This is a genomic window from Mycobacterium terramassiliense, assembly GCF_900157385.1.
Classification (GTDB): domain Bacteria; phylum Actinomycetota; class Actinomycetes; order Mycobacteriales; family Mycobacteriaceae; genus Mycobacterium; species Mycobacterium terramassiliense.
Genome location: NZ_LT717701.1, coordinates 2,607,331 through 2,665,001 on the forward strand (window position 1 = coordinate 2,607,331; position 57,671 = coordinate 2,665,001).

At 68.3% G+C, this 57,671-nt stretch carries 45 protein-coding genes and 3 pseudogenes; 23 read left to right on the plus strand and 25 right to left on the minus strand.

What is annotated here, in order from left to right; translation table 11 throughout:
• Positions 1-502, plus strand: a pseudogene (locus tag MTAB308_RS29130) (hypothetical protein); the annotation flags it as partial.
• Between the two features lie 107 nt (positions 503-609).
• Here the strand turns inward: MTAB308_RS29130 and MTAB308_RS30395 are convergent.
• The 5 genes and pseudogenes from MTAB308_RS30395 to MTAB308_RS26935 all read right to left on the minus strand — a co-directional run.
• Positions 610-10,469, minus strand: a pseudogene (locus MTAB308_RS30395) (BTAD domain-containing putative transcriptional regulator); the annotation flags it as partial.
• 760 nt (positions 10,470-11,229) lie between these two features.
• A pseudogene (locus MTAB308_RS30100) lies at positions 11,230-11,628 on the minus strand (PE family protein); the annotation flags it as partial.
• A gap of 86 nt (positions 11,629-11,714) precedes the next feature.
• On the minus strand, positions 11,715-12,482 hold the full coding sequence (locus tag MTAB308_RS26920) for a sensor domain-containing protein (RefSeq protein ID WP_077103746.1): 768 nt from the start codon (positions 12,480-12,482) through the stop codon (positions 11,715-11,717).
• A gap of 712 nt (positions 12,483-13,194) precedes the next feature.
• The gene (locus MTAB308_RS26930) at positions 13,195-13,359 is read right to left on the minus strand and encodes a DUF3298 domain-containing protein (protein WP_157901027.1); all 165 of its coding nucleotides are present in this window, start codon (positions 13,357-13,359) and stop codon (positions 13,195-13,197) included.
• Positions 13,360-13,380: 21 nt separating this feature from the next.
• The gene (locus MTAB308_RS26935; protein WP_245831506.1) at positions 13,381-14,562 is read right to left on the minus strand and encodes a TolB-like translocation protein; all 1,182 of its coding nucleotides are present in this window, start codon (positions 14,560-14,562) and stop codon (positions 13,381-13,383) included.
• 185 nt (positions 14,563-14,747) lie between these two features.
• Between MTAB308_RS26935 and MTAB308_RS26940 the strand changes: the two genes are divergently transcribed.
• Together MTAB308_RS26940 and MTAB308_RS26945 are read left to right on the plus strand one after the other, a co-directional pair.
• Positions 14,748-16,112 carry a serine/threonine-protein kinase gene (locus tag MTAB308_RS26940; protein WP_342744176.1) on the plus strand — a complete coding sequence of 455 codons (1,365 nt, stop codon included), beginning with the start codon at positions 14,748-14,750 and terminating at the stop codon, positions 16,110-16,112.
• A 15-nt stretch (positions 16,113-16,127) separates the two neighbouring features.
• A complete protein-coding gene (locus MTAB308_RS26945) occupies positions 16,128-17,261 on the plus strand; it encodes a BTAD domain-containing putative transcriptional regulator (RefSeq protein WP_077103750.1) in 1,134 nt (377 codons plus the stop codon).
• An 18-nt stretch (positions 17,262-17,279) separates the two neighbouring features.
• On the opposite strand, the gene MTAB308_RS26950 is transcribed toward MTAB308_RS26945, so the two are convergent.
• Complete coding sequence (locus tag MTAB308_RS26950) at positions 17,280-18,197, minus strand: DMT family transporter (RefSeq protein WP_077103752.1); 918 nt, start codon at positions 18,195-18,197, stop codon at positions 17,280-17,282.
• 135 nt (positions 18,198-18,332) lie between these two features.
• On the minus strand, positions 18,333-19,202 hold the full coding sequence (locus MTAB308_RS26955) for an oxidoreductase (RefSeq protein WP_077103755.1): 870 nt from the start codon (positions 19,200-19,202) through the stop codon (positions 18,333-18,335).
• Positions 19,203-19,389: 187 nt separating this feature from the next.
• Here MTAB308_RS26955 and MTAB308_RS26960 point away from each other — a divergent pair, with 187 nt between their 5' ends.
• Positions 19,390-20,385 carry a diacylglycerol/lipid kinase family protein gene (locus tag MTAB308_RS26960; RefSeq protein ID WP_077103757.1) on the plus strand — a complete coding sequence of 332 codons (996 nt, stop codon included), beginning with the start codon at positions 19,390-19,392 and terminating at the stop codon, positions 20,383-20,385.
• A gap of 10 nt (positions 20,386-20,395) precedes the next feature.
• Here MTAB308_RS26960 and MTAB308_RS26965 read toward each other — a convergent pair whose 3' ends face one another.
• On the minus strand, positions 20,396-20,689 hold the full coding sequence (locus MTAB308_RS26965; RefSeq protein ID WP_077103759.1) for a hypothetical protein: 294 nt from the start codon (positions 20,687-20,689) through the stop codon (positions 20,396-20,398).
• A 591-nt stretch (positions 20,690-21,280) separates the two neighbouring features.
• Here MTAB308_RS26965 and MTAB308_RS26970 point away from each other — a divergent pair.
• The 4 genes from MTAB308_RS26970 to MTAB308_RS26985 are packed head-to-tail and all read left to right on the plus strand — an operon-like array spanning position 21,281 to position 27,464.
• Positions 21,281-24,529 (plus strand): thioester reductase domain-containing protein, encoded by a 3,249-nt coding sequence (locus MTAB308_RS26970; protein ID WP_077103761.1) that lies wholly within the window; start codon positions 21,281-21,283, stop codon positions 24,527-24,529.
• A gap of 26 nt (positions 24,530-24,555) precedes the next feature.
• On the plus strand, positions 24,556-25,464 hold the full coding sequence (locus tag MTAB308_RS26975; protein WP_077103763.1) for a metal-dependent hydrolase: 909 nt from the start codon (positions 24,556-24,558) through the stop codon (positions 25,462-25,464).
• Between the two features lie 9 nt (positions 25,465-25,473).
• Positions 25,474-26,391, plus strand: a complete 918-nt coding sequence (locus MTAB308_RS26980) for an alpha/beta fold hydrolase (RefSeq protein WP_077103765.1) — start codon at positions 25,474-25,476, stop codon at positions 26,389-26,391.
• Positions 26,388-27,464: a PDR/VanB family oxidoreductase gene (locus MTAB308_RS26985; RefSeq protein ID WP_077103767.1), complete on the plus strand. Its 1,077-nt coding sequence runs from the start codon at positions 26,388-26,390 to the stop codon at positions 27,462-27,464. The genes MTAB308_RS26980 and MTAB308_RS26985 overlap by 4 nt, the downstream gene beginning before the upstream one ends.
• A 9-nt stretch (positions 27,465-27,473) precedes the next feature.
• Here MTAB308_RS26985 and MTAB308_RS30400 read toward each other — a convergent pair whose 3' ends face one another.
• Positions 27,474-29,036, minus strand: a complete 1,563-nt coding sequence (locus tag MTAB308_RS30400; RefSeq protein ID WP_077103769.1) for a PE family protein — start codon at positions 29,034-29,036, stop codon at positions 27,474-27,476.
• Positions 29,037-29,269: 233 nt separating this feature from the next.
• Between MTAB308_RS30400 and MTAB308_RS26995 the strand changes: the two genes are divergently transcribed.
• Positions 29,270-29,485 carry a DUF3072 domain-containing protein gene (locus MTAB308_RS26995; protein WP_077103771.1) on the plus strand — a complete coding sequence of 72 codons (216 nt, stop codon included), beginning with the start codon at positions 29,270-29,272 and terminating at the stop codon, positions 29,483-29,485.
• Here the strand turns inward: MTAB308_RS26995 and MTAB308_RS27000 are convergent.
• Positions 29,482-30,489 (minus strand): YihY/virulence factor BrkB family protein, encoded by a 1,008-nt coding sequence (locus MTAB308_RS27000; RefSeq protein ID WP_077103773.1) that lies wholly within the window; start codon positions 30,487-30,489, stop codon positions 29,482-29,484. The two genes, MTAB308_RS26995 and MTAB308_RS27000, sit on opposite strands and share 4 nt — an antisense overlap.
• Before the next feature lie 141 nt (positions 30,490-30,630).
• Between MTAB308_RS27000 and MTAB308_RS27005 the strand changes: the two genes are divergently transcribed.
• On the plus strand, positions 30,631-31,323 hold the full coding sequence (locus MTAB308_RS27005) for a type 1 glutamine amidotransferase domain-containing protein (RefSeq protein WP_077103775.1): 693 nt from the start codon (positions 30,631-30,633) through the stop codon (positions 31,321-31,323).
• Positions 31,324-31,396: 73 nt separating this feature from the next.
• Here MTAB308_RS27005 and MTAB308_RS27010 read toward each other — a convergent pair whose 3' ends face one another.
• Positions 31,397-31,582: a hypothetical protein gene (locus MTAB308_RS27010; protein ID WP_077103778.1), complete on the minus strand. Its 186-nt coding sequence runs from the start codon at positions 31,580-31,582 to the stop codon at positions 31,397-31,399.
• Positions 31,583-32,080: 498 nt separating this feature from the next.
• Here MTAB308_RS27010 and MTAB308_RS27020 point away from each other — a divergent pair, with 498 nt between their 5' ends.
• From MTAB308_RS27020 to MTAB308_RS27030, 3 genes are read left to right on the plus strand one after another with little or no spacing between them, the layout of a single operon-like run.
• Positions 32,081-33,013, plus strand: coding sequence for an SAM-dependent methyltransferase (locus tag MTAB308_RS27020; protein WP_077103779.1), 933 nt, complete (start codon positions 32,081-32,083; stop codon positions 33,011-33,013).
• A complete protein-coding gene (locus MTAB308_RS27025; RefSeq protein ID WP_077103781.1) occupies positions 33,010-33,645 on the plus strand; it encodes a class I SAM-dependent methyltransferase in 636 nt (211 codons plus the stop codon). Before MTAB308_RS27020 ends, MTAB308_RS27025 begins: the two co-directional genes overlap by 4 nt.
• Before the next feature lie 15 nt (positions 33,646-33,660).
• A complete protein-coding gene (locus MTAB308_RS27030) occupies positions 33,661-34,581 on the plus strand; it encodes a TIGR03619 family F420-dependent LLM class oxidoreductase (protein ID WP_077103783.1) in 921 nt (306 codons plus the stop codon).
• Between the two features lie 66 nt (positions 34,582-34,647).
• Here the strand turns inward: MTAB308_RS27030 and MTAB308_RS27035 are convergent, their stop codons facing one another.
• Entirely contained in the window at positions 34,648-35,307 is a 660-nt protein-coding gene (locus MTAB308_RS27035) for a chitin-binding protein (RefSeq protein WP_077103786.1), read from the minus strand.
• Positions 35,308-35,516: 209 nt separating this feature from the next.
• Between MTAB308_RS27035 and MTAB308_RS27040 the strand changes: the two genes are divergently transcribed.
• The 3 genes from MTAB308_RS27040 (at position 35,517) to MTAB308_RS27050 (ending at position 38,707) form a co-directional block, all read left to right on the plus strand.
• Positions 35,517-36,230: a VIT1/CCC1 transporter family protein gene (locus MTAB308_RS27040; RefSeq protein WP_077103788.1), complete on the plus strand. Its 714-nt coding sequence runs from the start codon at positions 35,517-35,519 to the stop codon at positions 36,228-36,230.
• Between the two features lie 135 nt (positions 36,231-36,365).
• The gene (locus tag MTAB308_RS27045; protein WP_077104863.1) at positions 36,366-37,160 is read left to right on the plus strand and encodes a thioesterase family protein; all 795 of its coding nucleotides are present in this window, start codon (positions 36,366-36,368) and stop codon (positions 37,158-37,160) included.
• Positions 37,157-38,707: a class I adenylate-forming enzyme family protein gene (locus tag MTAB308_RS27050; protein WP_077103790.1), complete on the plus strand. Its 1,551-nt coding sequence runs from the start codon at positions 37,157-37,159 to the stop codon at positions 38,705-38,707. The genes MTAB308_RS27045 and MTAB308_RS27050 overlap by 4 nt, the downstream gene beginning before the upstream one ends.
• Before the next feature lie 16 nt (positions 38,708-38,723).
• On the opposite strand, the gene MTAB308_RS27055 is transcribed toward MTAB308_RS27050, so the two are convergent.
• Both MTAB308_RS27055 and MTAB308_RS27060 read right to left on the minus strand, forming a co-directional pair.
• Positions 38,724-39,635, minus strand: a complete 912-nt coding sequence (locus MTAB308_RS27055) for an NAD(P)H-binding protein (protein WP_077103792.1) — start codon at positions 39,633-39,635, stop codon at positions 38,724-38,726.
• Positions 39,636-39,720: 85 nt separating this feature from the next.
• On the minus strand, positions 39,721-40,353 hold the full coding sequence (locus MTAB308_RS27060) for a TIGR03085 family metal-binding protein (RefSeq protein ID WP_077103794.1): 633 nt from the start codon (positions 40,351-40,353) through the stop codon (positions 39,721-39,723).
• A 92-nt stretch (positions 40,354-40,445) separates the two neighbouring features.
• On the opposite strand from MTAB308_RS27060, the gene htpG reads away from it, so the two are divergent.
• Positions 40,446-42,380, plus strand: coding sequence for a molecular chaperone HtpG (htpG, locus tag MTAB308_RS27065; RefSeq protein ID WP_077103797.1), 1,935 nt, complete (start codon positions 40,446-40,448; stop codon positions 42,378-42,380).
• Positions 42,381-42,467: 87 nt separating this feature from the next.
• Positions 42,468-42,695 carry a hypothetical protein gene (locus MTAB308_RS27070; RefSeq protein WP_077103799.1) on the plus strand — a complete coding sequence of 76 codons (228 nt, stop codon included), beginning with the start codon at positions 42,468-42,470 and terminating at the stop codon, positions 42,693-42,695.
• 20 nt (positions 42,696-42,715) lie between these two features.
• Here the strand turns inward: MTAB308_RS27070 and MTAB308_RS27075 are convergent, their stop codons facing one another.
• Positions 42,716-43,435, minus strand: coding sequence for a GntR family transcriptional regulator (locus tag MTAB308_RS27075; protein ID WP_077103801.1), 720 nt, complete (start codon positions 43,433-43,435; stop codon positions 42,716-42,718).
• A 78-nt stretch (positions 43,436-43,513) separates the two neighbouring features.
• Here MTAB308_RS27075 and MTAB308_RS27080 point away from each other — a divergent pair, with 78 nt between their 5' ends.
• Entirely contained in the window at positions 43,514-44,812 is a 1,299-nt protein-coding gene (locus tag MTAB308_RS27080) for an MFS transporter (RefSeq protein ID WP_077103803.1), read from the plus strand.
• A gap of 17 nt (positions 44,813-44,829) precedes the next feature.
• Here MTAB308_RS27080 and MTAB308_RS27085 read toward each other — a convergent pair whose 3' ends face one another.
• From MTAB308_RS27085 to MTAB308_RS27110, 6 genes are all read right to left on the minus strand, one after another.
• Positions 44,830-45,852 carry a cobalamin B12-binding domain-containing protein gene (locus MTAB308_RS27085; RefSeq protein ID WP_083746666.1) on the minus strand — a complete coding sequence of 341 codons (1,023 nt, stop codon included), beginning with the start codon at positions 45,850-45,852 and terminating at the stop codon, positions 44,830-44,832.
• Positions 45,840-47,150, minus strand: a complete 1,311-nt coding sequence (locus MTAB308_RS27090) for a PP2C family protein-serine/threonine phosphatase (protein WP_077103805.1) — start codon at positions 47,148-47,150, stop codon at positions 45,840-45,842. Before MTAB308_RS27090 ends, MTAB308_RS27085 begins: the two co-directional genes overlap by 13 nt.
• 195 nt (positions 47,151-47,345) lie before the next feature.
• Positions 47,346-47,603, minus strand: a complete 258-nt coding sequence (locus MTAB308_RS30700; RefSeq protein WP_083746667.1) for an excalibur calcium-binding domain-containing protein — start codon at positions 47,601-47,603, stop codon at positions 47,346-47,348.
• Positions 47,604-47,681: 78 nt separating this feature from the next.
• On the minus strand, positions 47,682-49,328 hold the full coding sequence (locus MTAB308_RS27100; protein ID WP_077103807.1) for an NRAMP family divalent metal transporter: 1,647 nt from the start codon (positions 49,326-49,328) through the stop codon (positions 47,682-47,684).
• A complete protein-coding gene (locus MTAB308_RS27105) occupies positions 49,325-50,656 on the minus strand; it encodes a magnesium transporter MgtE N-terminal domain-containing protein (protein WP_077103810.1) in 1,332 nt (443 codons plus the stop codon). The genes MTAB308_RS27100 and MTAB308_RS27105 overlap by 4 nt, the downstream gene beginning before the upstream one ends.
• A gap of 216 nt (positions 50,657-50,872) precedes the next feature.
• Positions 50,873-51,622 carry a sensor domain-containing protein gene (locus MTAB308_RS27110; protein WP_077103811.1) on the minus strand — a complete coding sequence of 250 codons (750 nt, stop codon included), beginning with the start codon at positions 51,620-51,622 and terminating at the stop codon, positions 50,873-50,875.
• A 130-nt stretch (positions 51,623-51,752) separates the two neighbouring features.
• Between MTAB308_RS27110 and MTAB308_RS27115 the strand changes: the two genes are divergently transcribed.
• Positions 51,753-52,112, plus strand: a complete 360-nt coding sequence (locus MTAB308_RS27115; protein ID WP_077104868.1) for a bleomycin resistance protein — start codon at positions 51,753-51,755, stop codon at positions 52,110-52,112.
• Here MTAB308_RS27115 and MTAB308_RS27120 read toward each other — a convergent pair.
• Positions 52,083-52,970: a DMT family transporter gene (locus MTAB308_RS27120; RefSeq protein WP_077103813.1), complete on the minus strand. Its 888-nt coding sequence runs from the start codon at positions 52,968-52,970 to the stop codon at positions 52,083-52,085. The genes MTAB308_RS27115 and MTAB308_RS27120 overlap by 30 nt on opposite strands.
• 183 nt (positions 52,971-53,153) lie before the next feature.
• Here MTAB308_RS27120 and MTAB308_RS27125 point away from each other — a divergent pair, with 183 nt between their 5' ends.
• The gene (locus MTAB308_RS27125; protein WP_077103815.1) at positions 53,154-53,738 is read left to right on the plus strand and encodes a TIGR03086 family metal-binding protein; all 585 of its coding nucleotides are present in this window, start codon (positions 53,154-53,156) and stop codon (positions 53,736-53,738) included.
• A 132-nt stretch (positions 53,739-53,870) separates the two neighbouring features.
• On the opposite strand, the gene MTAB308_RS27130 is transcribed toward MTAB308_RS27125, so the two are convergent.
• Positions 53,871-54,263, minus strand: a complete 393-nt coding sequence (locus MTAB308_RS27130; protein ID WP_077103817.1) for a DoxX family protein — start codon at positions 54,261-54,263, stop codon at positions 53,871-53,873.
• Between the two features lie 99 nt (positions 54,264-54,362).
• On the opposite strand from MTAB308_RS27130, the gene MTAB308_RS27135 reads away from it, so the two are divergent.
• Positions 54,363-55,538, plus strand: coding sequence for a thiolase family protein (locus MTAB308_RS27135; RefSeq protein WP_077103819.1), 1,176 nt, complete (start codon positions 54,363-54,365; stop codon positions 55,536-55,538).
• A 69-nt stretch (positions 55,539-55,607) separates the two neighbouring features.
• Here the strand turns inward: MTAB308_RS27135 and MTAB308_RS27140 are convergent, their stop codons facing one another.
• The gene (locus tag MTAB308_RS27140) at positions 55,608-56,165 is read right to left on the minus strand and encodes a hypothetical protein (protein ID WP_077103821.1); all 558 of its coding nucleotides are present in this window, start codon (positions 56,163-56,165) and stop codon (positions 55,608-55,610) included.
• A 180-nt stretch (positions 56,166-56,345) separates the two neighbouring features.
• On the opposite strand from MTAB308_RS27140, the gene MTAB308_RS27145 reads away from it, so the two are divergent.
• The gene (locus MTAB308_RS27145) at positions 56,346-57,092 is read left to right on the plus strand and encodes a 3'(2'),5'-bisphosphate nucleotidase CysQ (RefSeq protein WP_077103824.1); all 747 of its coding nucleotides are present in this window, start codon (positions 56,346-56,348) and stop codon (positions 57,090-57,092) included.
• 48 nt (positions 57,093-57,140) lie between these two features.
• On the opposite strand, the gene MTAB308_RS27150 is transcribed toward MTAB308_RS27145, so the two are convergent.
• The gene (locus MTAB308_RS27150; protein WP_077103826.1) at positions 57,141-57,587 is read right to left on the minus strand and encodes a hypothetical protein; all 447 of its coding nucleotides are present in this window, start codon (positions 57,585-57,587) and stop codon (positions 57,141-57,143) included.
• Positions 57,588-57,671: the final 84 nt, after the last annotated feature.

The following is a 57,671-nucleotide window of genomic DNA, read 5'->3' on the forward strand; positions in this document are numbered from 1 at the left end:
CGCCGGCAACATCGGCGGCCAGGGTGGCCAGGGCGGTGGGGGCGGCGGCATCCTCTTCGGCCTTGGCGGCCACGGTGGAGCGGGCGGAACGGCCCTGACCGCCGGCGGCACCGGCGGTCCCGGCGGCTACGGCGGTGACAACGGCTACGTGTTCAGCGATGGCGCCGGCAGCATCTATGCCGGGGGTTCCTTGTTCGGCATCGGCGGAGCCGGCGGCGACGGCGGGGCGGCCCAGGCCGGCGGCCACGGCGGCACCGGCGGGCTCGGCGGGCTCGGCGGCCTGGTGTTCGGCCTCGGTGGCCACGGCGGCAACGGCTTCGGTGCGCCCGGCTTGGCTTTCGGCGGTAACGGGAGCCAGGGCGGTTACGGCGGACTTCTCTTCGGCATCGGGGGCGCCGGCGGCAACGGCGGAACTGGCGTCGTCCCGGGCGTCGGCGGACAGGGCGGCTTCGGCGGGTACTACTTCTTCGGACCGAACGGGGCGAACGGGTTGCCGGGCTGACAGTTTCGTGAGCTCATAGTTTGGGAGTCAATCCCTCGGTTCGGCGAAAGTCATTGAAATAAAAGGGATTCAGCGCGAGCGATGCCTCATGTTGTTTCGTGCGAACGTGGCCGCTCGAGTTCGTCAAACCTCGCGAGCGCGGCGTCGATATCCGCCTCGTCGAAGACCTCGCAACGGTTGATCATGTCGCCTTCAGCCGTCAACAAGTTGACCTCTCGCCACTCGGCATCGAAGCCCTCGCGCGAGGTTCCATACGCCGTGTGGGTGACGACGGCTCCGAGATCACTCAACCTATGCACGGCTTCGATGTAGAGCTTGACGTCTTCGGCGAGATCCCATGTTGCGTGGAGGTAAGCCTCCATATCGCCAGGCGCGAACGCTCTCCCTCGCCGATGGTCGATGTTCACCCAATCCGGCGTCGTCGGCGGCAGCTCGTAACGGTTAGCCGCCGCGTACGCCTGCACGATGAGCGACCACGCGTGTGAGTGGGACGCCGCTTCGCCGCCAAGGTACCGGGCGTCGAGATCTGCGAAGGCGGCGTCGATGTCGTCAGGGTCGAAGCTCACGCAACCGTGCATGAGGCCGTCGCGGCTGACCTCTGTGATCTGCAACATCTCGACAATCGGTGCATCGGCGTCATCGGGGTCGCCGTAATGCGCGCGGGTCAGCGAGAAACGCTGGCCCCTGGTTGCGATGGCTTCAACCGTCAAACGGGAGCCGCTGGGCGCGGCGTCGAACATCGCCTGCATGTTCTTCCGCCTTGCGGGGCCTTCGAATTCGTCCCGCAGGCCCTTGCGCCGGTCCTCATAGCGCAGGTCGGCGGTGGTGAGGGCCAAGAAGCCGTCCAAGTCGCGTCGGTCGAACGCGTCGGCTAGCCGCGACCAGATTCGCGTCGCGGCGTTCTCAGGCGTTGGGGCCGGCCGATCGAGCTCATCGAAACGCGCGAGCGCGGCGTCCAGGTCTTGCTCGTCGAACAGCTCGCAGCGATTGATCTTGTCGCCCTCATACGTCGAAAGGTCGATGGTGCGCCACTCGGCGTCAAAACCTTGGTGTGAGGTGCCCTCCACGACCTGTGTCACGACTGCTCCCAGGTCGCTCAACCGATGAACAGCCTCGATGCGGATTCCGGATTGCGGCGACAGATCCCATGTGGCAACGAGGTATTCGCGAAGGTCACCGGTTGCGATCGGTGCGAGCCGCCGGTGATCGACATTTACCCAGTCCGCCGTGGTCTCCGGGAGCTGGCGTCTGTTGAGCGCTTCATAGGCGCGCGTGACGAGGGCCCACGTGTGGGCGTGGGCAGCGGCTTCACCGGCGAGGTATCGCGCGTCGAGTTCATTGAAGGCGGCCTCAGCATCGTCGACGTCGAATATCACGACTGCCGCGGTCTGGCCCTCGGCATTGGTTTCGACGACATGAAGGACATCGACCAGGAACGCCTCTGGCCGCTCGACTCGCTCGGAAAAGTGGACACGCACTAGGCCCAGGTGCCGACCGCGAGCCGCTATGAGCATGGAGGTCGCAGTGGTGAACCCGGCATCCACACTCGCGCGCAAGTCTTCGATCGCAGCATCCCGGCCGTATCGGGTGCCGGCATTGATTCCGCGTCGGCGATCGTCGACTGAAATGTCGGCGGCCAGAATCTCCGCCATGGAGTCCCAGTCGCGCGCCGCAAAGTGCACCAGAAAGCGCTCGGCCGCGTGGCCTGCCGCATTTTTGAGTCGCCGTGGCTCGGGCTGCGGCTGCCCGAATCGCGAGATTGCGGCGTCTAGGTCTGTCTCGTCGAAGATTTCGCAGCGGGTCAGGAAGTCGCCGTCGACTGTGAACATCGCGATCATCCGCAACTCCGCATCAGAGCCTCCTTGCCAGGTCCCCTTGACCACCTGGGTGACGACGGCTCCGAGTTCGGTCAGCCGGTGCACGGCTTCGATGTAGACACAGACGTCCGAAGTGAGGTCCAACATGGCGCGAAGAGAAGCGGCGAGATCGGCCCCCTCGACCGATAGGAGCGGCCGATGATCGATGTAAACCGGAGCCCGCGTCGTCGGCGCGGGAAGTTCGTGCCGATTGAAGGTAGCGTAGGCCCCTGCAATTACCGACCACGTGTGGGCGTGGGCAGCGGCTTCGCCGACGAGGTACCGCGCATCGAGTTCGTCAAAGGCGGCGTCGATGTCATCGGGGTCGAAGCTCACGGTATCGTGGGCGCGGTTGCTGACTTCCGTGACCCGCAACAGCTCGATGGCGACCGGTCGATCGGCCTCATCGATGTCGCGGAAACGCTCGCGGGTCAGCGATAGGCGAGACCCCCTGATCGCAATGGTTTCTACCTCCAATTGCCAGGTGTCGGGCGCCGTTTCGAGGAGGGCTCGCGCGGCCTGCTGCCGCGCTGGGCCTTCCAGGAGGTCGCGCAGGCCTTTTCTCCTCTGCTCGTAGCGTCCGTCGCCACTCGTGAGGGTCAGCAGCCTGGCCAAGTCGCGGCGGTTGAACGCGTCGGCTACGTGCACCCACCTCCGCGTGGCGGCATTCTCAAGCCGATGTGGCCGGAGCTCCTCGAACCTCGCGAGCGCGGCGTCGACATCGTCCTCCTCGTACACCTCCACCCGTGGTTCATCGCAAGCGAACACAATGATTCGGCCCCACTGCAATTGGTTCCCGTGTGCGTCGGTGCCCTCGATGACAAGGGTGACGACGTTCCCATGGGCGGCAAGCGCATGTGCCGTCTTCACCCGGTAGCGTGCGTCGGGCACAAGCTCCCACAGCTCCTCGACGCCACGTCCGAACTCCTCGCCCGACGCAAACGGGACGCGTCGATGATCGGCGTACGCAAGCTGCTCGGTCAAGGGGCCCCGCTCGTGGCGGTTGAGCTCCGCGATCGTGTCCAGTCCGAGTCGCCACGCCCGCGCGTACGGTGCCGCGTCGCCGGCAAGGTATCGCGCGTCGAGTTCCGCAAAGGCGGCGTCAGTGTCGTCGACGTCGAAGAAGACGACTGCGACGATTCGCTTGTCGCCGTTGATCTCGACGACGCCGTCCGCTTCGAGGAGAAATGCCTCCGGCCCGTGATCGCTCGCGGAGAAGCGCAGACGCATGAGGGCAAGGTGCGCCCCTCGGGTCGCGATGGTGGTCGGCGTCACCTTCGTGCTAAAGAGGTCGGCGATCGCCCGCATGTCCTCGATCTGGGCGCTTCGGCCGTGTCGGACTCCTCCGCCCACCATCCGACGTCGATCCTCGTTGGAGAAACCTTCGGCCAGCATCTCCGCCATGGCAACCCAGTCAGCGGCCGCAAAGTGCGTCAGGAAGCCCTCGCCGACTTGGCTGGCTGCGTTTTCCAACCGCCTTGTTTGCGAACCCAATTCGCCGAACCGCGCGATCGCCGTCTCGACGTCGGGCTCGTCGAAGACCTCAATCCGGTTGACCATTGCGCCATCGACCGTCAATACCGCGATTCCGCGCCACTCGGCGTCGAACCCCTCTTGTGAACTCTCATGCGCTGCGTAGGTTAGGACAGCGCCATACTTATTGAGCCGAAGCACTTGCTCGACAAAGACATTGATGTTTGGGTCCAGGTCCAACCCGGCGTGCATATATGCCGTCAAGTCCTCGGGCCCGAACGCCGTCTCCCGGCGGTGGTCGATGTTCACACAATCTCGTGTGAGGGGCGGGATCTCGCGCCGGTTGAGCGCGGCATAGCTATCCGCAACGATCTTCCACGTCTGTGAGTGGGCGGCCGCTTCGCCGGCGAGGTAGCGCGCATCGAGCTCGGCGATAGCGGAGTCGAAATCGTCGAGGTCGAACACGACCGCGGCCGCGATCCGCTCGTCGCCGTCGACCTCGACGACGTTAAGGGCAACGTCTTGACTTGCCTCGGCGTCACGGCCCGAGGCACGAACCTGCACGAGCGCGAGACGCGCTCCGCGAATCGCCACCACGCCCGACATCGTTATCGTGAAGCCGACGTCGGCCGCCGCCTGCAGATCCTCGATCTCGGCGTCTCGACCATGTCGGACCCCGGCGTTTACCACCCGCCGGCGATCGTCGACGCAGTAGTTCTCGGCCATCGCTGTCGCCAGCGCCTCCCAGTCGCGGGCCGCGAAGTTGGGCCAGACGCGCTCGAATACCCGCGTCGCCGCGTTCTCCAGCCGTGGTGTCGGGCGGCTCAGTCGATCAAACCTCGCGATCGCGGCGTCGAGGTCGGCCTCGTCGAAAACCTCGCAGCGGTTGAACGAGTCGCCATGAGCGGTGAAGAGCATGACCTCCCGCGAGTGACGACTGCTCCGAGGTCGCTCAGTCGGTGGACGGCTTCGATGTAGAAAAGGATGTCATGATCGAGATCCCACCCGGCGCGTAGATACTCGACCATGTCTCCTGGCGCGAAGGCTGCCCCACGCCGATGGTCTATGTCCTCGAAGTCGGGCGTCGTGCTAGGGAGTTCGCGCCGGTTGATTGCGGCGTAGGCCCCCAGCAGTGCACTCCACATCCGCGCGTGGGCGGCCGCTTCTCCGGCAAGGTAGCGGGCATCGAGCTCGGCGACGGCGGCCTCGACGTCTTCGGCGTCGAACACGATGATCGCCGCGAGCCGCCCGTCGGCATCGATTTCGGCTAGCTGAAGGGGATCGGCGTGAAACGTCTCGGGGTTCTCGTCGCCCTGCGAGTAGCGCGCATGAGCGAGGACGAGGCGCTCTCCGCGGGTCGCGATGACACTTGAGGTCGCGTGGGTGACCCCGAGGTCGGCGGCCCACCGTATAGTTTCGACCGCAGCGCCTCGGCCCCGTTGGACGCCGCCATTCACCACTCGACGGCGATCTTCGTTGTGGAAGTCTTCAACCAGCGTGTCCGACAGGGCGTCCCAGTCGCGGGCCGTAAAGCATGCTTGCATGCGCTCGAACATGTGACAGGCGGCGTTCTCGAGCCGCCGCGCCGGCCGGCTCAGTTGATCGAACCTCGCGATTGCCGCATCGACGTCTGCCTCGTCGAATACCTCTACTCGGCTGAGCATTTCGCCGTCGACCAGCATCAGGTCGACGCTCCGCCACTCCGCAGCGAAGCCCTCGTGTGAAGCTCCAATTCCCGCCCAAGTGAACACGGCGCCGAGCTCGCTCACCCGATGTATTGCCTCGACGTAAATGTCGAGCTGTTGGTCGAGATCCCACCCGGCGCGGATGTATGCGATACCTTCACCGGGCGGGAATGCCGCCACGCGGCGGTGGTCGATGGTCACCACATCCCGTGTCGCCGACGCGATTTCGCGCTGATTGTGGGCAACCAAAGCGCCCGAGATCACCGCCCACGTGCCCGAGTATTCGGCCGCTTCCCCGGCGATGTAACGCGCGTCGAGCTCGGCGATGGCGGCGTCGAAGTCGTCGATGTCGAACAGGGTTTGTGCGACCATCATCCCGCCGTCGTCGACCTCGGTAATCTGCAGTATGTCGACTTTGAACGCGTCGGGTTGTGGGTCGCGCAGCTCGAATCTCATGTGGCTGAGGTAGAGACGGTCACCCCGCACGGCGAGAGGCGTCACCGTGATTTTCACGTCACCCGTCGCCGCGATCGCGCGGACGTTGCTCATTTGCGCGGCGCGGCCTGTGCTGGAGCGTCGCAGTCCTTGCCGCCGGTCTTCATGTCGCATGTCATCGGCATATAGCGCGGAGAGTTCTTCCCAACGGCTCTCGGCAAACAAGGCGAATGCCTGGTCATCGACACGACGCGCGGCATTCTCAAGCCGGCGCGTATCCAGATGCTCGGCCTCTAACCGGGCGTGCGCCGCATCCAGTTCGGCGAGCGCGGCGTCGAGGTCTTCGACGTCGAACCACAACTGGAGGGCGAATCGACCTTCCTCGTCGATGCCGTATAGATCGAGAAATTCGTCGTACGGCGCCCCAGGACTCACGTCGGCGGTTTCCACCCTCAGTCGAGAGAGAGCCAGGCGCTCGCCCCGCACGGCAATCACCACTTGTCGAATCCGCACGCCGCCCGCCTCGAGCATGGGCGTGTTCGCTCTTACCCAATCCGATGACAAGTCGAGCTGCGTGAATCCGACTATCTTCCGGCGACTCTCAATATGTGCGTGGGGCGAATACAGCTGCTCGATTTCGTCCACGGACCTGCGATGAACGGCAGCGATCACTCGCTCGCCTGCTTGCACGCACGCGTTGTCCAGTTCCACCGCGGGTGTTTCAGGTGGCGCGGCGGCGGCGGGCGCGATGCGCGCACCGAGAATGCCGCGCGCCCTCTCGGCAAGCGCTGCAGCGCCCTTGCGTTCGTACAAATCGACCGCCCGCTCGGCGACGGACCGGGCTCCCGTGACGTCGCCGGCGGCACCCAAAACCGTCGCCAGCGCCAGACACGCGTCGGCGTGATCCACCAACGCGTCGGTGCGCTCGGCCAAGCTGACGGCGGCCTGGGCGACCCCCCGCGCCTCGACGTGCTCACCGCGGCGGGACAGCAGCCGCGCCCGCAGCGTGCGCCAGGCAATCGACGGCTTCAGCGCGTGCCCGGCCAGACGCTCACTCTCGGTGCACAATTCGTCGGCCTCAGCGTCGCGATCGAGCGCCAGACAGGCCCGACCCAGCAGCGCGGCGGTTTCGGCGGTGTCGGCGTCGAGGCCCATGCGACGAAAGCCGTTGTAGGCCTTGAGCAGATGGGGCTCAGCCGCGGCGGGCTCATCCACGACCAGCTCCACGATCCCGGCAAACTGCTCGACCTCGAGAAGGGCATGGCGCAGACCGAGCTCGGTGACCGTGCGCCGGGCCGAGTCGATCATCCGGCGGGCCGCCGCGGCGCGGCCGCGGAACGCTTCCAGGACGGCCTGGCACCGCGTCGACGTCGCCTCCACCGCGGGCGAATCGGTGGTGATCCGCAGCAGCCGCACCACGTCCAGACACCGTCCGCCCGCACGCGGAACCGGGTTGGGTCCCCACAGCGCCGCGAGGGGAGCGTTCCCCAACACGCTGTTCACCCGCCGGTGTTCACGCGCGCGTCGCGCGGCGGTCAGGGCGTCGTCCAGCGCGATCTCGCAGTCGCCGATTCGCCCGAGGCGGGCAAGGCACCCCGCCCGAACCGTGTGGGCCTTGGCTTCGCCTGCCGCATCGTCCAATTCGGCCAGCTTGGCGGCCGCCCCGGCCAGCGCGGCTTCGGCCTCGTCCAGCCGCTCGGGATGGATCAGCATCGACAGCTGTCCGTCGAAGCACGTGGCCCATGCCGCCAGCCGGGCCGAATCGACTGTCGCGCCCTGCAGTTGCGAGACCGCACCCGCGGCCGAGGTCACGTCGCCGGCGGCGAGGAGGGCCTCGCAACGCGCAACCAGCAACTCGGCGGCCTGGTCGTCGCGGTCGGGCAGCTCGTCGTCGAGCTCCTCCATCGCGTGCAGGGCGTGGTCGTAGAGGTCGGCCGCACCTTCATAGGCGAGTCGTGCCATCGCCTGGTCGGCGGCGCGGCGGCAGTACTCGACGGCCTTGGCCGCGTTTCCCGCCCACGCGCATTCGAAGTAGTGGTGCGCCAGCTCGGCCAGCAGCTCGTCGTCGGCACCGGGCTGGCTCTCCAGCGTCGCGGCGATGCGTTGGTGCAGCCGCATGCGCCGCACCGACGGCAGCTCGGCGAGCAGCGACTGTCGGACCAGGGCGTGGTTGAACCGATACCGGCCACCGGGTTCCTCGATGACGATTCCGGCCTTGCCCGCTTCGTCGAACGCGTCCACCAGATCGTCGCCGACCACGCTCTCGACCAGCTCCAGAGCGAACCGGCTGCCGACCACCGCGGCCGCGGCAAGCGCTTTGTTCGTCTCGGGCAAAAGCCTGGTAAGACGGCGGCTTACCGCCTCGCGGACCCCCTGCGGCAGGGTGCTCTGGTCCCAGCGGCCGCCGCTTTCCTCGACGTGGCGCAGGGCCTCGATGAGGAAGAACGGGTTGCCACCGGTGACCGATGCCAACGCGCGGGCCAGCTCTTCGTCGTGGTAGCCCGCCTCGGCGACATAGGCGGTCACGTCTTCCTCGTCTAAACCGCTGAGCTGTATGCGATTACCGCTGCCGTCACGGTGCAGATCGGCGAGCATCGCCGCGAGCGGATGGGACCGGTCGAGATCGGTGCTGCGGTAGGTGCCGATGATCTGCACCCGCGCCTGCTCGCCGAAGCGCAGCAGGTGCCGCAGCAACAACAGCGTCGGCTTGGCCGCCCAATGCAGGTCGTCGAGGATCAAGACGACGGGCGCGCTCGCGGAGGCGACGCCCAGCACGGCAACGACGGCGTCGAACAGCGCGTAGCGTTCGGTATCCGGATCGGCACGGGTCGGTGCGGCCAGATCGGGCAAGATTTCGGTCAGCCCGGGCACTAGCGCGAGCAGTGCCTCCACGCCGCGCAGCCCCCGAAGGCCGCGGGCACCGAGGCAGGGCAGCAGCGCCCGCAGCGCCTCCGCGAACGGCTGGTACGGCGCGCCCAGGTCCTCGTCGCAGCGGCCATAAATCACAAGTGCGCCTTGGTCGTAGGCCTGTCGCGACCATTCGCCGGCCAGGCGGGTCTTGCCGACACCGGGTTCGCCGGCGATCAACACGGCGTTGGTGCCGGCAGCGAGCGCCGTCTGCCACGCGGAAAAGAGCCGCTGCAGTTCGTTCCCGCGCCCGACGAACGGCCCGGGTCCGGCCAGCACGGGGGGCAGGCTCGGGCGCTCCACGGGCGCCTCGAGTGACACCGCCCGATGGGTCTCGTCGGCGGCTTCCAGCCGGAGCTCGAAAACGTGCTCCGGGCGGGAGAGGTTCTTCAGCTCGCGCTGTCCTCGGTCAACGAGCCCGACGTCGTCGGGTAGCGAGTCGATGACGAGTTCGGCGGTCGCACCCGAGCACAGGATCTGCCCGCCGGCGGCCAGCGACCGCAGGCGCGCCGCGCGATTGACCGCCCGGCCGAAGTAATCGCCGTCGCGGAGCTCGGCTTCCCCGGTGTGCAGCGCGACCCGAACGCGCATCGGATCCGAAAGGGCCCAGGGCTCATGGACGATCGCGTCTTGCAGCTCGATCGCGGCGGCGGCCGCCGCCGACGGCCGCTCGAAGACGGAGAACGTGGCGTCGCCCTCGCCGCGGGTCTTGATCAGGCGCCCCCCGCGCGACGTCACGACCTGTTCGACGAGCTCGTCGTGGCGCGCCAGTGCCACGGCCATGGCGTCCGCGTTCGCCTCCCAGGCGGCCGTCGACCCTTCGATGTCGGTGAGCAGGAAGGTCACGGCGCGGGTTACCGACGAAACACGTTGTGTCGCAGGGACTTCTAATGAGCCGTCCTGCGCGACGATCAGAGCCTCGAGCCGGCGAAGATTCGGCCCGGGGTCGACCCCCAGTTCGTCGGCGAGCAACGCGCGCGCCCGCTGATAGGCGCCCAGGGCCTCGCCCTGCCTGCCCGCCCGATAGAGGGCGAGCATCAACTGACCCCAACGCCTTTCCCGCAGCGGCGCATCGGCCACCGCGGCCTCGAGCTCGCCGACGATCTCGGCGGCGCGGCCCGTCGCGAGCAGCGCATCGGCCCGATCCTCCACGAGCGCGGCATGTGCCTCGATCCACCGTGTCTTCTCCGGCGTTCCCCGCCGGCCATCGGGCAATTCGGGGATCCCGCGCCACAGCGCGAGCGCCTCGTCGAAGCAGACCACCGCCCGGCTGTCGTCGCCGCCGGCGGTGGCGTCGCGGCCCAACCGGGCGGCCGCTTTGTAGCGCGTGGCGTCAACCTCGGTCTCGGCCAGGGCCCAGCCGGCCCCCTGCGTCAAAACGAAGCCGTCGCCGAGGGTGCGGCGCAGCAACGAGATGTGGGTTTGCAGCGCTTTCACCGCCGTGCGCGGGGGATCGTCGCCCCAGAGCAGCTCGACGAGCGAGTCGGCAGACACGACGGAACCGTCGTGCAGCCCCAGCATCGTGAGGATCGCGCGAGGCTTGGCGCCCGGAATCGCGACCGGCAGGCCATCCTGCCGGACCTGCAGAGGTCCCAAAACCCCCAGCTCCACCCGATGAAGCGTAGTCATGTTGGCAATCGTTGGGGAAGCGATTCAACAAGCGGTCAAGATCGAGTAAAGCCGAGGATTACCTGCAATTCTTCGAGCCGGACGGCGGTGATCGGACCGCGCTCACTGCCCGGCCAGCAACAGCCCGATCTCACATGAACGGCGCCAGCAGGTCCGCCCGGGCCGGATAGAGCAGCACCGGGTCCGTCCACGCCGGCCACAGCAGCGCGGGGTTCGCGCCCGGCGGGGGCCAGTTGTTGTCGTTGGCGTACGCCCACACTTCCCAGGGGTTGTCGTAGTACGCGGCCGTCTCGACCAGGCTGAACCAGTCCTGGTTCGGGTGGAGCAACCAGTAACCCGTCCCCACGACGTAGCCGCCCGCCAGCCAGGCGGCGTAGCTGGTGGTGAACAACGGCCCGAAGAGCCTGTTCTGCCAGACGTGCACCTCTTCGTGATTGAGCATGACGTCGGTGGCGCCCGGCCCGGTCCCGAGGTGGGTGGTGACGTTGCCCACGGTGGTGGCAAAGCCCGGCAGGCCGATACCGCCGCGATAGACGTGGGAACCGGCGAGCGCGCTGAGCGCGGGGTCGTAGTTGGAGTTGGGATAGAACGCGTTGATAATTTGCACGCCGTAGCCCAGCGCGGTGCCGGGGGAGCCCCAGGTGTAGTCGAGCACGAAGGCCGCCCAGCCGCGCCAGTCGCTGAAGTTGTAGATGCCGAACTCGCGCTGGATGAGCAGGTTCGCGTCATAGATCGCCGCGTCCGCCACGCCCGTCCCGGCGGCGCTCCCGCTACCGATGAACGGACGCCCCACCACCGCCTCGGTGGCTGCGTTAGCCGCACCCAGCAAATTCTGTTGGACGGGCTGCAACAGCAGGGCGCTGGTCGCCTCCGCGTCCGCATACGAACCGGCAGCCGAGTTCAGGGCCTGCACAAACTGTTGGCCAAACGCGCCGGCCCGGGCGCCGAGCGCCTGGTACTCCCGGCCGTACGAGGCGAACAGCGCCGCCACGGCCTGCGACACCTCGTCGGCGGCGGCGGCCGCGATCCCACCGGTCGGAAAGGCGGCGGCCAGATGCGCGGCGGTCAGCGACGAACCGATGCTCTCCACGTCCGCGGCGGCCGAGGTCAACCACTCGGGAGCCACCACCAGAAGCGACACGCGTGAAAGCGTATGCGCCGCTCGTGCGGGCATGAGCGTTTTCCGGACAGTGTGTCGGGGCGGTCAGCGACCAGGAAGGCCTGACATCACACCTCGACCGCGGACGCGATCTTGCTGACCACGTCGCCCGCCTGGTTGGCGGTGTCGAAGCCACACCACAGCGTGTCGATGATGATGTTGTTGCGCACTCCCAGCGCGCGCTGGCAGGCGAATCCATGGCCGCCGTCGAGGGTCTGCACCAGGCTCAGCGAGGTGCCGGTCGCCGCCAGCCCGCCGAACGTCCACTTCACTGACGGGTCGCCGGGCTGGCTGAAGGTCAGCGGCCGGTTGGCGCAGGCGGACCACCGCGGTTGGGCCTGGGCGAAGAATTGCTGGGCCACGTCGGCGTCGCGGAACCTGACCACAGCCTGCAGCAGGGCGTGCTTGCGCTGGGCCGCCGCGCGGGCGTTGTCGAGGAACTGTCCTTCCAGCGCAACCCAGCTGCTGTCCCGGTAGACGGCGGCCTCGACGGGCGAATAGGCGTCCAGGCAATTGCGATCCGAGACCTGGTCCTCGCTGTGCGACATCTCCGAAATCGGTCTGCGCAACACCATATTCGTCGTTTGTCCCACGGCATCGACGTCGCCGGCGGTCAACAGCAGGTGGTCCAGGCGGGCGTTGAGAATCCGCGGCGGCTGCCAGTGCCCCAGGTTCGGGGCCGCGACGGGGCGTCCGGCGGCGGACACGGTGCAACCGCTCAGCAGCAAGCACATGGCCGTCGTCGCGAGGATGACGTGCCACCCGCCGGCCCGGGCGCGGCGCCCACGCCCCGCGTCGCCGCCGACGGACCGGCCGTTCGCTGACGGTGCGGTCATCTCGGGGTCTCCTGTCCGGTCCATGACCGACACAACACCGCTAGCGCGGCTGGTATTCGCCGTGTCGGCTACGAGCCCAGCTAATGCCTTGAAGTTAACGCCCCACAGCGGGTTCGGTGCGCAAGCACATTGTCGGCATGTCGTGCGGCGGGGCGTCGGTGGGTGGCTGTTCTCATAGGGGTTTCAAAGCCCGGTTATGACGCTAGGGCGAGCAAAACCGCTTGTGAAATGCCTTTTGCGAAACACCTATGTGGCCAAGGCATGAATTCCGGGGGCAACTTCGTCTGAAATTGGCCTGTCGACTGCCCGACCGGGAACACGACCGCCTCAGTCACGCTGCCGCCGTTGACGGCCGGCGCGAGCAACGCGCTGAACGTGTCGGCCGCCGGGTCGTAGGCCAGTAGCGAAGTGCCGGGTCCGCAGCGGCCTTGGCGACGAGGACCAGCTTCTCGCCGCTCACGCCGTCGACGATCACGCTGTCGGAGAGGACGGGCGCCTTGACCCGCGTGGCGTGCCCGTCGGGTGTCAGGGCCGCCGGCTGCCCCGCCGCCACCGGACCGTGCGCCGTTGTCGTTCCGGTCGACACCCGGCGGCCCGCACCGCGGCCACCGCGATGACGCCTGCCCGGGCGCGCCATGATCTGGCCGATGCGTATCGCCTCCGGCGGGTTCGAATGTCTTTGCGGTTCATGTCGATTCGTTCCTTTCCTCGATCAGGCCAGCATTGCTGCGAGTTCGCTGCGGGGTACTGCGACTTTGTGTGGCCCGGCGATGTCCGGCACCACTTGGTCTTGGCCGAAGAAGAAGATCACGACGTCGTCGGTGATCCCGAAGCTTTGGTACGTCGTCTCGTCGAGATCGGCGGCCGGCGCGTCCAATTCGGCCCGGACGATCGGGTTTCACTGCCGCTCGACCGGGTAGGGCACCGCGCTGATGACGCCGCCGCCGTTGACCGGCGGCCCGAGCAGCACGGTTGACGTGCCGGCCGCGGGGTTGTAGTCGATGAGTGACTCGCCGCTGCCGCAGCCCGCCCTCGTCTTGAGTTCGAGGTCGCCCCCGTGGGCGCCGACCACGACGACGCTGTCCCTCGTCACGTCGGGGACCGAGACGCGTGATGTGGTGCCGTCGGCGTTGAGCTTGGCGAGGAAGACGACGCCGCACGCGCCGGCGGCCTGCAGGAAGGTGCCGGTCGGCAGGTGCCACGCGTTCAGGTCGCCGTAGTCGGGGCCGTGCTGCCCGTTGTTCGGCGCCGTGAGGGCGGTCGGTGTGCCGCCGTCGATTGGCACCAGCCACAGCTGGGACCCCGCGGGGCTCTCGCAGCGGGCCAGCGCGGTCGCCGAGCCCGCGTCCCACCAGCGCAGCGGTGTGCAGTCCTTTTGCCCCGCGATCGGCACCGCCCCGCCGGCGGCCCCGTCGTTGCCCATCAGGGCCAGGCCGGTGGCCGTGCCCAGGACCAGCCGCGTGCCGTCCGGCGTGGACAGGTACCCGTCGAAGTCCTGCCCGACCGGGTACGTCAGCTGATGGTTGCCGTCAAGGTCGACGCGTTCGAGCGAAGCGGGTTGCGAGCCCTTCCACTTGTACAGCAGCAGCGCCTTGCCGTCGGGGCGCGTGTAGTGGGGGGTGACGTCGGTGCGGTCGACGGTGAACGGTGTCTTCGTCCCACTGCGCAGGTCGACCTCCGTCATCACCGTCCGGCCCTTCTCCTCGGTGGCGAAAAGTGCGCGGGTCCCGTCGCCCGACCAGTCGACCAGCCTCGGGCTGGGACCGTCGCCCGGCGGCGGGAAGGTGGTGATCGCGTAGCGGCCGCCCGCCGGGTCGACCAGGTACAGCGTCATGGCGGCCGTCTGCCACGTCGGTGAGCCGGGGGGCGGCGACTCGCCGGTGTGTAATCCCGGAGCCGGGCTCCACATGCCGAGCATCCAGCCGGGTCCAACCTGCGACCAGGGGACGCTCCCCAGGGGGGCCTCGACCCCGTGGGCCGCTACCGGCTGAGGACCGTCGGGCTCGGCGTATGCCGTGGGCGCAAGGCTGATCGTCGCCATTGCCATCAGCGCGAGCATCGCGCGGGACGTGGTGGTCATATCGGGCTCCTGAGAACGTGTCCGGGTCTGCCGCCCGGTCACGCAAAGCTTCTGGCGGACGCCTTGCGCGTTTCTTGCGCGAATCTTGCGCGGCGTCGCCGGGCCCTCCGCGGCGGCTTTCCGGCAAACAGGTGCGTTGCCGGCCACCAGGGGAGATACTGCGTCGGTAACCGAGGAATGAGGCGGTGGCGGTGGACTCGCGCGTCGGCACGACGTTCGGCAAATACGACATCACGCGCCAGCTCGGCAAGGGCGGCGGCGGGGTGGTGTACGAGGCCTACGACACCGGCAAGGGGCGAACCGTCGCGCTCAAGGTGCTGGCCGAGGAGTTGTCCACCAACACCACGTTCCGCACCAGGTTCCAGCGGGAGTCCCAGGCGGCGGCGATGCTGCAGGAGCCGCACGTCATCCCCATCCACGACTGGGGCGAGATTGACGGCAGCCTCTATATCGACATGCGCCTGGTTCAAGGCCGGACGCTGCTCGACCTCATCGAGGAGGGACCTCTGCCTCCCGCACGGGCGGTGGCCATCATCAGCCAGGTCGCCGCCGCCCTGGACGCGGCACACGCCGAAGGGTTGATCCATCGCGACGTCAAGCCGCAGAACATCCTCGTGACCCCTGCCGATTTCGTGTATCTCGTCGACTTCGGAATCGCCCAAACCAAGGCCGATCCCCGGCTGACGACCGTGGGCACGCAGATCGGCACATTGAATTACATGGCGCCGGAACGTTTTAACGCCAGGGCGACGACACCGGCCGTCGACGTCTACTCCTTGGCGTGCGTGCTGTACGAGTCGCTGACCGGCGAGGCGCCATTCGCCGGCGACAGCCTTGAGCATCTGGTGGCGGCGCACCTCGCCCTGCCGCCCCCGCGACCGAGCGCGGCGAATTCCCGGATTCCGGCGGCGCTCGACAAAGTCGTGGCCCGCGGCATGGCCAAGGACCCCGAGGACCGGTATGCAACGGCGGGTGGCCTCGCGCGCGCCGCGCAGCGGGCACTGGGCGGCGGCGCGGACGATGTGACCGACGCGATGAGGTCGACGGGTGACCCGGACGGCACCCGGCCGTTGACGGCTGGCGCGCTCGCCACGGCGCAGCCCCGCGACAGCGCTTCGGGCCGGCGGCCGCGGCGGTGGGTGCTGCCGACGGTGATCGCGGTGGCGGCGACCCTGGTGCTGGCGGGCATCGCTGGAGCTGCCCCCGCTGATCACCGGACCCGACCTGAGCAGCCTGCACCAGTCCTGCGATCAGGGCTTCTCGTTGCCGACCGCCACGGGCTTCGGCGCCCACGCCGGACGCGGGACTCCGGAAACCTCATGCCTTTTCGCCGACAGCGTGCTGACCTCGTACTGGGCGGCATACGGCGACGCGAGCCCGCTGCCGCGGGCGGTCTCGGCACCGGGTGCCGTGGACTGCGCGACGGTCCCCGGCGCGCTGTGCAACGGCTCCAACTTCCTGCTCCACTGCCAGCAGCATCCCGGGGACAGCTGGATCACCTGCGTCGGGGGCAGCAACGCGCGCGTATACCTCTGGTGAGTCCGAGCTGAAGGGATTGTTGTCCGATGGCCCACGGCGCTATCCGGTTTGGGGTGTTGGGACCGTTGCAGATGAGCGCCAACGGCGCGGACCTGCCGCTGGGGCCGGCAAAGCAGCGCGCCGTGCTGGCCACCCTGCTGATCAATCGGAATCGCACCGTCCCCATTGACACGCTGATCGATGCCGCGTGGCAGCGCTGCCCACCGCCCGAGGCCCGGGCGAGCCTGCACGCGCACGTATCCCGGCTTCGCCGCCTGGTGGGCAGCGTCGGCGCGGATGCCGCGGCCGTTCTGGTCAGCGCTTCGCCGGGCTATCGGCTCAACGTGCCCGACGAGGCTTGCGATTTCGGCCGCTTCGCCATCGAACGAAGAGCCGGAATCCAGGCCGCCACCGCCGGGCGGTTCGAAGAGGCCAGTGGCCGCCTGTCGTCGGCGTTGGCCGAGTGGCGCGGCCCGGTGCTCGAGGATTTGCGCGACTTCGGATTCGTGGACGCCTTCGCCGCCGCGCTGATCGAGGACAAGCTGGTGACACTGACGGCACGCGCCGAGGCCGAGATAGCTTGCGGACGAACGCATTCCGTGATCGGCGAACTCGAAGCCCTTGTCGCGGAGCATCCCTACCGAGAACCGTTGTGGGCACAGTTGATAACGGCCTATTACCTCGCGGAGCGTCAATACGATGCGCTGGACGCCTACGCCCGTCTGAAGACGGCGCTCGCCGACGATCTGGGCATCGACCCAGGGCCCACATTGCGGGGTCTTCATCAGCGCATCCTGAGCCAGGAACCGTTGGACGTCGAAAGCGCCGCCCGCGCAACGGCGAAGCGCGCCGCCGCGACCCTTCGCCGACCGGCCGACGGCTCGCGTGACTCCGCCGTCGCGCACCTGCGCGATGCCGCCGGCGGCCGCCATCCGCTGGGCGGGGCAGCCACCAGGATCGGCCGCCTCTCCGACAACGACATCGTCATCGACGATGACACCGTCAGCCGCTACCACGCGGTGATCGTCGATACCGGCAACAGCTTTGTCATAACCGATCTTCAGTCGGCCAACGGAATCGATGTGGCGGGGCGGCGGATTCGCATCAGCGCGACGCTGGCCGATGGCGACCGCATCTGCATCTGCGGTCACGAGTTCACCTTCGAGATCCGCGAAGGCTGACGAGGCCGCCCCGACCGATCAGGCTTGCGACGCCGCCTTGGGCTGGTCGGCGATTTTCAGATCGCGCCCGGCGCCGGCGGCCATGGTGGCGGCCTCGCCGCGGGCCAGGCCCACCGTCGCGACGATCACCGCCGCGGCCGCGACCGCCAGCACCAACCACTGTGTGCCGTCGGCATTCAAGGTCTCGCCGAGCACCGCGACTCCGAGTACCCCCGCCACGACCGGCTTCGCGACGATGATCGTCGGCAGCGAGGCGGTCAGCGCACCGGCGCGATAGGCCGACTGGTGGAAGATCATCCCACCCACGCCGGCGGCCACCCAGGCGTACAGGTCGGGCGTGTGCCACAACTGGCCGGGTGTGTGCTCGATGAGGTCGACAACGCCCTTCATCAGCACCGAGAACACCGCCAGCAACGAACCGGCCACCGCCGCCAGCAACAGCGCCGCCGCCGGACGGTCCGCCCAGATCCGTGCGCCGAGCAAAGCCAGCAACAGCGGTGGGCCCATCACCACGGCCACCACCAGCCACGCTGCCAGCGTCCCGCGCTCATGACCGCCCGCGGGCTGCCCGACCGCGATGACGACCGCGAGTGCCACGGCCAGCAGCAGCGCCCACAGCCACTCGGCGCGGGTCACCGAATGGCGCGTCACACGCGCGTAGATCGGTAACGCGAACAGCAGCGCGGTCACCTGCAGCGACATGACCAACAACACCGAGCCCTTGTCGAGGGCCGCGGCCAGCAGGCAGTAGCTGGAGATGTCCCCCAGACCACCCAGCCACCAGCGGGTGTCGCGCAACAACATGCCGAACAGGGTCAGGTGGCCGACCGGTTTGTCGGTGACCTCCTGTGCGGACCGCTGCCGGATCACGTTGCCGACCGCGGACGCCAGCGCGGCCAACAAAGCGAGCAGGACCGCCACATCCGTCGTCGACATGGGATGACCTCCTCGCTCACACGCCTGTTTGCGGCGTTGCGTTGCGCTGTTAGCTGAGCGGGCTCAGCGACTGGCTATCCATCCAATCTAACCGCGCCTCGCGGACCCGGCCCGTCGAGCCGATCAGCGGCGGCCTCAGAGCGGGAATTTCGTCCCGGTGAGCTGCTCGGACAGTTCCCACAACGCGGCGGCGGTGGCCGCGCGCTTGGCCGGCCAATTCCGCCAGGTCGGTTGGGTGCGGCCGTACAGGCCGAACCGGGGACCGATGAACGTGTCGCCGGGCAACTCCTGCGATGCCGCGTACAACGTCTGGCGGGCACCGAAGTCCGCATCGGTGGAAACCAGCCGGTCGACGGCCAACACCGCCGCGTCGCCGAACTTCCGGCCCGAGTTGCCTTGCAGGTTGGTATGCGACCACCCCGGATGGGCGGCCAGTGCGCGCAACGGAGACCCGGCGGCGTGCAAGCGCGCCTGCAACTCGCTGGTGAACAACAGGTTGGCCAGCTTCGACTGGCCGTACGCCAGCCAGGCCGAATACCGGCGGGACTGCCAGTTGAGGTCCTTGAGGCTGATGAATCCGATGTGATGCAGCAGCGAGGACACAGTGACGACGCGGTCGGTCAGCTTGGGCAACAACAGGTTGGTCAGCGCGAAGTGCCCGAGGTGATTGGTGCCGATCTGACCCTCGAAGCCGTCGGCGGTCACCGCGTATTTGGTCGCCATGATGCCGGCGTTGTTGACGAGGACGTCGACCTGCTCGGTGTCGTCGGCGAAGCGGCGCACGGAGGTCAGGTCCTGCAGGTCGAGCCGGCGCACCTCGACGTCGCCGGGCATGCGCGCCGCCGCCGCCTCGCCCTTGCCGGTGTCGCGCACCGCGAGCACGACGTGGGCGCCGACGCGGGCCAACTCGCGGGCGGTCACCTCGCCCAGACCGCCGTTGGCGCCGGTGACAATCGCGGTGCGTCCGGCGAACGAGGGCAGGTCTGCGGCGGTCCAACCAGGCATGGCAGCCACCCTAGCGCCGAAAACGGGACGGCTCCCGACGGGCGCAAAACCGCTGCACAACAGCCCAATACGACGCCGCGGCGGTGCCGCACGATCTCGCCCACCCAGGCGTCGCGGGTATCGTGCGGGGGATGACCAGCGGAATCCCGCGCACCCGTCGCTGGCCGAGGCCGACGGGAGGCTCGGCATGTATCTAGGGATCATCGTCAACCCGCAGGCGCGCAGGAATCGCGCCGCGCCGGACCGTGCCGCCGACTTGCGCCGGATCGTCGGCCCGTGGGGCGAGGTGCACGAGACCGCGTCCGTCGAGGATCTCCGCAGGACCATCAAGGAGCTCAACCCACGGACCACCCACCTCGTCGGGGATGGCGGCGACGGCGCGCTGCATTGGCTGATCAACGAAATCGAGCAGTGCATCGCCGATCCCGACCGCTGGCCGACCTTCGTGCCGAGCAACGGGGGAAGCGTCAACGCCGTCGCGCGCAAGGCGAGGGTGCGCGGTCGCGCCGACGGGATCATCCGCGCCTTGGCAACCGCCGCGGAGGCCGACCGGCCCCCGCCCGAGGTCCGCCTGGACACCCTCGAACTCGACGGCGAGACCGAGGACGGCGCGGCATTTCATCGCCTGTGCTTCGGGCTGGCCGCCGGTGGTGTCGGAAACCGGTTCTACGAACGGTATTACGACTCGCCCGATCACGGCCGCCTGGCCGTCGCCCGGGTGATCGCCCGCTCGTTCGGCGACTACCTGACCTCAAAGGTCGCCCCCAGCCGGGTGAAGACGCCGAACTACGCGTCGGTCCTGTTCACCCCGACGCGCGCCCGCGTCGTGATCGACGGCGAGGAGGTGCCGACCCGGACACACCGGCTGCTGCACGCCGGCGCCATCGACCTGCGCATCGGGGGCCCGTTCCGGCTCTTCCCGAAGGCCGCCCAACCCGGTGCCCTGCATTTCCAGGCCGGGGAGGTCAGGCCGTCGAAGATCGTCGCGCAGCTTCCCGCCGCGCTCACCAACGGAACGATGCGCGGCGAGGGGATACGCGACGTCAACGGCCGCGAGATGATCATCGAGGCCGACGGGGAACCGCTGTCGCCGATCATCGACGGCGAGCGCTTCGTCGGCGTCACCCGGCTGGTGGCCCGCGCCGGGCCGCGCATCCGCGTCGCCCAGGTGGCCGGGCGGTAATTCGCAGCGTTCAACGCCGCGCCTGGATGGTGCGCGTGATCTGGGCGGAAAGCCGGGGGTCGTTCAGCAACTGGTCGACCAGCGTGGAGAGAACCTCCTGGCCGGTGACACGGGCGACACCGAGGCGGTCGGCGGCCTCCCGCTGCCAGATGTCCAGGGCCCGATGCTGGGCGGGTGCGAGGTCGACCGTGCGACGGGTTTTGGGGTTGCGCGTTCGCCCGAGGGCGAAGGGCTCCGTCGGTGCTGCGGCCGCCGCGGGAGGCAGTGCGGCACCGGGTCGGTCGGCGGGGTTGGAAGTGCTCATCGGGAACGGCCCTACCCCTGGGCGACTTTAGGTCCGGCGATCAGTAAGTCATCTCAGTATATGCGGAGATGATGAGTCCCCCCTCGCCCGGCGTCCGGGACCGACGGCCGGCGCCTTCGTCCATCGGTTTGGCGGTTCGTCGTCGCTGCGGCGCCAACAATTGCTGTCACAAGCCGGGCTTGCCGGCGGCGCCGGACTAAGGCTTTCTGCAATGGACGTATTGCGGCCGTTGCAATCCCATACGCGGTCCGGGAATTGCGCCGTCGAAAGGGAATCATTGAATACTTATCACCGCAAGTCCGTACCTCAGTATCTACGTCATAGCGATCTAAGCTGGTGATATGCCGCGACAGTGGGTGCTGAGATACTGATCGCAGTATTTGCATACGCCATTTCACGTCGGCTTCGAAAATGGCGCGACTATGACCTGCATCACGTGCACGATGGGTTGAGCCTGTGAAATCAATGTGCAGCACTAAAATTGGCTTTTCTCGAGTTAGTTTCGCGTTTACCGTGGAATTACGAATTGCGACGTTGCACTTCTAGTTCTGATTTCGGCCCAACCGACCCCCACCTGGAAGGGACTCCTCGATGCAGACGCTGATCGACTACCTGCGGATGTGGCAAGCGCGCCGACCACACCAAACCCTGTTCCGGTTCGTCGACGCCGAGGGTCGCGAGATCGACCGCTACACCTACGACAGTTTCGACGAGCGGACGCGCGAGCTGGCGGCCTACCTATCCACCGAGGCCGGGTTGAAGCCGGGTGATCGGGCGCTGCTCGTGTACCCGCCGGGCCTGGAGATGGTGGCCGCGTTCTACGCCTGCGCGCGCATCGGCGTGATCGCCGTACCGGTCAGCCCGCCGCTGCCCATGTCGTTCGAAGCCGGGCTGGCCAAGCTCAGCTTCATCGCGCGCGACTCCCAGGCCAAGGCCGTGCTGTCGACCAAGGAACTCGAGCACACCTTCCGCGAGCTGCTGGGCCACCGGCAGGGCGCGCTGCCCTGGCCGGACGTCGAGCGGCTCCCGGAGCTGCCCTGGGTGGCGACGGACGTCACCCGAGAATTCGGCGGCGAACCCGTGGCCGATACGCCCGGCCGGGTGCTCTTCCTGCAGTACACGTCGGGGTCCACCAGCGATCCCAAGGGCGTGGTGGTGACCCACGCCAACGTCATCGCCAACGCCTCGGCCTTCACGGACAGCGAGGTGGCGGTCAGCTGGCTGCCGCAGCACCACGACATGGGCCTGATCTCCGCCTACCTGTACATCGTGGTTCTCGGCGGGACCACCCACGGGATGTCCCCGGAGGACTTCCTCAAGCGGCCCTCGTCGTGGCTGCGGCTGATCAGCGAGGCGCGCGCCACCCAGACGCCGGCGCCGAACTTCGCCCTCGAGTACTGCCTGCGCGAGGACAAGCTGCCCGCCTCGGAGCTCACCGGCGTCGATTTGAGCAGCCTCAAGTCCATGGTCATCGGCGCCGAACCGCTGCGGGCCAAGACGTTCGCCCGCTTCCGGGAACGCTTCGCGCCCTACGGGCTGCGCCCCGACGCGGTGACCGGTGCCTACGGCCTGGCCGAGAACACACTGGCCGTGACCCTGCAGGGCCGCCAGACCGTGGTCGTCAACAAGCGGGCCCTGCAGCAGAACGTCGTGCGGGTGGAAAAGGCGGTGGCCCAGAACCACAACCAGACCCCGCTGGTCAGCAGCGGCAAGCCCGCCGCCGGGACCGTCGTCCGCATCGTCGACCCCGAATCCCGGCGCGCGCTGGTCGAGGGCCGGGTCGGCGAGATCTGGCTGGCGGGACCGTCCAAGGGTGGCGGCTACTGGCACCGCCCGGACGTCACCGCGGAGACGTTCGAAGCCCGCATCCACGGCGACGACGAGCACACCTATCTGCGGACGGGTGACCTTGGCTTCCTCTACGAGGGCGAACTGTTCGTCTGCGGCCGGACCAAGGACCTGATCATCGTCCGCGGCGTCAACTGCTACCCCTCGGACATCGAGGCGGTTGTGGAGCGGTCGGCCGCGCAGGTCCGGCACGGCTGCGTCGCCGCCTTCTCGGTCGAGCGCGAGGACGAGGAGGCGTTGGTCGTCGTCGCCGAGGTGCGCGACGAGCATGACCTGCCCGACGCCAAGGCTCTGGCGCGCGCGATCCGACGGCACGGGCATATCGATCCGCACACCATCGTGTTCCTGCCGCCGCGCAGCATCCCCAAGACGACCTCGGGGAAGATCAGGCGCTCGCAGACCCGCCAGCTGTGGCTGGAGGGCAAGCTGCCCGTGCTGGCGACCTGGGTCCCGAAAACCCACACGGGGCCGGACGCCAGCACGGGCCCCCTCGGCCGTTTCCGCCACCTCATCGAGAGTTACGACCTCACCGGGTACGAAGACTGCTCCTTCGCCGACCTCGGGATTGACTCGCTGGCCCTGGCCGAGCTTCGCGCGGACCTGCAGGCCCTGCTGGAAGAGCACGGGGCCGGGGAGCTGGTCGAGGAGGTCAACGCGCGGCTGCTCCAGCGCCTGACGGTCGCCGAGTTCTTCCGGCTCATGCGGCAGTTCGGCGATCGGTCCGGGCAGCCGCTGGACGCCCTGCGGCGGGCACTGGATCAGATCTCGGCCGAGTACGAGGCGCAGGAGGCCGAGCAGATGCGCGCCGACGCGCGGCTGCCCCTGCCGGCCCTGGCGCCGGCGCGGCCGGGCCCGGTGCGCGAAATCCTGCTCACCGGCGCGACCGGCTTCCTCGGGCCGTTCCTGGTGAACAGCCTGCTCGGGCGGACGTCGCACACCATCCACGCGCTGATCCGCGCCACGGACCCGGGGCACGGACTGGACCGCATCGTCGCGTCGCTGCGCCGGGCTCAGCTGTGGTCCCCGGCTCTGGAAGCCGAGGTCCGCGCGCGGGTGCGCGTGGTTTGCGGTGATCTCGCCGAGCCCCACCTGGGCGTCGGCGAGGCGGAGTTCGGGCGGCTGGCCGACAGCATCGACGCCATCGTGCACAACGGTGCGCTGGTCAACTACGTCCGGACCTACGACGCCCTGCGCCCCGCCAACGTGCTGGGCACGCTGGAGCTGTTGCGCCTGGCCATGACCGACCATCGGAAGACGTTCCATTTGGTCTCCAGCACCTTCATTTATGGGTGGAGCACCGAGCCGGTGGTCGGGGAGTGGGACGCCAACGCGAAGATGAGCGGCCTGGACTTCGGCTACTCGCAGACCAAGTGGGTGGCCGAGCAGTTGGTCCTGGCGGCCGAGCAGCAGGGCCTCGACGTGCGCATCTACCGGCCGTCGCTGATCTCGCCCACTCGGGCGGGCTTCGGCAGCCAGGACGACATCCTGGTGCGGCTCACGGCGTTCATGATCGAACACGGGTTGGCCGTCGACGCGCTCAACCAGATCAGCCTGCTGCCCGCGGACCTGATCGCGGACCACATCGTGGCGCTGATGGGCTTGCCGACGGATGCCACCAGTGGCGGGCACGTCTATAACATGACCGCGGACGACTATTACAACCTGACGGACATCACCCGGGTCCTGTCCGAACGCCACGGCTACCGCTTCGACTACCACAACATCCCGTCGTTCGTGGAGCAGCTGAACCGCCGGTGCACGCCGCGCGATCAGCTCTATCCGCTGGTCGATTTCCTCGTCCGGTCGGCGGACAAGATCGCCGCGATGCGGGACAAGCGCTACGACAACACCCAGTACCGCCACGCGCGGGCGATGGCCAAGGTCCACCTGCGGGAGCCGGCCCTCACCGACACGGTCGATAACCTGGTGCGGTTCTTGCGGCGCGAGCAGTTGATCACCGAGTCTGAGGCGGAGGCGCAACGCAGTGCCTGACAACCCGAGTGCGAAGGGGGTGCACGATGTTCACGGTCGACGAGCAGGCCACGGGTCCGCACGACGCGTCGCTCGATCACGAGCGGATCGTCCTGCAGGCGCGTGACGTCGAATTCGACTGGGCGAAGCTGCCGTTCTATTACGTGCCCAACGAGCCCTTCACCACCCATTTCTGCAACGTGCTGCACCTGCTGCTGCCGGCGGGCGAGGAATTCATCGTCGACGCGTTCAAGAACACCTTGCCCCTGATCAAGGACGATCAGCTGCGGCTCGACGTGCAGGGCTTCATCAGCCAGGAGGCCATGCATTCCCAGGCGCACGCCGGCGTGCTCGCGCACTTCGAGGCCAAGGGCATCGACGTGACGCCGTTCACCGACCAGATGGCGTGGCTGTTCAACAAGCTCATCGGCGACCGGCCCGGGTGGAGTCCGCGACGGCGGGCGAGTTGGTTGCTGGAGCGCGTGTCGATGGTTGCTGCGCTGGAGCACTACACCGCCATCCTGGGTGAATGGGTCCTCGACACGCCGCAACACGACGCGTTGGGCACCGACCCGGTGATGCTGGACCTGCTGCGCTGGCACGGCGCCGAGGAAGTCGAACACAAGGCGGTCGCGTTCGACACCATGAAGCACCTGCGCGCCGGGTACTGGCGGCAGGTGCGCACCCAGCTGCTGGTGACGCCGTCGTTGCTGTGGTTGTTCATTCGCGGTGTGCGCTTCATGTACTCGGTCGACCCGCACATGCCGCCGGGGAGCAAACCCCGCTGGCGGGACTACTTCCGCGCGGCGCGGCGGGGTTTGGTGCCCGGGCCGTTCGAATTCCTGGGAGTCATCGGCGCGTACTACACGCCGAACTTCCATCCCTCCAAGCTGGGCGGCGTGGGACGTGCGGTCGACTACTTGGCCAGGTCGCCCGCCGCGCGCGCGTCGTACTGAGGTTGCGGGATGACTCAGCGCACCACCGTGACCGCGCCGGACGGCGTTTCGCTGGCGGTCCACACCTACACCGGCATCGATCCGCGCCGCCCGACCGTCCTGGCCATCCACGGCTACCCCGATAACCACCACGTGTGGGACGGCGTCGCGCAGGAGCTGGGTGAGCGCTACAACTTCGTCGCCTACGACGTGCGCGGCGTCGGCGAATCCTCAAGGCCGGCAAGCCGATCGGGGTATCAATTTACCCACCTGGTCGACGATATCGGCGCCGTGATCGACAGCCTGGGCGTCGGCGAGGTGCATCTGCTGGGTCACGACTGGGGGTCGATCCAAGGCTGGGCGGCGGTCACCGACGAGTCGGTGATGGGCAAGGTCGCCTCGTTCACGTCGATCTCGGGGCCGCACCTGAACTACGCGGGCAGGTTCCTGCGGTCACCGCGCACGCCGCGCGCCGTGGCCGACGTGGCCAGACAGTTCCTGGCCTCCGGATACATCTGGTTTTTCCTCTGCCCGGGTGTGCCTGAGCTCGCGATCCGGTCCGGGGCCACGATGAAAGTCTTTGCGGCCGTTGAGCGCATCGGTCGGCCACGCGGCGCCGGTTCCCGGCCCGCGGCCACGACCCGGTCGATCGATGACTACCTCAACGGCCTCAACCTGTACCGTGCCAACATGCCCGGACCGATCCTGGCGCCGCCCGCGCGGCTGCCGCAGACACGGGTCCCGGTGCAGGTACTGGTGGCCCGTCAGGACTACTTCGTATCGCCCGCCCTGCAGCGATTCACCGGTTCCATCCCGCCCGACAGCAGGATCGTCCAGATCGAGGGCGGACATTGGGTGGTGACCTCGCATCCCGACGTCGTCGCCCAGCACACCAGCGACTGGGTCAACTCGGTCGTCGCATTCGACACTCCTAGGAATTCCCTGTGACACATGCCATTTGGAGCTCCAGGCCCGCCGACCTATACGGCCGCCGTAAGCGCGACCGGCTTTACACGGCGTTGTGGGGGGTGGGCACGGTGTTCGGTGCCTTCGCGTCGGCGTCGCGGTGGACGCCGACGCGGGTGGTGCCGGTGCAGCGGACCACCACCGCGGTGGTCACCCAGCGCGAACTGCTCACGCCCGACGTGGTGGCGTTGACCCTGGCCGATCCCGACGGCGGGTTGCTGCCGGCCTGGACGCCCGGCGCACACATCGACGTTCGGCTGGCCTCGGGCCGTCGCCGGCAGTATTCGCTGTGCGGGGCGCCCGGGCGGCGCACCGATTACCGGATCGCGGTGCGCCGGATCGCCGATGGCGGTGGCGGTTCGAAGGAAATGCATGACGCCTTCGACGTGGGCGACAGCCTCGTGTTCGAAGGCCCCCGCAACGCCTTCTACTTGGTCACGGACGAACAGGACGTCTTGTTTGTCATCGGCGGCATCGGGGTGACACCCATCCTGCCGATGATCCGGGTGGCCCAACAGCACGGAATCAATTGGCGCGCAATCTATGCCGGCCGGTCCCGCGACTACATGCCGCTGCTGGGCGAGGTGCTGGCGGTGGACGCCGAGCGGGTCGCCGTGTGGGCCGATGACGAGCGGGGCAGGTTCCCCACCACCGATGAGCTGCTGGCCGGGGCGGGCCCGACGACGGCCGTCTACGTGTGCGCGCCGACGGCCGTGCTCGAGGCGGTACGCACGGCTCGCGACGAACACGTCGCTGCGCCACTGCATTACGAGCGGTTCAGCCCGCCACCGGTCGTCGACGGCATCCCGTTCGAGCTGGAACTCGCGCGGTCGCAGCGGGTGCTCAGCGTGCCGGCCAACCGGTCGGCGTTGGCCGTCATGCTCGACCGCGAGCCGGCGACGGCGTACTCCTGCCAGCAAGGGTTCTGCGGGACGTGCAAGGTCAAGGTGCTGGCCGGCGAGGTCGATCGGCGCGGACGCACCGTGGAGGGCGACGACGAAATGCTCGTCTGCGTCTCGCGGGCCAAGAGTGGCCGCGTGGTGATCGACGCCTGACGGCGCGGGCTACGACCCGGCCGTCCCCGTCGTGCCGTATAGCAGACCGCGCTGGCCGCCGGGTCCGCCGTGACCCGCGCCGGCCGGGTTGCCGTTGCCACCGGCACCGCCATTGCCGATCAGCACCGAGCTGCCACCGGCGCCCCCGACACCGATGCCCGTGCCGCTCGGGCTGCCCGCGCCGCCGCCCTGACCGCCGTCTCCGGATATCAGGCCGCTCCGGCCGCCGTTGCCACCATGGCCGCCGTTTTGGTTACCCCCCGCGATTGCGTTCCCGCCGTGCCCGCCGGCACCGCCGTTGCCGAACAGCCCAATCGCGTTGCCGCCGTTGCCGCCGTCGGCGCCGGGTTCGAACGTCACCAGGGGGTTGCCGCCGTTGCCACCGGAACCGCCATTGCCCCACAGCAACCCGCCGTTGCCTCCGTCGGCGCCGGCTATCAGTGCCGAACTGCCGCCGGCGCCACCGTTGCCGATCAGGCCGACACCCCCGCCCGGGCCAGGAGCAAAGACGTAGTGCGTCGTACCGATGACAAAGTCCATACCGGGCCCACCGTTGCCCCCGTTGCCATAGAAGAATCCGCCCGTCCCGCCGCCCACCGAGGTCCCGCCGTTGCCGCCGTTGCCGACCAAATAGGCAGCGCCGGGCAGGCCCCCGATGTTCGCGCCCAGTCCACCGCTGCCCGCGTTACCGAACAGCCCGGCGTTACCGCCGTTGCCACCGGAACCGGTGGGGACCGTGTTGGTGACGCCCAGGGTGCCGCTGCCGCCACCGTCGCCGCCGTTGCCGACCAACGAGTAGGCGGTGCCACCGGTGCCGCCGTCGCCGTTGACATGGATGCCGCTGCCCCCCATACCGCCGTTGCCGCCGTTGGTGAACAGCCCGAAGGCGCTGCCGCCGTCGCCGCCGCGGCCACCGCCGCCGTTGAGGGCCACGTCCGCGCCACCGGCGCCGCCGTTGCCCCCGCCGCCGAACAGCCCGCCCATGCCGCCGTTGCCGCCGTTGCCGCCGAAGAAGCCGGCGGCGGGGTTGTTCGCGCCGGCCCCGCCGTCGCCGCCGCGACCCCACAGCAGGCCGGCCGCGCCGCCGTTGCCGCCGGCTTGGCCGGTGCCCGGGGCGCCGGACCCGCCGTTGCCGCCGTTGCCGATCAGGATGCCGCCGTCCCCGCCGTTCAACCCGCTGCCGGCGGGCGCGTTCGCGCCGTCGCCGATCAGGGGGCGGCCCAACAGCGCCTGGGTGGGCGCGTTGATCACCGCGACGATGTCTTGCTCGAGGGTCTGCAGCGGCGTGGCGTTGGCGGCCTCGGCGGCGGCATACGCTCCCGAACCGGCCGTGAGCGCGTGCACGAACTGGTCATGGAACGCCGTCGCCCGCGCGGCGAGTTCCTGGAAGGCCTGCCCGTGCCCCGCAAACAACGCCGCGACTCCCGCCGACACCTCATCGGCACCGGCGGCCAGCATTCGTGTCGTCGTGGCCGCCGCCGCGGTGTTGGCCGAGCCGATCGCCGAACCGAGGCGCGAGAGATCGGTCGCCGCCGTGGTGATCGCCTCCGGCGCCGCTACCAGATATGACATCAGTCCTCCGTGGCAAATAATTCGTAAGCGGCGAGCAAGGGCCCGCCGGGCGAAAGACCGGCAGAGCGTATCACGATTGCCGCGCGGTTTCTGGTTTCTCGCAGCGCTTTTGGCACTCAGCGGCGCTGTGCCACAGGTGTGGTCGCAGCGCTGCGCGACGCGGTTGTGGAGCGGGAGGGCGAACTTTCGCCGAAGGATGTTTCGAACACGCGTGCGATGGCTATGTCTAGGGCATGATTGACAACACGGAGCAGGCGCCGCGCGAAAATCCCGAGAAGGACAGGTCCGGCTGGGTGACCGGGGACGAGCCGATGACGGGACCCCAACGCAGCTACCTGCACACGCTGGCCCAGGAGGCCGGTCGCGGCGTTCCCGACGACATGACGAAAGCGCAAGCCTCCGCGATGATCGAGGAATTGCAACGGCAAACGGGACGTGGCGCCGACTAGCCCGCGGGCCGGCTGCGGACGGTCGGCGTCTGCGGATCGGTCGCTTTGGTGGTGAGGTCGCGGAACCTGACGGTGACACGCTGAAATCCCTTGACGCGCTCGGCTTTTGCCCGCTTGGCGTATGTCTTGCGGTCGGCCTCGGTCAGGTCCGCATCCTCGACGAACGGGGTGAGCAACGCGCGCGGGTATAGCCGCTCCACGAGAACGACGTTGATCTCGGCGCAGATCACCAGGGTCGACGACACGAGGAAAAGGAACGCCAGCAGCCCCAGCACAAGCGCGAAGACACTGTTGGTGGCGCTGGCCGTCTTCACCGTGTGCCCGACGTAGCCGGCGCCGAACCGCTGCAGAATTTGCCAAATGAGCGCCGCCGCAAGCGCTCCCGGCCAGACCTGGCGGTAGGTGAGTTGCCGGGCGGTGGTCACGCGGAATGCGACCAAGCAGATCAGGCCGTTGATGGCGATGGCCGCGAGCGTCAGGCCGAACTTCCCGGCGACGCCCAGCGAGCCGGTGGCCTGGCCGACTGCGGACAGGACGGTGGAGGCGACGGCGGCGGACCCGAGGACCAACAACAACAGCGCGCTGCGCACGCGCGACCATATCGGGTTGGGACGGTTGTTTCTCGGGACGGCCCACACCGAGTCCATCGCGTTCTGGACCGCCTGACCGACGCCCAGACCGCCATAGAGTGCCCCCGCGATGCCGACGACCACGGCGACGGTGCCACCGCTGAGCCCCTCGGGCTGGTGCAATTGGCTTCCGATGACCGGGAATTGGCTCAGCGTGCTGTGCAGCACCTGGTCCTGCAGATCGGGCCGTCCGGCCAGGATCACCCCGAGGCCCGTGGTCAGCAGGAGCAGCAGCGGGAACAGCGACACGAACCCGTAGTAGGTGATCAGGGCGGACAGATAGCCGCCTTGATCATCGAGGTACTTGTAGATGACGGCGATCACCACGCCGACGGCGCGGTTCCGTCGCTGCAGCCTGTCCAGCCAGCCGACCATCCGTGCTCACTTCATCTCGCAAAGCCGATACCAACCGATCGGCTCGTCAGGTCATACCCGGATTTATAAACGGTCAACCGCGCTGGTTTGCTTCGCTCAGCACGCGTTGCCGCCGGCTGCGCGACCGCATAGCCTCGATCGATGGCCAAAGTCCTGTTCGTGATGACCGCAACGGGTTACTGGGCGCTCAAGGACGGGACCAGGCACCCGACCGGGTATTGGGCCGAAGAGTTCGCCGCCCCGTACAGCGCGCTCAGCGGCGCCGGCCACGAGGTCGTCGTGGCCACCCCCGGCGGCGTCGTGCCGTACGTGGACGTGATGAGCCTGCGTCCCTCGATGGCGGGCAGCGAAGAGATCGCCCGGCAACTCGAGGAGACCCTGCGATCGGCCGAAGAGTTGCGCAGGCCAATCGAACTGGCCGACGCGCGCCTGGACGATTACGACGCCGTCTATTACCCCGGCGGCCACGGTCCCATGGAGGACTTGTGGCGGGACGCCGACTCGGGTCGACTCCTGACTGCCGCGCTCGCGTCGGGCAAGCCCCTGGCCATCGTGTGCCATGCGCCGGTCGCCCTGCTCGCCACCCGGCGCAAGGGTGTCTCACCCTTTGCCGGTTACCGGGTCACCGCCTACACCAACGACGAGGAGGATGCGGTCGGCCTGCGGGAGAAGGCCCCATGGACCGCCGAGGACGAATTGGTCAGGCTGGGTGTCGACTTCGTCCGCGGCGAGATTTGGAAACCGTTCACGGTCGTGGACCGCAACCTCTACACCGGCCAGAACCCCGCCTCGGCCGCACCGCTCGCCCAGGAATTGCTCAAAGTACTCAAGTGACGAACCGCCGCCGGTGCGCTGCACCTGGTTGCTGAAAATCGGGAAAACGCCGGTCAGCGAGCCCGCGCAGCGATTAAATCAGTACGTAGCGGGCATCGAGGGCATACGGCAGGAGGACCGACATGACCGAGGCGATCGCGGCAGGCGTGAGCACAACGAGACCGGGCGGGTCGAAACGCAGTCGAACACGTTGCGCGGTAGGGGCTTTCGCGCTCGCGTTGGCGGGACTGCCGGCGATCGCCATCGCCGAACCGGCCATCAGCCGCGCGGACGATCCGCCCCCTTGCGCCCCCGGCTGGGCGTGGAGCGTCGACTTGAATCAATGCGTGTTCGTGCTTCCCGCCGCAAACGGCCCCGGCGGACCCGGGGGACCGGGCGGCCCCGGTGGCCCCGGCGGGCCGGGCGGGCCCGGCGGACCGGGGGGCCCGGGCGGTCCCGGCGGCCCGGGCCGCCACTAGTCAACGGGTGAGTGTGCGTCCCGGGTTTCGCAACGGGTGAGTGTGCGTCCTGGGCTTCGCGTGTGAGTCCTGGGCTTCGCGTGTGAGTCCTGGGTCGAAAAAACGCCCAGATCTCGCCCCCGGCGCACACTCGAAGCCGTCAGCGCACACTGGTGCGCCGCGAAGCCGTCAGCGCACACAGGTGCGCCGCGAAGCCGTCAGCGCACACTGGTGCGCCGGGAAGCCGCAGCGCTGGCCCGCTCCCGCAGTCGTTATACTGGCTAAATAAAGCTTGATTTCTACACTGGGGAGCAGGGCGCATGCCACGCACAGACAACGACACCTGGGACTTGGCCACCAGCGTGGGAGTGACGGCCACGATGGTCGCGGCGGCCCGGGCGATCGCCACCAACGCCGACAACCCGCCGATCGAGGACCGGTTCGCCGAACCGCTGGTCCGCGCGGTCGGCGTGGAGTTCTTCACACGATGGGTCAGCGGCGACCTGAGCGCCGCGGACGTCGATCACGAGGATTCGACCTGGAAGCTCGAGCACATGCCCGACGCGATGGCCGCCCGTACCCGCTTCTTCGACTCGTTCTTCCACGACGCGACCGACGCCGGAATACGCCAGGCCGTGATCCTGGCGTCGGGCCTCGACGCGCGCGCCTACCGGCTGGCGTGGCCGGCGGACCTGACCCTCTTCGAAATCGACCAACCGGAGGTGATCGAGTTCAAGGCCGCGACCCTGGCCGGGCTGGGCGTCACTCCGAGGGCCGACTTGCGCACCGTCGCAATCGATTTGCGAAACGATTGGCCTAAGGCATTGCGGGAAGCCGGTTTTGACGCGAGCCGGCCCACGGCGTGGATCGCCGAGGGCCTCTTCGGCTACCTGCCGCCGGAAGCTCAGGACCGGCTGCTGGACAACGTCACCGCGCTCAGCGCCGGCGGCAGCCGACTGGCCTGCGAGGCCGTCCCGGAAACGCCGGATCGGGACCGCGAACGCGCGCGGGAGATGATGCGCGTCGCCGCCGCCAAATGGCGTGAGCACGGTCTCGACCTGGAGTTTGCCGATCTGGGCTTCGAGGGCGAGCGCAACGACGTCGAGGCCTATCTCCAAGGCCTGGGGTGGCGCACCACCGGCACCCCGATGAGTCAGCTGCTGACCGAGATCGGTCTCGCGGCCATCCCGCAGACCAACGACTCGGTGTCGGTGGCGGACACAATTTATTACACGTCCATACTGGGCGGATGACGGCAGCGCAGCGCCGCGGTCTCAACGACGCGGTGACCCGGATGTGGAGCTTCCTCGCACCGGCCTATGACCTCCCGTTTCTGCAGCAGTGGGTTTACCGCCCGCCGCACGACGAGGTGATCGCCCGGCTGCGCGCTCACGACGCGCGCAAGATCGCCGACATCGCCTGCGGCACCGGCATTCTCAGCGATCGGATCGAGCGCGAACTCCATCCAGACGAGATCTACGGCGTCGACATGTCCGACGGCATGCTCGCCCAGGCTCGCGCCAGGTCCGACCGGGTGCGGTGGTTGCGCGGCCCGGCCGAGCAGCTGCCGTTCGACGACGGGGCGCTCGACGCCGTCGTGACGACCTCGGCCTTTCACTTCTTCGACCAGCCGGCGGCGTTGCGGGAGTTCCATCGGGTGCTGGCGCCCGGCGGACTCGCCGCCGTCGCGGCCCTGAGCACCCGGCAACCGCTGCTGCAGGCGCCCGCGACGAATCGGTGGAAGCCGCAGCACAACGCGTCGCCGGCCGAGATGCGGAGCTTGTTCGAAGGCGCCGGGTTCACCGTCACCGATCAGCACCGCATCCCGCGACCGATCTGGACCCGGATCGTGTCCGACCTGATCACCGTCGGCACCAAGAGCTAGCCGCGCGGTCGCCCGGTGAAGTTCGCCTTCCCGCTGCCGCACATGCTGCGGCTCAAGGCCATCACCCAGCGGTGGGAAGCGGGCGTCACCGGCGCTGACCAAACCCGAATGGTCAAGCGCGCCGAGGCGATGGGCTACGACATGATCGCGATCCCCGAGCATTTCGTCATCCCCACCGACCACGTCGAACTGTCCGGCCCGCACTACCTCCAGTCGACCGTCGCGCAGGCCTACATCGCGGGCGCCACCGAGAAGATCCGGCTCAATTCGTGTGTCACGATCCTGCCGCTGCAGCATCCGATCGTGCTCGCCAAGGCGCTGGCGACGGCCGACTGGATGAGCGGCGGGCGCATGATGGTCACCTTCGGAGTCGGCTGGCTTGAGCGCGAATTCGACTTCCTCGGCGTGCCGTTCAGAGAACGGGGCCGCATCGCCGACGAGTACCTCGAGGCGATCATCGAACTGTGGACCAGCGAATCACCGACTTTTGCGGGCAAGTACGTCTCGTTCCAGGACATGGTGTTCGAGCCCAAACCCGTTCAGAAGCCACACCTTCCAGTGTGGATCGGGGGCGATGCCGATGCCGCACTGAAGCGCGCGGCGCGATTCGCCTCCGGCTGGTGGCCGTTTCTGACCCCGCCGGACAAGATCGCCGAGCGCGTCGAGTTCATCAAGAGCCAACCCGCGTACGACGGGCGCCCGCTCGAGGTCATGCACGGGCTGGGCACCAACCGTGTCGGCGAGGGGCATCGCGTAGTCGAGGGTCCGCACGCACGCCCCGGCATGAGCGCCCAGGAGATCGTCGATCGCCTCAATCGGCTCGCCGAAGCGGGCGTGACCTTCAGCGCGGTGCCGGTTCCCGCTGTGCGCGGGATCGACGAATATCTCGACTACGCCCACTGGGTGATCGAGGAGATCAAGCCCAAAGTCCGCTAGGCGCAACCGGTCCCGCCAACGCCCGCCCCACCGTCCGGTGAGGCGGGCGTCGCGTGCGTCGGCTTCTTACAGCGGGATCCAGACCCCGAAGAACCAGAAACCCCACTGGTTGAACCCGGGATCCCATACGGGCGTCTCGTTGTAGCCGTAGTAGTTGATCGGGCCATACCCCCACGGCGCACCGGGTGGCGGAAGCGGCCTATCCCAGGCCGGCCGCGGCGGTGCACCGTATCCCCAAGGGCCGGGCCCGTCCCCCCACGGGGCGCCGTGGAAGTAGCCGCGCTGGGGATCGCCATGCCAAGGACCGCCCGGTCCGCCGGGACCGCCGGGATGGTCGGGACCACCAGGGCCGCCGGGACCACCGGGCCCGCCGGGATGGTCGGGCGGGGGTCCGCCCGGGCCGCCGGGTCCACCGGGACCGCCCGGTCCGCCGGGGTGACCCGGCCCGTCGGGGCCACCGGGAGGCCCACCGGGATTGCCTGGGCCGCCGGGGCCACCGGGAGGCCCACCGGGATTGCCGGGGCCACCCGGCCCGCCGGGGCCACCCGGTCCGCCCGGGTCATTCGGCCCGGCCGGGTGGTGATCCCCGGGCGCCGGGGCGCCGTGGTTACCCGGGGCCGGCGGCGGTCCGGGAGCGGCGAACGCCGAACCGGCGCCCATGCCCAATGCGGCGGCGCCGAGAGCGCCGGCGATGGTTCCCCCCGCGATCAATTGCTTTATTTTCATAGTCCTTCACCTGTCTAAAAGCGAGTTCCTAGAACCCCCCAACAACCCACACGCTAGATAGGCCGTCTATGGATCAGCTGTGACGGGCCCATGCGCAACTTTTGGGTGGCGGCACGGCGCGGAACGCGGCGAAATAGGCAAGCCTGCGCTCGCTTTGGCAAGCCTATATTTGCTGGTCGGAAGCCATTTCTCCGTATATCGTTGCGGTCGTGGCGGAAACCTCCCATCCGGCTGAGCCCCATGTGGGGTCGGTCTCCTCGAAGCTCAACTGGCTGCGCGCTGGAGTGCTCGGTGCCAACGACGGCATCGTCTCCACGGCGGGCATCGTCGTGGGTGTCGCCGCGGCGACGGCGGATCGAGTCCCGATCCTGACCGCCGGAATCGCCGGGTTGGCGGCCGGGGGCGTGTCGATGGCCCTGGGTGAATACGTTTCGGTCAGCACCCAGCGCGACACCGAGCAGGCGCTGTTGACCAAGGAACTTCAGGAGTTGCGCGACGACCCGGCCGCGGAATTGGACGAACTCGCCACGCTGTACGAAGGCAAGGGTCTGTCGCCGGCGACCGCGCGCACGGTGGCCGAGGAGCTCACCGACCACAACCCCTTCCTCGCTCACGCCGAGGTCGAGCTGGGTATCGATCCTGACGAACTGACCAACCCGTGGCAGGCGGCGTTGTCCTCGGCGCTGTCATTCACGGTGGGTGCCGTACTGCCGTTGATCGTGATCCTCGCGCCCCCGGCGGCGTGGCGGATCCCGGCCACCGTCGTGGCCGTTCTCCTGGCCCTGGTGCTCACCGGGGCGGTGTCAGCGGGATTGGGCGGTGCACCGCAGGGCCGGGCGGTACTGCGCAACGTCATCGGCGGCGGGCTTGCGTTGGCGGTCACCTATGCGATTGGTCATCTGGTCGGCGCCGCGATCGCCTGATCGTCGCGGCGAACGCCGCCGGGAATCGGGACTGGAACGGAAACTGTAATATCTACCGTTGCCATCCCCACCCGAAAGAGTCGTGCAGTGACCGAGACAAAGACCGTGCCGGACGCCCTGGATTCGGCCGCGCAGATGCCCTACTTCCTGCGCGACGAAAGCCGTTTCGTGCCAAACGAAATCGCGCGCGGCGGCTGGGGTCCGTCGATCAGCGGGCACGTGGTGGGCGGCCTGCTCGGCTGGGCGGTCGAACGCGCCGTCGACGACCCGGACCTGCAACCCGCGCGTCTGACCGTCGACCTTCCGGCGCCCACCGCCCTGGAACCGATCGAGGTGCACACGCAAGTGCACCACGACCGCCGGCGATTGCGGCTCGTCGAGGCTGTTCTCACCCAGCGTGGTGCCCCCGTCGCGCGGGGCAGCGCGCTGTTTCTGCGGCGTGGACCACAACCCGGGGGAGAGGTGTGGTCGCCGGCGGTCCACATGCCGCCGCTTCCCATCGACGACGACGCCCAACCGTCGCTATTCATGCGGACCTACGGTTGGGGCACCGAAATCCAGAATCCCGATCCCGACTGGGCGGACACCTTCGGGCCGAAACACACCTGGTTGTATGAGACGCGCTCGCTGATCGACGGCGAACCGCTCAGCGCGTTCACCCGCGCGGCGATGGGTGCCGACATCACGGCCTCGCTGGCCAATTGGGGCACAAACGGTTTGCAGTTCATCAACGTCGATTACACCCTCACGCTGACCCGGTTGCCGCAAGGGCCATACATCGGTCTGTCCTCCCTGACGCATTACAGCCACGACGGGGTGGCCACCGGTTCGGCGGTTCTGGTCGACCGGACGGGCCCCATCGGGAGCTCCGTATCCGTCGCGATCGCGCACTCCGGATTCCGTCCCATCGCCAAGCCGCCGGCCGGATGACGGCTGGGGCCGACGCCACCTATTGGGGTCTGATCGCCGCAGCGGCGCGGCGTGGGTCGCCACTGCCGCTGCTCGCCGACGAGCACGCGCGCAGCCTGACGGCGCGTCAATTCCACGACGCGGCATGCGCGACGGCCGCCGCGTTCGCGCAGCGGGGGATAGGAGCGGGGACCGTCGTGTCGTGGCAGCTGCCAACCACGATCGAAGCCGCGGTCGTCATGGCGTCGCTGGCGCGGCTCGGCGCCGTCCAAAACCCGATCATCCCGATCCTGCGCGAGCACGAGGTAGGCTTCATCACCGCGCAGCTGTCGTCGGAATTCCTTGTGGTGCCCGAGTTTTGGCACGGATTCGATTACGGTGGCCTGGCCCGGGCACTGGCCGCGCAGCGGGGCTTCGAGGTCATCACCGTCGACCTGGCGACGCCGCCGACGGGCGGTGAGATTCGGCTGCCCCGCGCCGGCGCCGATACCCTCGGGCCGCCGCCGCGGCCCGCCAGGGACACGCGGTGGATCTACTACTCGTCGGGGACCACCGCGTCTCCCAAAGGGATCCGCCATGCCGACGCGTCGGTGATGGCGCCCGCGGCCGGCCTGGTGGACAAGATGGGAATCGCCGGCAGCGACGTCGATCCCGTCGCCTTTCCCATCGCCCACATCGGTGGCGCGGTGATGCTGGCCGCGGCCCTGCTGACCGGCATGCGGTTGGCGCTGTTCGAGGTGTTCGACCCCGCCACCACGCCGCTGGCCATCGCGGCGCACCACCCTACCTTCCTGGGCATGGCGACGCCGTTCTTCCTGGCGTTCCTAGAGGCCCAACGGCGCCACGGGGATGAGCCGCTGTATCCGTTCGTGCGGGGCGGCCTGGCCGGCGGGGCACCCATCACCGCGGAACTGGGTCATCAGGTCCGCGAGACCTTCGGCGTGCCGGGAATCGCCAACGCGTGGGGACTCACCGAATTTCCGGTGGCCACCTCGCCGTCGCTGACCGCACCGCCGGAGGTGCTCGACCACACCGTCGGCACGCCGGGACCCGGTGTCGGCGTCCGGGTGGTCGGCAGCGGGGATAGGGAACTGCCCGCGGGCCAAGAGGGCGAGCTGCGGCTCAAGGGACCGCAATGCTTCCTCGGCTACGCCGACCCCGCCCTCGACGCCGACGCGTTCGACGCGGACGGCTGGCTGCGCACCGGCGATGTCGGGTCGATCGACGCCCACGGCAACGTCCGCGTGACCGGCCGGATCAAGGACGCCATCATCCGCAACGCCGAGAACGTCTCGGCCCTGGAAGTGGAGAACGCGCTGGCCACCCATCCCGCGGTCGCCGACATCGCGGTCATTGGAGTGCCCGACCCGCGCACCGGCGAGCGGGTCTGCGCCGTGGTGGTGCCCGCGCCGGGTGAGGATGTTTCGCTGGAATCCCTTGTGCAGCACTGCCGTTCGCAAGGCCTGAGCCGCTATAAGCACCCCGAACGCCTGGTGGTCGTGGACGCGCTGCCGCGCAACCAGTTCGGCAAGGTGATCAAGAAAGACCTGCGCGCGGCCTTCGGCTGAACATCGGCACGCCGCCTCACGAAAACAACTGCGGGTTGGCGGCGATATATTGCTCGACAGTCAAAGCCGGCGTCCCCGTTATCGTCTCCACGTCGTCGGTGGCTCGGTCATAGCGGCCCGCGCGATGTAGTTGCGCCATCGTGGCGAGGTGCTGCTGGAGGTGCGCGGGTAAGCCCAGCGGCTTGAGGACGTCCTCGACCCACACGTCATGCGCGACATCAGTTCCGGTGATGGGCCGGCGCAGTCCGTGGGCATACTGCGCGGCGAGTCCCGCGATGTCCAGGCTTTCCGGCCCGGTCAATTCGTATACGTGGCCGATGCGCTCCGCCGGATCCGCCAGTACGGTTGCGACGACGCGCGCTACGTCAGTGGCGGCGATCGGCGACGTCCGGCCATTCCCGAAAGGCAGCGCCAAGACGTTTCGCTCCCGTAACGACGGAACTGCGAACAGCGTGAAGATCGGGTTGTCAAGGAACGCAGTGGGTCTGACGTGAACGACCGGGACCCCCGACCAGTTCAGCACGTGTTCGGCGAGGTAGTGCAACCGGTGCTGACGCGATTCGCCGGTGCTGGTCAATGTCATCTGTGAAACCGTCATCTGCGACATATTCACGAGGACCTCAAGGCGACCCGAATCCAACGCCGCATCGCACACCACCACGGTGGCCTGCAGGTAGTCCGGAGAGACGCTCATGGAGAAGAACATCCGGTCGACCCCGCTCATGGCGTCGACGACGTTCTGCGGATCGGTCAGATCGCCGACCACCACCTCGGCGCCGGCGGCGCGCAGCGGGTCGGCCCGCGCATCGTCGCGGTGAACCAGTGCGCGCACCCGCTCGCCTCGCCCGCACAGCTGCTCGATCACCAGCCGGCTCACGCCGCCGGTGCCGCCACCGGCGCCAGTGATCAGATACAGCGCCCCGGTCATGACCGACCAGCGACGGTCAGTCGGCCACCCCACTGATTCATCCGCCACTCCCGCCTGCGCTCAGTGGCCAAAGTCTAGGCGCCGCCTACAAACCCTTCGGCGCGTCGCGCACCGCCTGCACCGCCGCCGCATCGCCGTCGAACTCAACGCGCGCCTGCCTGCCGACGCTGAACAGCAGCAGCTCCTCGGGCGCACCGGTCACCACGACCGTGTTGCCATGGAACTTGCCGGAGCCGGCGGTCAGCACCGTCTTTCCCTCCGGGATGCGCAGGGCCACCCGCCCGGGGACCTTCGCCAGCGTCATCCGGGCCATCAGCGACAGCGTGCGGCGCAGTGACCGGCACAGCCCTTGTTCGAGCACCCGCGGCTCCCAGTCCGGCTGCGCGCGGCGCACGTCCTCGTGGTGGATGAACATCTCGGCGACGTTGGCCACCGGGTCGAGCAGCTTGAACGGCGAGTAGACCGGCGGACCGGACGCGACCTTGCCCAGCAGCTCGTCCCAATCGTTATTGCCGGCGACCTCGTCCTGCACCTTGGCGGTATGGGAGGCGAAGATCGGGATCAGGATGCCCGGCGCGGCGTCGGGGCGGTACTCCCGAATCACCAGATGCGCGGCCAGGTCTCGGGTCGTCCAGCCTTCGCACAGGGTGGGCGCATCCGGCCCGACGGCGCGCATGGTGTCCACGAGGGCGGCACGTTCGCGTTGAGCAACGGTCATGGGTTCAGGGTAGGGGCAGCCCGTGCGCGTGGACCATGGGCATCTCGGTAAATTTGAAACGTCATGTCCGAGGCAGGAATGTAGGGAATGTCATGAGCGCACGTGTCGAGCAGTTGGAGTTTCAGGCCGAGGCCCGCCAGCTGCTGGATCTGATGGTTCACTCGGTCTACTCCAACAAGGATTCGTTTCTGCGGGAGTTGATCTCGAACGCCTCCGACGCGCTGGACAAGCTGCGGCTGGAAGCGTTCCGCAACAAGGACCTCGACGTCGATACCTCCGACCTGCACATCGAGATCGACGTCGACAAGGGCGCACGGACGCTCACCGTTCGCGACAACGGCATCGGGATGACCCGCGACGAGGTGGTGGACCTGATCGGCACGCTGGCCAAGTCGGGCACCGCCGAGCTGCGCCAGCAGCTCCGGGAGGCCAAGAATTCGGCGGCGTCCGAGGAGCTGATCGGCCAGTTCGGCATCGGCTTCTACTCGAGCTTCATGGTCGCCGACAAGGTCGAGCTGCTGACCCGCAAGGCCGGCGAGAGCGACGCCACCCGGTGGGAATCCAGTGGCGAGGGCACCTACACCATCGAATCCGTCGACGACGCGCCGCAGGGCACCGCGGTCACCCTGCACCTCAAGCCCGCGGACGCCGAGGACGAGCTGCACGACTACACCGCGGAGTGGAAGATCAGGCACCTGGTCAAGCGGTACTCCGACTTCATCGCATGGCCCATCCGGATGGAGGTGGAGCGCCGCGAACCCGCTGCCGAAGATGGCGGCGAAGAGACCGTCACCCTCGAGACCGAGACCCTCAACTCGATGAAGGCGCTGTGGGCCAGGCCCAAGGACGAGGTTTCCGCCGAGGAGTACAACGAGTTCTACAAGCACATCGCGCACGCCTGGGACGACCCGCTCGAGGTCATCGCGATGAAGGCCGAGGGCACTTTCGAGTACCAGGCCTTGCTGTTCATCCCGTCGCACGCCCCGTTCGACCTGTTCGACCGCGACTCCCGCGTCGGGATCCAGTTGTACGTCAAGCGCGTGTTCATCATGGGCGATTGCGACGAGCTGCTGCCCAAATACCTGCGCTTTGTCAAGGGCGTCGTCGACGCACAGGACCTGTCGCTCAACGTTTCTCGCGAAATCCTCCAGCAGGACCGGCAGATCAAGGCGATCCGTCGCCGGCTGACCAAGAAGATCCTGTCCACGATCAAGGAGCTGCAGTCCGAGCGGCCGGACGACTACCGCACGCTGTGGACGCAGTTCGGCAGAGCCATCAAGGAAGGATTGCTGTCGGACGCCGACAACAAGGACATGCTGCTGCAGGTCTCCTCGTTCGCCTCCACCCACAGCGAGGAGGAGGCCACCACCCTGGCCGAGTACGTGGAGCGGATGAAGGAAGGCCAGCAGCAGATCTTCTATGCCACCGGAGAGACACGCCAGCAGCTGACGAAGTCACCGCATCTGGAGGCGTTCATCGCCAAGGGCTACGAGGTGCTGCTGCTCACCGACCCCGTCGACGAAGTGTGGGTGGGAGTAGTCGACGAGTTCGACGGCAAACCGCTGCAGTCAGTGGCCAGGGGTGAGGTGGACCTCGACTCCGAGGAGGGCAAGAGTGAGGCCGAGCGCGAGGAGCAGGAGAAGGAGTTTGCCGACCTGCTGGCCTGGCTGAAGGAGACCTTGAGCGAGCACGTCAAGGATGTGCGGCTGTCGACGCGCCTGACCGAGTCACCGGCCTGCCTGATCACCGACGCCTTCGGGATCACGCCAACGCTCGCGCGCCTCTACCGCGCCACGGGGCAGGACGTTCCGGTGGGCAAGCGCATCCTCGAACTCAACCCGAATCATCCGCTCGTCACCGGCCTGCGGGATGCCCACAGGAAGGCGGACGACGACGCGGCCCGCACGATGGCCGCCGAGACCGCCGAGCTGCTCTACGGCACGGCGCTTCTCGCGGAGGGCGGCGCCTTGGACGATCCGGCGCGCTTCGCCGAGCTGCTCGCCGACCGCCTGGCTCGCACGATCTGAGCGGCCCGCCCGGTCATCTAATGTTCACAATGGTCACAGCAAACACACACGTGATTGAAAACGCGGCGCGAGGGATAATCACCTCTCATGGCCACGTTTCGAATTGTCGACCCACACGGCGAGGTCGTGGCGACAAAAAAGTTTGACCGCGCGGAGGACGCCCACGCGTGGTTCACCGGCTCCATCGGCAGCACCGAGCTGGGCTGGCGCATGGAGGTCGACGACGACGGGCAATGGGCGTTCTTCGACGACACCGAGGGGTTCACCGCCGTGGCGAGCCGCCCGGCGGTCGTCCGGCCGCGTAATCCGTGTTAGGCATTGACGCGCTGAAAACCCTATGGCACATGAACATTCGCATCCTCGGAGAGGACGCGATGAAGCAATTCCCCGGTCTCGAGTAGGTGCTTGCTGACCAGCGATTGCGCCCTCGCAACCTCGCGTCGGCGCACCGCGTTGAGCAGCGCCGCGTGCTCGCGGTCGGACTGTCCCTTGTAGGACGGCAGACCGAACTTGAACCGCAGATAACGCTCGCCGCGCTCGTGCAGCATCGCGATCATCGCGAACAGCTGCGGGCGCCCGGCGGGCTCGTAGAGGCTCATGTGAAAGGCCTCGTTGCGCACCGCATACAGGGACGGTTCCGTTTCGGCCGCCGCCGCCGCGCACAGCGCCTCGGCGCGTCGCAACGAGGCCGGCGTGTGGGCAGGGATCGCCAGCCCGACGGCAAGGCTCTCGAGCGCGGCCCGGATCTCATAGACTTCGCGCGCCTCATCGGCCGACATCGGTGCGACGGTGGCACCCTTGTTCATCTCGACCCTCGCCCAGCCCTCGCTTTCGAGCTGGCGCAGGGCCTCCCTAACCGGGATCGCGGAGACCGAGAAGTGCCGCGCGATGGCGTCCTGGCGAAGCGGCGCGCCCGGGGCGAGGGTGCCGTCGACGATCGCGGCGCGCAGCGCGTCGGCGATCAGCCGCGGTGTGCTGCCCCGTTCGGCGATCGACAGTGCCGTGGGCAGCGCGCCCAGAGCGTTGTCCGGCGAGGATTGGCCTGTTACGCTCATCACTATATTATATACAATGTGAGCCACGACGGGGCGTGAATCGCCGCGGTCGTTCAACCGTGGCAACGGAGGCGCCAGGTGACTACGACGGAACGTTCCAGTCTCACTCGGCGCCGGACGCCGCTCAATCGTTCTCAGATCGCGGGATTTTGGGGCGCCTGGACGGGCTGGACGCTCGACGGCATGGACTCGTTCATCTACGCGCTGGTGCTCACACCGGCGCTGACCGAGCTGCTGCCCCGTTCGGGTTTCGCGGCCACATCGACGAATGTCGGTCTCGCGGGATCGATCCTGTTCGCGCTGTTCCTGGTGGGCTGGGGTCTGTCGTTCATCTGGGGGCCGATCGCCGACCGCTTCGGGCGGACCAAGGTGCTGGCCGCAACCATCTTCACCTTCGCGATCTTCACCGGGCTTTCGGCCATGGCGCACAACGTGTGGGAGCTCGCGACCTTCCGGTTCATCGCGGGTGTCGGCATCGGCGGCGAGTGGGCGCTGGCGGGAACCTACGTGGCCGAGGCCTGGCCCGAAGACCGGCGCAAGATGGGGGCGGGCTATCTGCAGACCGGCTATTACGCCGGATTCTTCCTGGCGGCGGCCTTGAATTACACGGTCGGCGTGCATTTCGGTTGGCGCGCAATGTTTCTGACGGGCGCGGTGCCCGTCGTCGTCGCGATCCTGATCCTCACCCGGGTGCGGGAGACCGAGAAGTGGGAGAAACTCGAGGCCGATCCGGCGGTCCGGGTGAAGCCGTTGCGCGAGATCCTCGGCCCGCGCTACCGGCGGCGCACCTGGGTGGCCTGCGCGCTGGTGACGATCGCGATCGTGGGCCTGTGGGCCGGCGCGGTCTACGAACCGACGGCCGTGATTCAACTGGCGCAGCACGCGGGCTTCGACAAGGGCGGCGCCACCAGAACGGCCTCGTGGGCCACCGGCCTGTTGTCCATCGGCACCATCCTGGGCTGCCTGATCGTGCCGGTGCTGTCGGAGCGGATCGGGCGTAGGAAGACACTCGCGATTTACTTTGCGGGAATGGCGATTTCGATCGCCGGCAGCTTCGGTTGGGCCTTTTACCTGCCCAAAGGGCTCGCGCCGTTCATCGCGTGGCTGTTCGTGCTCGGGTTCTTCGGCGGCAACTTTGCCATCTTCAGCCTCTGGTTGCCCGAGCAATTCGAGACGCGTGTGCGCGCGACGGCGTTCGCGTTCTGCACCTCGTTCGGCCGCTTCGTGGGGGCCGGGGTGAACTTCCTGCTCGGCGCGGCGGTACTGCACACGCACACGCTGGGATTGCCCGTGGCGCTGACGGCCGTCGCCTTCGTCGTCGGGCTCTTCGTCATCCCGCTGGCGCCCGAAACCAGGGGCGAGGCGCTGCCCCAATAAGACTGTGGCAGAGCGCTTTACGTGGCCAAATGTGTTGCCACCAACTCGCCGGCCAGCGGGTACTCGCGCAGGGCGGCGCAGATCAAGCCGGTCAGTTCGCGCAGCATCATCTCGTCGCCATTTCGGCTGCGAAGCAGGTCGGCGATCCACGCCGCCGTCTCGGGGATCGGACGGTGGTCACCGGTCAGCAAGGCCGCCGATACGGCGTGCAATATCTGGTGCAACGCGTCGTCGGCGATGTCCATGACGCTGTGCAGGACGTCGGCCTCGGGCGTGGTCACCGCGGCGACGAGCGACCATCGCTCGCGCAACAGCGCGACGAGCCGGCGGTGGTCCTCCTCGAGCGCGGCCTGTTCGGCGGCCGCTTCGTCGGGCAGCGGCGCGGCCGGTTCGACGACCGTGGGCAGGGAATCCATCGCCGCGATGGCACCCTGCGCGTCAGCCGCCCACGCCGTCGCACCGAGCGCGCGGGCGCGCACGTCGTCGTCGCCAAAGGCGGGGCCGCCGACCAGGATCGGCACGCCGACAGCGGTGCTCGCCTCGATGAATCGGCGGCAGGTTGGCAGCGATCCGAGCACCGAGCAGCTGACCGCGACGGCATCGGGACCCAAGTCTTGAAGGTGCTGATTGAGGCGAAGCGGGTTGGTCGACGCACCCAGCAGGGTGGTGTCCCAGCCCTCCGCCCGCAACGCGCAGTGGACGATCATCGCGGGCAAGGCGTGCCATTCCCGTTCCGCGCAGGCCACGACGACGCTGCCGCGGGTGACGGGGCGCAGTTGCACGTGCTCCTCCACGACCTTGGTCGCCGAGAGGGCCATGGCGGTCGCGGCGTGCTCCTGTGCCACCGTCCATTCGCCGCGTTGCCAACGTTTGCCCACCTCGCGCTGTGCGGCGGCGATGACATCGGTAAGCACCGTCAGCGGCTCCACGCCGCCGGCCAGCATGCCCTGCACTAACTGGGTGATCGCCGCGGTATCGCCCCCGCCCAGCGCGTCGTCGTAGCGCTGCAGCGGATCCGCCGGGACGCTCAACTGCCGCATGTCACCGCAAACAACGCCATGTCGTCGTGCGCGCGGCCGTCGAGGTGCTCGATGACGTGCTGTTCGACGACCTCGCAAATCACTTCCGGCCCCGCGCCGGCGTAGGGGGGCAGCAGCGCGAGGAGCCGCTCGACGCCGTACTGCCCGTCGGCGCCGAACGCCTCGTCGATGCCGTCGGTGAACATCAGCATCGTGTCGCCGCCGTCCAGCTGGATCGTCACCGCGGTGTATGCGACCCGTGCCACCATGCCCGCCGCGGTGCCGCCCACCTCGACCTCTTCCACCCGGCCGTCAGCGCGCAGCACGATCGGCTTCGGGTGACCGGCCGAGGCGACGTCCATCCGAAGGCGGCCGCCCCCGGCAGGCCGCATCCGGGCGCACACCACCGTGACGAGTTGTGAGGTGGCCTCGTCGCAGAGCACACTGTTCAGCGCGCCGAGCACCACCTCGGGACGACGGTCGAAATGCGCTGCGGTGCGGATGCTTTGGCGGGCACGGCCGTTCAGAGCGGCCGCGGCCACGCCCTTGCCGCACACGTCACCCAGGCACAGCACCCAGTCCCCGTCGTCCCCGTGCGCGTCGTAGAAGTCTCCGCCGATGTCGAGCTGTTCGGCCGCCGGGCGGTAGCGGGCCGCCATGCGGACGCCATCGATCCGCGGCAGGGACGGTGGGCGCAAGCTCTCCTGAATTACGGCCGCGATGCGTGCGCGCTCCTCGTAGAGGCGCGCGGAGTCCAGGGCCAGGGCGGCGCGTTCCGCTACGCGCTGGATGAGTTCGAGATCCTCGTCGAAGGGGCGCCGCCCGTCGCCGCGCACCATGACCAGTGCGCCGAACGTCGTGCCCCGCGCCGTGAGCCCGACGCCGAGCACATCGGCGGGTTGCAACGTGGCGGCCTCTTGCACCAGTCGCGGGTGCGGAATCATGGCGGTCAGGCTGGCCTCGGCGTCGGTGCCGAGGGCGACGTGGGCGAGCTCGGTGCGACCGGTCCGCAAAACGCGGCCCAGGCCTTCGAAGTCGATGGAGCGCTGGGAGACGACGGCATGGAATCCGGCGTCGTCGCCGCCGACCAAGAGCAGCCCACCGGTCTGGATGTCCGGCAATATCGCCACGGACCAGTCGGCCAGCTGCGGACGGATCGACGTCAACAACCGCAGGGCCGTGCGGCGCAGGTTGAGCGACCCGGCGAGCCCGTGGGCGACCTTTTCGACCAGCTGGTCACGGTCACGAACCGAGAGCGCCGCCGACGATGCGGCTGCTTTCGTTGTTGTCTGCCTGGCAGAAGTCTGGATTACGCGCATCGCACTACACTTCCCGCCCCTGGAAAGGCGTCATTTGTTCGGTCGTACTGTCCGCTAGCTCGGCGGCGGGGATGTGAACAGATGCCAGGCTCGGAAAGGGAGAGGTGACGATTTCGCGTCAAGGCATCAGGGCTGGAATCTCAACCTGACTGCCAATCTACGGCATACCCGTGTTTGCGGCGCCGCCCTGCTCGCCTAGGGGCATACCTCGCAGGCGATGCCGTCGCCGTCGCGGTCAAGACCGGGCCGGTAGCCCGGCTGCCCGCGGTAGATCGGAGCCACACCGGCGGCGCACGCCGCTCGGCAATTCGGGTAGTAGGCGCTTGACCCTGTCGTCGGCGCGGGCGACGGCGTCGTGGTGGACGGGCCAGCAGCGGCCACGGGTGCGACCGCTATCCCGGTAACCATTGCTCCCGCGATGAGCACTGCCCGTAGCACGTTGCGACCTCCCATTCTCTCGCATCGTTGCCCTTTGCTGCTGATTACTCAGCTAACACGGTGCAGCGGTTGTGAGGCAAGCGTTCGCGAACGTCAGCGGCCGAGCTGTACGGCCTTGACCACGAGCAACAGCGCGCCGACGACCAGGTAGCTGCGCAGGGCGATCATGCCGAGCCGGGTGCCGGGGGACCAGGTGACCGGCTCCAGCAGCGTCAGGGGCGGCATCCGCCAACTATCGCGATCCACCGGGCGCGCCGGCGGCTTCGAGGCCGGCGGCGTGGGCTGCCGGCGGCCCATCCAGCGCAGCGCCGGTACCGCGGCCGCCGCAAGCGCAATCAGCGCCAGCGTCAGATAACCGGCGACGGAGACGACGTCGATGTGGGGAAACAATGTGGTGGCCATCAGGATCCCCGACAGCAGCAGCAGCGTGGCGACGATCAGCCCGGCGATCCAGTTCAGCCAGGGCCGATTGATCCAGGGGCCCAACACTTCCCGGTCGTTGCACAACAGCAGGAGGAACACGCTGGCGCTGGGCAAGAGCAGACCGGCAAGGGCCTGCACCGCGGTCGTGATCAAGCCGAGCGGGGCGCCGGGGATCAGCACGATGGCCGCCGCCAGCACCACCATCGCGGTGTAGGACAGGTAGAACTGCTTGGCGTCGGCGAAACCGCGGTGCAGCGAGTGCTTGAGGCCGAACACGTCGCCGAAGGCGTAACTGGTGGCCAGGGTCACCGCGGCCGCGCCGATGATCGACGCGTCCATCAGCACGATGGCGAAAATCGAGCCGAGCGCGTCGCTGTGTTGGCCGAGCAGGCGCGCGACGGCGCCGGCGTCGGTGAAGCCGCCCACGGTACCGGTGGAGCGCCCGGCCCATTCGCCGGTGATCACCAGCGCCGCCGCGCCGACGATCACGACGAACGCCCCGATGACGGTGTCGGCGCGCTCGTAGGCCATGAACCGCGGGGTGATGCGTTTGTCGACGACGTTGGACTGCTGAAAGAACAGCTGCCAGGGCGCGACGGTCGTCCCCACGATGGCGATGATCAGCAGCACCGCCTCCGAACTCGCACCCCCCGAGATACCCGGCACCACAAAGGATTTCGCGGCATGACCCCACTGCGGATGCGACATCAACAGCATCGGTATCTGCAGCAGGGTGACGGCGATGAACACAAACATGGCCCGCTCCCAGCGCCGGAAGCTGCCACTGGCCATGATGGCGACCAGCGCGACCGCCGAGATCGGCACCACGACGTGCTTGGAGACGCCGATGTAGTCGGCCGCCAGGCTGATGCCGATGAACTCGGTGACGATCGTGAGGAAGTTGAGCAGAAACAGGTCACCGACCGAGAACCAGCCCCAGCCGCGGCCGAAGCGTTCGTTGATCAACCGGGCATGCCCGACGCCGGTGACGGCGCCCAGCCGGACCACCATTTCCTGGTTGACGATGAGCACCGGGATCAGCAGCAGCAGCACCCACAGCAGCGAGTATCCGTAGTTCTGGCCGGCCTGGGCGTAGGTGGCGATGCCGCCGGCGTCGTTGTCCCCGACCATCACGATGATGCCGGGACCGACGATGGCCAACAGCGTCAGCAGCCGTGTCTTCCACGTCCGGGGGTGGTCTACCTCGCTGAGTTTGATGCGCCCGAACGCGCCCTCGATATCGCCCAGGTGCGCGGAATCGAGCACCGCGCTGGCAGCCGCCACGGGTGGCGACGGCTTGTCTGCGCTCGCGGTCACGGTCCTTCGCCTCCGGAAGCGGGCCCGTGGCCGTCGGATTGGGTGATCTCGCGGAAGGGTCGGGGTGCGGGTTCGCGCCTGCGCCAGTCCTCGGGGATGGTCTCTTCCAGGACGTCGTCGACGGTGACCACCCCGAGCACCCGGTCCTGCTCGTCCACGACGGGGATGGAGTAGAGGTTGAAGTCCGCCATCAAGAGCGCGATGTCGGTCAGGTCCGCGTCGGGGCCCACGCACACCGGGTCGGAATCCATCAGCGTCCCAACGCTTTCGCCGGGATCGGCCTGCAGCAGGGTGATCACCGACACCACACCGGCGAGGCGGTCGCCTTCATCGAGGATGTGCAGCTTGATCAGCGCCTCCGGCTGCACGGTGCGGGCGGCCGCTATGAGCGCCAGCGCCGAGCCGGCGGTCGCGGTGGCGGCGCACGAGACGAAGTCGACGTTCATCAGTCCGCCGGCGCTTTCGGGGTTGAACCCCATCAGCGTGATCACCTTTGTGCGCTGGGGGGCCGGCATCAGGTCCAGCACGCGCCGCCGTCGTGACTGGCGCAGGTCGGCGATCGCGTCGGCGGCATCGTCGGCGCGCATGCGGCCCAGCAGGGCCGCGACCTCGTCGTCGGGCATGCCGTCGAGGAGGCGGCTGGCCTTGTCGGGGTCCAGCTCCTCGAACACGTCGGCTTCCAATTCCGGGTCGCTGTGTACCCGGTCGAGGATTTCGCCGCCTTCGGCCTTGTCCGCCTCCTCGAGGAGATCGGCGATCTCGGCGGCTTTGAACTCGCCGAACCGGTCCGACAGGCGCCGCACGGCATCCGAGCGGGCGTGGCCGATCAGCGGTTCGAACGCCTTCCAATCCCGCGCGGCATGGCCGCCGGACTGCTTGATCAAACCGAACAACTTTGGTGGCCGGCGGGTATCCAGCCGCGCAACCACCCAGCCGGCGCCGGTGTCGTCGAGCTCGACGTCGTATGCGCGCACCAAATCCGCGGCGGCCACGTCGATGAGCCGGTGGCCCAACACGTCGGCGCGCAGCAGCACCTCCCCGTCGCGGCGCTCGAAGCCCCGGAGGTCAACTTTGTTCTTCGTCATGATGATTCGTTCCGGAGTGAGCTCATTGATGGATTTGCTACCGATGAACACGCGCCGCCCGCCGACCCCGGCCACGATCCCGGTCACCAGCGGGTACTCGTCGGCGCCCCGCAGCCGCACGATGACGTCCTCGACGCGGCCCACGGCCTCGCCGGAACGGGCCAGGACCGGCGCGCGCAGCAGCTCCGAGAGATGGATTACCGGCAGCGCGCCGCGGGCTTCCGCGGTCTCCGATGTGCTCACTTGTCCTCCTCAACGCTGTGCGCTAGTCGCCCGCAGGATGCGATGTGCGGGTACGGCTTACAACCAGGTTCGGTGATGGCGCAAGTATGGTGGCTTGACCGGCTCGGCCGCCAGAGCGTACGCCCCCGCCGCGGGGCATGACCACAGCCGAGAAGTGAACGTCGGGTGGCCATTCGGGGATACGCCCCCGGCTACCTAAATCGCTTGTGCGACAGGTTATTGCTTGTCGACCTTGCCGGCGATCTGGTTGGCGATAGTGACGGCCAGGCCCGCCGGGTTCGCGCGGCACGCGTCGACGTCGATGACCACGTTGTTGCGCACGGTCAGGGCGCGCTGACAGTTCTGGGACAGGGTGGCGCCGTTCCTGGTCGCGCTCACGGCGTCGGTGGTGCTCAAGACGCCGTTGTCGTTGCTGACCGCTCCCGACTTCCACTGGATTTCGGGGGCGTCCCCGTCGCCCGGGATGGTGCCCTGGCGGTTGGCGCACGCGGGCCAGCGCTGCGTAGAGGTGGTGAAGAAGGCGCTCGCCTCCTTGGAGGAGGGGAACAACACCACCACCTGCGTCACCTCCGGGTCCGACTCGTTCGAGTTGGCTGGGAGTGGTGTGTTGCTGCGTTCCCCGTGAGCTGCGGTGTTCCCGCTGCCGGCGCAGACGGTGGCCTCCCCGGGATGCTGGATGTAGAGGCATTCGGCCGGAAACTTGTACCCCTGCGGATAGGGCGAGGTGCTGTCGTCCGGCAGTGTGTCGGACTTGTCGGCGACCGTCGTTCCGGTGCCGCCCACCGCGCCGTCGATCTCGGGCGGAGTGAGCATGAGATTGATCAACGCGGCCTGCGCCAGGGGTGCCTTCGACGGGGTCGTGGTGGTCGTCGGCGACGAGGCGGTGCCGCCCCCGTTGCCGCTGTCGCAGCCCGCGACCAATATCCCGGTGGCGGCGACGGCGACCGCGACTGTCAGCTTGCGCATGGTTGAGTGCCCTTCGTGCTTGAGTTGGCTCCTCAAGCGGCTCGCGTACCCCCACGCGTCGGCTATTCAGAGGTGGTGCGGATGGAGCATACGGCAGCGCCGCCTCCTGACACACTGTGGTGTGCCCCGAATTGAATTCGACTCTGTGTCACCGATCGTCCCGGTCCAAGATCTCGATATCGCCCTCGACCGCTACCGCAAACTCGGATTCGACGGCCGCGCCTACCAGGGTCCCGAGCGCTACGGGTTCGCCGACCGTGGGGCCGTGTCGATTCACCTCACCGAGTGGGCCGAGCACGATCCGCTGCGCACGGCCGCCAGCGTGTACCTCTACGTCAGCGACGCCGACGCGCTTCACGCGGAATGGGCCGCAGTGCAAGACCTGGGCGGCCGCTTGCTCGAACCGCACGAGACACCCTATGGATTAAGGGAATTCGCCTACGTCGACCCGGACGGCACGCTACACCGCGTCGGTTCGCGGAAGATCTGACGGAGGCCCCCCGGCGGCCTGGCTGTGCGCCAGCGCGACCGTCGCGGCGGCCATGACGGCGACCGACAGCGCGAGTGCGGCCACGGCGACGCTGTTGGTGCTGAGCGTCTCACCCAGCACGGTGACGCCGAGAACCGATCCCACGACGGGCTCGGCGACGGTCACCGCCGGCAGCGACGCGGTGAGCGGGCCGGCCCGAAACGCCGACTGCTCCCAGGCCGTGGCCGCGATGGCCAGCGCTGCCCACACGTACAGCTCGGGGAGGCGCAGCAATGCTGGGATGCCGCGGTCGAGTTGGTCGACCACGCTCTTGGTCAACACCGAGAACAGGCCCCAGAGCGAGCCGGACATCAGGCCCAGCAAGAGCGCGCCGACCGACGCGGAGAATACGCGAGAGCCGATCACGCACAGGATCAGCGCCGGGCCCATGATCAGGCCCACGACGGTCCACGTCTCAACAGACCCCCGCGGGTTGCCGGCCTGCGGGTTGCCGACGGTCACCACGACCGCAACGGCGCCGACGAGCAGCGTGGCCCAAATCCCTTGCCAGCGCGTGATCCTGCGGTGGTTGGTTCGCGCGCTGATGAGCAACGCGAACAGTAACGAGGTCACCGACAGCGCCTGCACGAGCACCACAGAACCCAGGCCCAGCGCCGCGGCCTGCAGACCGAAGCCGGCGGCCGCCACCAGGCTGCCCGTCCACCATCGTCGATCGCGCAGGAGGCGGTGGAACAGGGCGAAGGTGCCGACCGGCTTGTCGGTGACCTGTTGGGCGGAGCGCTGTTCGAAGACGTCCCCGATGCCGATCATCAGGGCCGCTCCAATCGCGAGCAGTGCCGCGATGCCCGTCCTGCCCACGAGGACCTCCTGCGAATGAACCCACCTTGGGACTTGCGACCCTAGACCGTCGGGCGGTATGCGGCGAAAGTCGGTGTTCGGAGGGGATGTCTTGACACACCGAAGGCTCTTGCGTGTTCTTGTGACCGCATCGCGCCGCAACGCCAACGACGCGGACCGCCGCAGCTTGATCGGCACTCACTCATGAACGACGCGGCCGCGGGGATCGGGATCATGGCGGCAGAGGCATTGGACCTGCTCATCGACGCGGTTGACCAGATCCCACCCGACAGCTGGGGACAGCCGTCCAACCTCGAGGGTTGGAGCGTCCGCGACCTGGTCGGTCACGCCACCGGCAGCGCAGCGAAGATTGTGACGCTCGTCGAAGACGGGGAGCTTTGGGATCGCCCGTCCCAGCCGGCCGACTGGGTCTGCGAAGACCCGGCGGCGCGGCTCCGCGAGCTGGCGGCGCGGCTCCAAGGCGCGCTGCCGGGCGCCGACATGCATGCGATGCGACCGTCGCCACAGGGCGAGGTGCCGCTGCACCGGGCGCTCACCTATCCGGCCTCCGACCTCGCCATGCACAGCTGGGACGTGCATGCATCTCAAGGTCGGTTGATCGAGCTGCCCGACGACCTACTGGCGCTGTGCCGCGGGCTGGTGGAGTCGGTGCCCGAGAACTTGCTGCGGCGACCCGGCGGCTTTGGGCCGGCGCGCCCCGCGCCAGAGGGTGCGACGCCGACCGCGCGGCTGATGGCCTACCTCGGGCGCTCGGTCTCCGCTGGATGACTTCGCCTGTGCATGAGTCGGTTTGGGGTGCGCCCACCTTCCCGTGATCGGATGCGCCACAGCAGCCCCGGCGTCCTAGCACGCAAGCGAGAACCTATACCCGGCCGGGGCTGGTGCGGTGGAGGTGCAAACTCAGCTGTTGCGCCGGATTTTGAGCGCCGTGGTGATCATCGGAATCTGCAGCGGCAGCCTAGCCAGCGCGGCGATGCGCATCGGCCAGGGCTTGTCCCACCACAATCGGCACATGTTGACGTTGGCCGGGAACACCCCGACGAACAGCAGGACGGCGGCCAGCGCGGCCAGCCGCCGGGTGCGCCGCGGCACCAGCAGCGCGCCGACGGCTATCTCCGCGACGCCCGATGCATACGTATAGAACCGCGGGCCGCCCGGCAGCTCGGCGGGAACGATCGTGTCGAACGGGGTGGGCGCCAGGAAGTGGACGGTGCCGATGCCCATCAGCATCGCCGCAACGCGGTATGCGGCCGTCCGGGTCGTGTCACCTTCAATGAGGGGGGTGGTGGTCATTGCGCGAGCCTAGCGGCACCGGGGGATTCCCGGTCGGGCCGTGGCGTTACACTTGAGGCGATTCCCGTAAACTTGGCACCCAAGAGTTCGAGGTAAAACATGGCTACACCCGTCATCGTCGGAGCCACCAGGACGGCGATCGGCCGCTCCTTCAAGGGCGCGCTGGTCAACACGCCGCCCGAGACGCTGATCACCACGGTGCTGCCCGAGGTGGTGCGCAGGGCCGGCATCGACCCGTCGGCCATCGACGACATCATCTTCGCCGAATCGCACTACGGCGGTGGGGATTTGGCGCGCTATGCGGCCGCCGCGACCGGCATGGAGGACATCCCGGGCCAGGCGGTGAACCGGCATTGCGCGGGTAGCCTCACCGCCATCGGCAACGCCGCGGCGCAGATCGGCTCCGGGATGGAGCGGGTGCTCATCGCCGGCGGAGTGCAGTCGCTGTCGATGACGCCGTTGATGAATCAGCGGATCCCCGGACCCGAGCTGAAGTTCGAGGAGCGCTGGCTGCCGCCGACACACGTCGAAACCCCGGACGCCCCGACCAAGGACATGTCGATCACGGTGGGGTGGAACACCGCACAGACGGTCGGCATCACCCGGGAGGAGATGGACGCCTGGGCGGCCCGCTCGCACGAGCGCGCCATCGCGGCCATGGACGCCGGGAAGTTCCTCGACGAGATCGTTCCGCTGAAGATCACCCAGATCGACGGTTCGGTGACCGACTTCTCCGTCGACGAGCATCCTCGGCGTGACACCACCATCGAGAAGCTCGCCGCACTGAAGGTGCTGCACCCCGAGATCGAGGGGTTCTCGATCACGGCGGGCAACAGCAGCGGCACCAACGACGCCGCCGCCGCGGTCGCGCTCGTCGACCGCGACTACGCCGTCGCGGAGAAGCTGAACGTGATGGGAACGGTGAAGGCGTGGGCCGCCGTGGGCGTGCCGCCGCGGGACTGCGGCCTGGGCGCGGTCAGGGTGATCGCGAAGGTGCTGCAACGGGCCGGGCTCACGGTCGACGACGTCGCGCTGTGGGAGATCAACGAGGCGTTCGCCTCCGTGCCGATCGCGGCGTGCCGCGAGTACGGCATCGACGAGGAGAAGGTGAACTTCTCCGGCAGCGGATGCAGCCTCGGCCACCCCATCGCGGCCTCTGGCGCGCGCATGGTCACGACCCTGACCTACGAGCTGGCCCGCCGCGGCGGCGGCATCGGCGTCGCGGCGATGTGCGCGGGCGGCGGCCAGGGCGGCGCGGTCGTCATCGAGGTCTAGTGGCGAACGCGAGGGCGGCGGAGTCGGTCTAGCCGCCATCGGTCTAGCCGCCAGCGGGCGCAGCAAGCGCTAGTTGCAGAACGTGTAGCCGATGAATTGGGCGTCGCGATTGTTGGTGCCCGAGTAGTTGGCGTAATGCACTGCGGGCATCCCGTTGTACTGCGTGTTCAGTTTCTGCGCGGTGGGCGGCGGGGTCGCCTTGGGAAAGGCCAAGATCAGGTCGGAGAAGATCTTCAACCCCGCCTGGCAGATCGCATCGGGCCGCGGCGGCTGAGCATTCCACGCGTGCACGACGACGGGGTCGGTGAGCTGATACCCGGCCGCACAGTTCGGATCGCAGATCTTGAAGACGGCGGTGCCGGTCCCGTCGGCGCCCTGTGGCCCCCAGGAGGTCCACGACATGTCTTGCAGCGCAACGGCTACGCTTGCGCAGCCCAGGACGTTGAGCTTCCTCGGACGCTCGACCGGCGGAACCGACGGGTTGTAGCAGCCCGGAATGGCGAAGTACGTCGGAGGGGGTGGTGGGGTGGTGGGCTGCGGCGACGCGCTCTGGTGGCCGTTGATCAACTTCACGGCGCCGAAACCCAGCGCGCCGATCAGCACAACCGCCACGACGACACAGGCCATCCCCAGGTGTCCCCCCGGAAACCGCACCCTGTTCGATGATGAGACGTTGCCCCCGCTCACCTCACCAGGTTATGGCAGAAATGCGGGCCTGCGTGGCGACTGCGGCAAAGATTTTATGGCACGGTAAAGTTGGTCATCACTACCAACTTATTCAGGTTTGTGCCGATTTTTGGAGAGCGGATGGACGACGATCACGCGCTGGCCGCGCGGCTGGCCACCGAGGCGGGGCGGCTGTTGCTCTCGGTTCGGGAGGAGTTTGCCGATGCCGAGACGGGCGAGCGGAAAGCGGCGGGGGACAAGCGATCCCACGACTATCTCATGGAGGCGCTGGCCGTCGAGCGACCCGGTGACGCGGTGCTGTCGGAGGAGGGCGCCGACGACCCGGTGCGGTTGCGTTCGGAGCGGGTGTGGATCGTCGATCCGCTGGATGGGACGCGGGAGTTCTCCGAGCTCGGGCGCGACGACTGGGCGGTGCATGTCGCGCTCTGGCAGGCCGGCGAGCTAGTCGCCGGTGCGGTGGCGCTGCCGGCGCAGGGGATCACGCTGGCGACCCCGCACGTCAACCCACCGCCCGTCGCGCCGGATCAGCCGCGCATCGTGGTGTCCCGCACCCGGCCGCCCGCGATCGCGCTATCCGTGCGCGATGCGCTGGGCGGCGTCCTGGTGGAAATGGGTTCCGCCGGAGCCAAAGTGGCGTCGATCGTGCAGGGCCTGTCCGACGTGTACGTGCACGCCGGGGGCCAGTTCGAATGGGACTCGGCCGCCCCCGTCGCGGTGGCCCGGGCCGCCGGCCTGCATGCGTCGCGCATCGACGGATCGGCACTGGCCTACAACCAACCCGACCCCAAACTGCCCGACGTGGTCGTGTGCCGTCCCGAGCTCGCCGCGGCGGTCCTCGCCGCGACCTCGGCGCCCAACGTCGAGTAGTTGCGCGAATTCGCCACCTAATTCCCGACAACAACTCGACGCCCGGCCCTAGATGCGATGGCGGCGCCGGCGCCCCTTCGCCTCCTCGGTCCACTCCTTCTCGATCCGTCCGATCTCGAGTGAGAGCAGCGTGAGAGTCGGGTTGTCGCAATGGACTTCGTGCGCGGTGCGGAATTCCGCCGCTTCGCCCGTGGTCGGCAGGTACGGGCGCAAGCCCTCGAACCACTCGTCGCCGACGACGTTGGGCGGATCGCCGGTGCGGGGGCCGCAAGCCCACTGCCGGTAGGCGTCCCGCGCCTCCGCCAAGCCGCTCCGCCAGCGCCGGACCGCGTCACAGCGCTGACCGTGCAGGTGCATCGCCATCTGATGCTTGTTGTTGTGGTTCCCCACCATCCCGGGGAGCAAGTTGTCGGCCGCGGACCTCGCGACGCCCGCGATGCCCATGGCCGACGCGCCCACGACCGTGCCCATCAGGCCCATCGTCACCATGTCCATGCGCTGATCGTTGCACCCCACGGCGGTGACGACCAGGGGACGACGCGTTCAGCGCGATCCGGGCCGCCCGTCAGCAGCCGGTAA

Excerpts from the sequence above, each read along its gene's own strand:
- MTAB308_RS27060 (WP_077103794.1), bottom strand. The coding sequence starts at position 40,353 with ATGACCGTTGCTCAACGCGAACGTGCCGCCCTCGTGGACACCATGCGC.
- MTAB308_RS26960 (WP_077103757.1), top strand. The coding sequence starts at position 19,390 with ATGTATCTAGGGATCATCGTCAACCCGCAGGCGCGCAGGAATCGCGCC.
- MTAB308_RS27135 (WP_077103819.1), top strand. The coding sequence starts at position 54,363 with ATGGCTACACCCGTCATCGTCGGAGCCACCAGGACGGCGATCGGCCGC.
- MTAB308_RS27090 (WP_077103805.1), bottom strand. The coding sequence starts at position 47,150 with ATGCGCGTAATCCAGACTTCTGCCAGGCAGACAACAACGAAAGCAGCC.
- MTAB308_RS30400 (WP_077103769.1), bottom strand. The coding sequence starts at position 29,036 with ATGTCATATCTGGTAGCGGCGCCGGAGGCGATCACCACGGCGGCGACC.
- MTAB308_RS27075 (WP_077103801.1), bottom strand. The coding sequence starts at position 43,435 with ATGAGCGTAACAGGCCAATCCTCGCCGGACAACGCTCTGGGCGCGCTG.
- MTAB308_RS26970 (WP_077103761.1), top strand. The coding sequence starts at position 21,281 with ATGCAGACGCTGATCGACTACCTGCGGATGTGGCAAGCGCGCCGACCA.
- MTAB308_RS27125 (WP_077103815.1), top strand. The coding sequence starts at position 53,154 with ATGAACGACGCGGCCGCGGGGATCGGGATCATGGCGGCAGAGGCATTG.
- MTAB308_RS27140 (WP_077103821.1), bottom strand. The coding sequence starts at position 56,165 with ATGGCCTGTGTCGTCGTGGCGGTTGTGCTGATCGGCGCGCTGGGTTTC.
- MTAB308_RS27035 (WP_077103786.1), bottom strand. The coding sequence starts at position 35,307 with ATGAAAATAAAGCAATTGATCGCGGGGGGAACCATCGCCGGCGCTCTC.
- MTAB308_RS27025 (WP_077103781.1), top strand. The coding sequence starts at position 33,010 with ATGACGGCAGCGCAGCGCCGCGGTCTCAACGACGCGGTGACCCGGATG.
- MTAB308_RS27055 (WP_077103792.1), bottom strand. The coding sequence starts at position 39,635 with ATGACCGGGGCGCTGTATCTGATCACTGGCGCCGGTGGCGGCACCGGC.
- MTAB308_RS26950 (WP_077103752.1), bottom strand. The coding sequence starts at position 18,197 with ATGTCGACGACGGATGTGGCGGTCCTGCTCGCTTTGTTGGCCGCGCTG.
- MTAB308_RS27050 (WP_077103790.1), top strand. The coding sequence starts at position 37,157 with ATGACGGCTGGGGCCGACGCCACCTATTGGGGTCTGATCGCCGCAGCG.
- htpG (WP_077103797.1), top strand. The coding sequence starts at position 40,446 with ATGAGCGCACGTGTCGAGCAGTTGGAGTTTCAGGCCGAGGCCCGCCAG.
- MTAB308_RS26980 (WP_077103765.1), top strand. The coding sequence starts at position 25,474 with ATGACTCAGCGCACCACCGTGACCGCGCCGGACGGCGTTTCGCTGGCG.
- MTAB308_RS27085 (WP_083746666.1), bottom strand. The coding sequence starts at position 45,852 with ATGCGGCAGTTGAGCGTCCCGGCGGATCCGCTGCAGCGCTACGACGAC.
- MTAB308_RS30700 (WP_083746667.1), bottom strand. The coding sequence starts at position 47,603 with ATGGGAGGTCGCAACGTGCTACGGGCAGTGCTCATCGCGGGAGCAATG.
- MTAB308_RS27130 (WP_077103817.1), bottom strand. The coding sequence starts at position 54,263 with ATGACCACCACCCCCCTCATTGAAGGTGACACGACCCGGACGGCCGCA.
- MTAB308_RS26920 (WP_077103746.1), bottom strand. The coding sequence starts at position 12,482 with ATGACCGCACCGTCAGCGAACGGCCGGTCCGTCGGCGGCGACGCGGGG.
- MTAB308_RS26995 (WP_077103771.1), top strand. The coding sequence starts at position 29,270 with ATGATTGACAACACGGAGCAGGCGCCGCGCGAAAATCCCGAGAAGGAC.
- MTAB308_RS27070 (WP_077103799.1), top strand. The coding sequence starts at position 42,468 with ATGGCCACGTTTCGAATTGTCGACCCACACGGCGAGGTCGTGGCGACA.
- MTAB308_RS27010 (WP_077103778.1), bottom strand. The coding sequence starts at position 31,582 with ATGGCCGGTTCGGCGATGGCGATCGCCGGCAGTCCCGCCAACGCGAGC.
- MTAB308_RS27000 (WP_077103773.1), bottom strand. The coding sequence starts at position 30,489 with ATGGTCGGCTGGCTGGACAGGCTGCAGCGACGGAACCGCGCCGTCGGC.
- MTAB308_RS26945 (WP_077103750.1), top strand. The coding sequence starts at position 16,128 with ATGGCCCACGGCGCTATCCGGTTTGGGGTGTTGGGACCGTTGCAGATG.
- MTAB308_RS27045 (WP_077104863.1), top strand. The coding sequence starts at position 36,366 with ATGCCCTACTTCCTGCGCGACGAAAGCCGTTTCGTGCCAAACGAAATC.
- MTAB308_RS26975 (WP_077103763.1), top strand. The coding sequence starts at position 24,556 with ATGTTCACGGTCGACGAGCAGGCCACGGGTCCGCACGACGCGTCGCTC.
- MTAB308_RS27020 (WP_077103779.1), top strand. The coding sequence starts at position 32,081 with ATGCCACGCACAGACAACGACACCTGGGACTTGGCCACCAGCGTGGGA.
- MTAB308_RS27110 (WP_077103811.1), bottom strand. The coding sequence starts at position 51,622 with ATGCGCAAGCTGACAGTCGCGGTCGCCGTCGCCGCCACCGGGATATTG.
- MTAB308_RS26965 (WP_077103759.1), bottom strand. The coding sequence starts at position 20,689 with ATGAGCACTTCCAACCCCGCCGACCGACCCGGTGCCGCACTGCCTCCC.
- MTAB308_RS26955 (WP_077103755.1), bottom strand. The coding sequence starts at position 19,202 with ATGCCTGGTTGGACCGCCGCAGACCTGCCCTCGTTCGCCGGACGCACC.
- MTAB308_RS27150 (WP_077103826.1), bottom strand. The coding sequence starts at position 57,587 with ATGGACATGGTGACGATGGGCCTGATGGGCACGGTCGTGGGCGCGTCG.
- MTAB308_RS27005 (WP_077103775.1), top strand. The coding sequence starts at position 30,631 with ATGGCCAAAGTCCTGTTCGTGATGACCGCAACGGGTTACTGGGCGCTC.
- MTAB308_RS26935 (WP_245831506.1), bottom strand. The coding sequence starts at position 14,562 with ATGACCACCACGTCCCGCGCGATGCTCGCGCTGATGGCAATGGCGACG.
- MTAB308_RS27145 (WP_077103824.1), top strand. The coding sequence starts at position 56,346 with ATGGACGACGATCACGCGCTGGCCGCGCGGCTGGCCACCGAGGCGGGG.